The sequence below is a fragment of the Microbacterium sp. 16-032 genome (assembly GCF_041079455.1).
GTDB classification, from domain to species: Bacteria; Actinomycetota; Actinomycetes; order Actinomycetales; family Microbacteriaceae; genus Microbacterium; species Microbacterium testaceum_A.
This window is the reverse complement of sequence record NZ_JBFYGQ010000007.1, coordinates 113,747-170,626: the sequence shown is the minus strand read 5'-3', so window position 1 is coordinate 170,626 and position 56,880 is coordinate 113,747. Positions and strand designations below refer to the sequence as shown.

Sequence of the window (56,880 nt, the reverse complement as noted above, 5' to 3'; positions counted from 1 at the left end):
CCGCCGAGGTGTCGGTCAGCGAGGTCGAGGTGACCCCCGCGACCGCGGAGCGTATCGGCAACCTCGCCGTGCTCGACCTGGGCGTGAAGCAGTCCACGATCGACAACCTCGCCGCGCGCGGTTTCGACGTGCACGTGTTCCCGCAGTCCGCGACGATCGACGAGATCCGCGCGATCGAGCCGGTCGCGGCGTTCTACTCGAACGGCCCCGGCGACCCCGCGGCATCCGATCAGCACGTCGAACTGCTGCGCGCCGTGCTCGGCGACGGGCTGCCCTTCTTCGGCATCTGCTTCGGCAACCAGCTCCTTGGTCGCGCCCTCGGCTTCGGCACCTACAAGCTGCCCTTCGGTCACCGCGGCATCAACCAGCCCGTGCTCGACAAGACCACCGGTCGCGTCGAGATCACCTCGCAGAACCACGGCTTCGCGGTCGAGGCGCCCCTCGATCAGATCGTCGACAGCCCCGCCGGCTTCGGCCGCGTCGAGGTCAGCCACATCGGCCTGAACGACAACGTGGTCGAGGGCCTGCGCGCCCTCGACATTCCGGCGTTCAGCGTGCAGTACCACCCCGAGGCCGCCGCCGGCCCGCACGACGCCAACTACCTGTTCGACCGCTTCCGCGACATGGTGATCGCGACCCAGGAGACCAAGACCAATGCCTAAGCGCGACGACATCCACTCCGTCCTCGTCATCGGCTCCGGCCCGATCGTCATCGGTCAGGCCTGCGAGTTCGACTACTCCGGCACCCAGGCGTGCCGCGTGCTGCGCGAAGAGGGCGTGCGCGTCATCCTCGTCAACTCCAACCCGGCGACGATCATGACCGACCCCGACTTCGCCGACGCGACCTACATCGAGCCGATCACCCCCGAGGTCATCGAGTCGATCATCGCCAAGGAGAAGCCGGATGCCGTTCTCCCCACCCTCGGCGGACAGACCGCTCTGAACGCGGCGATCCAGCTGCACAAGCGCGGCATCCTCGAGAAGTACGACGTCGAGCTCATCGGCGCCGACTTCGACGCGATCAACCGCGGCGAGGATCGCCAGATCTTCAAGGAGCTCGTGCTCGAGGCGGGCGCCGACGTCGCGGCATCCGTCATCTGCCACTCGATGGACGAGCTGCTCGCCGGCGCCGAGAAGCTCGGCTACCCGCTGGTCGTGCGCCCGTCGTTCACCATGGGCGGCCTCGGCTCGGGCTTCGCGTACGACGAGGCCGACCTGCGCCGCATCGGCGGCGCGGGCCTGCACGACTCGCCCACCAACGAGGTGCTGCTCGAGGAGTCGATCCTCGGGTGGAAGGAGTACGAGCTCGAGCTCATGCGCGACACCGCCGACAACACGGTGGTCGTCTGCTCGATCGAGAACGTCGACCCGGTCGGCGTGCACACCGGCGACTCGATCACGGTGGCGCCCGCGCTGACCCTGACCGACCGCGAGTACCAGAAGCTGCGCGACATCGGCATCGACATCATCCGCGCGGTGGGCGTCGACACGGGTGGCTGCAACATCCAGTTCGCCGTCGACCCGAAGACGGGCCGCATCATCGTCATCGAGATGAACCCGCGCGTCTCGCGCTCGTCGGCGCTGGCGTCGAAGGCCACCGGCTTCCCGATCGCCAAGATCGCCGCGAAGCTCGCGATCGGCTACCGCCTCGACGAGATCCCGAACGACATCACCAAGGTGACCCCGGCGAGCTTCGAGCCCACGCTCGACTACGTCGTGGTCAAGGTGCCGCGCTTCAACTTCGAGAAGTTCCCGGCCGCCGACACCACGCTGACCACCACCATGAAGTCGGTCGGTGAGGCGATGGCGATCGGCCGCAACTACACCACGGCCCTGCAGAAGGCGCTGCGCTCGCTCGAGAAGCGCGGGTCGAGCTTCCACTGGGGCGAGGAGTCGCGTTCGGTCGACGAACTGCTCGAGATCGCGATGACTCCGACCGACGGCCGCATCGTCGTGCTGCAGCAGGCGCTGCGCAAGGGCGCGACGCCCGAGCAGGCGTTCGACGCCACGGCGATCGACCCCTGGTTCATCGACCAGATGGTGCTCATCAACGAGGTCGCGGAGTTCATCGGCGCAGCCGAGAGCCTGGATGCCGACACCCTCCGCGTCGCGAAGGAGCACGGTTTCAGCGACGCCCAGATCGCGCAGATCCGCGGGCTCGACGAGACCGAGGTGCGCGAGAGCCGCTACGCGCTCGACGTGCGCCCGGTCTACAAGACGGTCGACACCTGCGCGGGGGAGTTCCCGGCCCTCACGCCGTACCACTACTCCTCGTACGACGCCGAGACCGAGGTCACGCCCTCCGACCGCACGAAGGTCGTCATCATCGGCTCGGGCCCCAACCGCATCGGTCAGGGCGTCGAGTTCGACTACTCGTGCGTGCACGCCTCGTTCGCCCTGTCGGACGCCGGTTACGAGACCGTCATGGTCAACTGCAACCCCGAGACCGTGTCGACCGACTATGACACCTCCGACCGCCTGTACTTCGAGCCGCTGACGCTCGAGGACGTGCTCGAGGTGCTGCACGCCGAGAGCCAGTCGGGCACCATCCTGGGTGTCGTCTGCCAGCTCGGCGGGCAGACGCCGCTGGGCCTGGCCAAGGGGATCGAGGCCGCGGGCTACACGATTCTCGGCACCAGCCCCGAGGCGATCGACCTCGCTGAGGAGCGCGAGCTGTTCTCGCGCCTGCTCGACGACGCCGGTCTCGTGGCGCCCCGTAACGGCACCGCGATCGACGTCGAGGGCGCCGTGACCGTGGCCGAGGAGATCGGCTACCCCGTGCTGGTGCGTCCGAGCTTCGTGCTCGGCGGGCGCGGCATGGAGATCGTCTACTCGACCGAGGCGCTGCGCGATTACTTCGTGCGCGTCGCCGACCAGGCGATCATCGGACCCGGCCTCCCGCTGCTCGTCGACCGCTTCCTCGACGACGCGATCGAGCTCGACGTCGATGCGCTGTTCGACGGCACCGACCTGTACATCGGCGGCGTCATGGAGCACCTCGAGGAAGCCGGCATCCACTCCGGTGACTCCTCGTGCACCCTCCCGCCCGTGTCGCTCGGTCGCACCGAGGTCGACCGCGTCCGCGAAGCGACCCTCGCCATCGCGAAGGGCGTGGGCGTGCGCGGCCTGCTGAACGTGCAGTTCGCGATCTCGGCGGGAGTCCTCTACGTCATCGAGGCGAACCCGCGCGCGAGCCGCACGGTGCCGTTCGTGTCGAAGGCGCTGGGCATCCCTCTCGCCAAGGCCGCCAGCCGCATCATGGCCGGAAACACGATCGCCGAGCTCATCGCCGAGGGCATGCTGCCCGAGCAGGACGGCTCGCGCGTGCCGCTCGACGCCCCCGTCGCCGTCAAGGAGGCCGTGCTGCCGTTCAAGCGGTTCCGCACCGCCGACGGGCACACGGTCGACTCGGTCCTCGGACCCGAGATGCGTTCGACCGGTGAGGTCATGGGCATCGACCGCGACTTCCCGACCGCGTTCGCGAAGTCGCAGGAGGCCGCGTACGGCGGCATGCCGACCTCGGGAACCGTGTTCATCTCGGTCGCCGACGCCGACAAGCGCGCCGTGATCCTGCCGGCCCACCGCCTGCAGGAGCTCGGCTTCTCATTGCTCGCGACCGAGGGTACCGCCGAGATCCTGGCGCGCAACGGCATCCGGGTGAAGGTCGTCGAGAAGTACTCCGAGACGCAGGGGTCCGACCAGCAGAACGTGGTCGACCTGATCAACGCGGGGGAGATCGACATGATCGTCAACACCCCCTCGGGCGGCACGGCCCGTGCCGACGGCTACGAGATCCGCGCCGCGGCCGTGGCCGCCGACAAGGCCCTGTTCACCACGATGGCCGTTCTCGGCGCCGCGGTGAGCGCCCTGGGTGCGATGAAGAACGGCTTCGAGGTGCGCAGCCTGCAGGAGCACGCCTCGGATCGCGCGGGACGCCTGTGAGCGAGACGTTCGGTCAGCGGCTCTCCGCCGCCCTCGGCCTGCACGGCGCTCTGTGCGTCGGCATCGACCCCCACGCCGCACTGCTGTCGGCGTGGGGGCTGGATGCCACGGCCGAGGGCGCGCGGGAGTTCGGCCTGCGCACCGTCGAGGCCGCCCGCGGCCGGGTCGGCGTGGTCAAGCCGCAGGTCGCGTTCTACGAGCGCTACGGCTCCCGCGGATTCGCGGCGCTCGAAGACGTGATGGCCGCGGCCCGCGACGCGGGGCTGCTCGTGATCGCCGACGCCAAGCGCGGTGACATCGGCACGACCATGGAGGGCTACGCCCACGCCTGGCTCGCGCCCGGTTCTCCCCTCGAAGCGGATGCCGTGACCCTGTCGCCCTACCTCGGCGCCGACTCGCTGCGCGAGGCGCTGGCGCTGGCCGTGCACCAGGGCAAGGGCGCGTTCGTGCTGACCGCGACGAGCAACCCCGAAGCTCGGGCTCTGCAGAGCGCGATCGTCGACGACGCCCTCGCGGTGGGCGACCACGAGTTCGTCGCCGCGCGCGTGGCGCACGACGTCAATCAGGCCAACATCGGCGCCCCCGGGGCGCTGGGTCCGATCGGCGTCGTGGTCGGCGCGACCGTCGACCGGTCGGCATTCGGATTGAGCGACATGGCTCTGGCGGGCATGCCGATCCTCGCTCCCGGCTTCGGCGCGCAGGGGGCAGCGCCCGCCGACCTGCGCCGGTTGTTCGGGTATGTGGCATCCGCCGTCGTCGCGAACGAGAGCCGCAGCATCCTCGCGGTCGGACCCGACCGTCTCGCCGCCCGTATCGATGAGCGTGCCGCGCTCTACCGGGAGTCTTCGAATGGCTGAAACCCGCCGTCCGCCCGAGGTCGACCGCGCAGCCGCCTCGCGCCGCGCCGTCGAGGCCCGTCGCGAGCGCGCCGCGCTCAAGCGCGACGTGTCGACCCGTGTGATCTCGCCGCAGGAACTGCTGCGCCGCGGCCTCGCCGACCCGCTGTCGGCGGCCGGGGCGATGCGCGTGACCGAGTTCCTCACCGCGATCCCCGCGATCGGCGAGAGCAAGCGCGATCGCATCCTCGCCTCCCTGTCGATCTCTCCGGTGAAGCGCCTCGGCGGTCTCGGCACGCGGCAGCGCGACGCACTGCGGCAGTACCTCGACTCGCGCTGGCCGGAGCCGGGCCCCCGAGAGGGTCGCAGTCGCCTCATCGTGCTCGCCGGCCCCACCGCCGTCGGCAAGGGGACGGTCGCCGCCCACATCAAAGCGAACTACCCCGAGATCCACCTCTCGGTGTCGGCGACCACCCGGTCGCCCCGCCCCGGCGAGGTCGAGGGGGAGCACTACTACTTCGTCGACGACGCCGAGTTCGACCGTCTGGTCGCGGCGGGGGAGTTGCTGGAGTGGGCCGTCGTGCACAACAAGAACCGCTACGGTACCCCGCGCGCTCCCATCGAGCGCGTGCTCGCCGAGGGCGGCACGGCACTGCTCGAGATCGACCTCCAGGGCGCGCGCCAGGTGCGCGCGGCCGACCCGTCGGCGACCCTAGTGTTCCTGCTTCCGCCGAGCTGGGACGAGCTCGTCCAGCGCTTGGTCGGACGGGGGACCGAGGATGCCGAGGAGCGCGCGCGACGCCTGCGCACGGCCCGCGTCGAACTCGCCGCGCAGAACGAGTTCGACTATCGCGTCGTGAACGACGAGGTGGCTCACGCGGCCGCCCAGGTCGTGGCGCTCGCCTCGGCGCAGCACTGATCCGACCCACCCGACACCCCTCGGCACAGGCCGCGCCGGCGTCGGCTAGAATAAGAGGATGCTTCGGCGCTCGAGCGCCGCATCCACCCCATCCCGCCGAACCAGGAGGTTCCCCATGGCCGGACGTGACAAGGGCATCATCGACCCGCCCATCGACGCTCTGCTCGACAAGGTCGACTCGAAGTACCAGCTCGTGATCTACGCGTCCAAGCGCGCGCGCCAGATCAACGACTACTACTCCGACCTGCACGAGGGAAACCTCTTCGACAACGTGGGACCGCTGGTCGACTCCACCGTCGAAGACAAGCCCCTCACGATCGCGCTGCACGAGATCCACGAAGACAAGCTGCGCCTGCGCGCTGCGGAGTGATCCACAGCCGACGCATTTCGTGATCTGTTCACACATGTGACGATGCCCCGGGCGGCCCACCGCCGCCCGGGGCATACTTGTGCCCGTCCCCAGCCCTCAATCCTCCCGGAGTCGTCTTGACCGACCTGCGCCTGTTCACGTCCGAGTCCGTGACCGAAGGACATCCCGACAAGATCTGCGACCAGATCTCCGACAGCATCCTCGACGCGATCCTCACCGACGACCCCACCGGTCGCGTGGCCGTCGAGACGCTGGTCACCACCGGTCTCGTGCACGTCGCCGGCGAGGTCTCCACCCGCGCCTACGTCGAGATCCCCGCGATCGTGCGCGACGTGGTCAACCGCATCGGCTACACCTCGAGCGACACCGGGTTCGACGGCGAGTCGTGCGGGGTGAGCGTGTCGATCGGCGCGCAGTCGTCCGACATCGCCGCGGGCGTCAACAAGGCGTTCGAGCAGCGCGAGCGCGGCTCCGTCGATCCGCGCGACCTGCAGGGTGCGGGCGACCAGGGCATCATGTTCGGTTTCGCGACCAACGAGACCCCGCAGCTCATGCCCATGGCCGCCTGGACCGCTCACCGCATCGCCGAGCGCCTGGCATCCGTACGCAAAGACGGCTCGCTGCCATTCCTGCGTCCCGACGGCAAGACCCAGGTCACGCTCGGCTACGAGGGGCACGTCCCCCGCACGGTCGACTCCGTCGTGCTGTCGACGCAGCACCACCCCGACATCTCGCAGGAAGACCTGCGCGCCGAGGTGCAGGCCGCGGTCATCGACCCGGTGCTCGCCGAGACGGGGCTCGAACTGCCCGACGTGAAGTACTACATCAACCCGGCCGGTCCCTTCGTCATCGGCGGCCCCAAGGGCGACGCCGGCCTCACCGGTCGCAAGATCATCATCGACACCTACGGCGGCGCCTCGCGGCACGGCGGCGGCGCGTTCAGCGGCAAGGACCCGTCCAAGGTCGACCGCTCGGCCGCGTACGCCATGCGCTGGGTCGCGAAGAACGCCGTCGCCGCGGGTCTCGCCGACCGCCTCGAGGTGCAGATCGCGTACGCGATCGGCAAGGCCAATCCGGTCGGCCTGTACGTCGAGTCGTTCGGCACCGCGCACGTGGCCGACGACGTGATCGTCAAGGCGATCCGCGACGTGTTCGACCTGCGCCCGGCAGCGATCGTCGACCAGCTCGACCTGCTGCGCCCGATCTACGCGCAGACGGCGACCTACGGCCACTTCGGCCGAGAGCTGCCCGACTTCACCTGGGAACGCACCGACCGCGTCGACGATCTGCGTACCGCTGCCGGGCTCTGAGAGTGCGTGGGGGAGTGCGCCCCGGCACCACTGATGGCCACCGCACCCGGGGGAGGATCACGTGAGCGAGCGTCGTGTGGCGCGCGTGCAACTCGAGTCGCCCGTCCCGCAGCTTGATCGGCTGTTCGACTACGCCGTTCCGCATCCGCTCGTCGCCGACATCGCACCCGGCGTGCGGGTGAAGGTGCCGTTGCGTTCGGCCGGTCGCATGATGGACGCCTTCGTCATCGAGGTCGTGCCCGATGACGGCACCGAACGCCCGCTGTCGGCGGTCGAAGCGGTCGTCTCTCCGATGCCCGTGCTGCCCGAACGCCTCTACACCCTCGCGCGCCGCGTCGCCGATCGGGCCGCGGGGTCGGTGAGCGACGTGCTGCGCCTGGCGGTCCCCAAACGCATGGTGCGCGCGGAGAAGGCCTGGGCCGCAGCCCCCGCGCCCGTGGCGCACGAGGTCGTCCCGGCGGCGTCCGAACGGGCCGCCGCGCTGCTCGCCCCCTACGCGGGTCTCGCGGCCGCCCTTGACGCGGGGGAGCGGATCGCCCTCGACGCCCCTCCCCACCCGCATCCCGAACTCCCGCGCGGGGCATGGGCCGATCTCCTCGCCGCCGCCGCAGTGCACACCCTCGCCCGTGGGCGCAGCGCCGTCCTCGTGGTTCCCGACTACCGCGACCAGGCACAGCTCCTCGCCGCACTCGGCGAGCTCGTGAGCCCGGATGCCATCGTGCGCGACGACTCCGACCAGTCCGGTCCCGCGCGCTACGCCCAGTACCTGCGCACCCTCGCGCCGGTGCCCTGCATCGTCGTCGGACGCCGATCGGGTGTCTACGCTCCCGCACACGACACCGGTCTCGTCGCGATCTGGGACGACGGCGACACCCTGCTCGCCGAGCCCCTCGCGCCGGGCGTGCACGCGCGCGACGCCGCGCTCGTGCGCCAAGAGATCGAGGGCTCCGCCCTGCTCTTCGCGGGACACACGCGAACGACCGACGTGCAGCGCCTGGTCGACGTCGGGTACGTCCGCGACATTCCGCAGACGCGGCGGCCGAGCCCCCGTGTGGTCCTGAGCGCCACACGCGAGGGCGAGCAGCGGCAGTCGCGCGTGCCCTCGTCGGCGTTCGCCGCCGCGCGCGAGGCGTTGCAGAGCGGTCCCGTCCTGGTGCAGGTCGCCCGCCCGGGGTACGCCCCCTCGCTCGTGTGCGCCGACTGCCGTCGACCCGCGCGCTGCCCGCACTGCGCCGGTCCCCTTCGGGCGGCCCGCCCCGGCGCGACGCCCGTCTGCGCCTGGTGCGGTCGCAGCGCCCACGCCTGGGCCTGCGGTCACTGCTCGTCGACCAAATTGCGCATGGCGTCGTCGGGAAGCGAGCGCACGGCCGACGAGCTCGGTCGCGCCTTCCCGAACACGCGCGTGATCGTCGCCGACGGCGCCCATCCCGTCGCCGAGGTCGACGGCGTCCCCGCGCTCGTGATCGCCACCCGGGGCGCCGAACCCCTCGCCCGGGGCGGATACCGCGCCGTGATCCTGCTCGACGGCGACCGGATGCTGCAGAACGAGGCCCTCCGCATCGGCGAGCACTGCTTGCGCTGGTGGTCGAATGCCGCCGCCCTGGCGGCCCCGGGCGCCCCGGTTCACCTCGTGGGCGTCGCCGGTCCCGTCGCGCGTGCTCTGGCGACCTGGACCCAGCCGGCCTACGCCCGTGCCGAACTCGTCGATCGCGCGCCCCTCCGAATGCCCCCGGCGGTGCGCGTCGCCAGCGTCGACGGACACGCCCGGAGCGTCGATGTCCTGCTGGAGTCGCTGCGGGACAGCGTCCCGGATCTCGACCCGATGGCGATCCTCGGCCCCGTCGACACGTCGACGGACCCCGACACGTCCACCTCGCGCGCCCTCGTGCGCTTCGACTACGCGCACGGTCGCGCCGTGGCCGAGGCCCTGCGCGCCGGGGTCATCGCCGACGCCCTGCGCGCGCGCAAATCGCGCAAGGATCGCGGCCCCAGGCCGCGCAGTACGCTCAGAGTCCGCCTCGACATCCCCGAGCCCGACCTGTGACCGGGTCACGCACCCGTCCGCTTCCCCGAGTCTGAGGAGACCCATGCGCCTCGTCTTCGCCGGCACACCCGCTGTCGCCGTCCCGTCGCTCCGCGCTCTGGCGGCAGGTCCGCACGAGATCGCCGCCGTCATCACCCGAAGCGACGCGCCCCTGGGGCGCAAGCGCGTCCTGACCCCCTCGCCGGTTGCACACGTCGCTGATGAGCTCGGCATCCCGGTCATCAAGGCCGACCGTCTCGACGCCGAGGTGACCGCCCGCATCGCGGAACTCGAGCCCGATCTCGGGGTGATCGTCGCGTACGGCGGGCTCGTGCGCGAGCCGCTGCTGTCGACGCCCGCGCACGGCTGGATCAACCTGCACTTCTCGTTGCTCCCACGCTGGCGCGGTGCGGCTCCCGTGCAGCGCGCGCTCATGGCGGGCGATGCGGTCACGGGCGCGAGCGTGTTCCAGCTCGTCGCGGCGCTCGACGCCGGAGACGTGTTCGCCGAGGAGCGCTACGAGGTGCCCGCCGGGGCGACCTCGGCCACGGTGCTCGACGACCTCGCCGAGATCGGCGCTCCGCTGCTGGCGGGCGTGGTCGACGGCATCGCCGACGGCTCGGCGGTCGCGACTCCGCAGCAGGGCGAACCGACCCTCGCCCCCAAGCTGACCCTCGACGACGGTGCCCTCGACCTGACCCGGGATGCCGAGACCCTCCTGCACCAGATCGCCGGGGTCACGCCCGAACCCGGCGCGCACACCACCTTCGACGGAGCGCGCTTCAAGGTGCTGCGCGCCGCCCCCTCCGATGCGCCGCCGTTACCGGCGGGCCGGGTCACGGCATCCGGAAAAGACGTCGTCGTCGGCACGGGCACCACGCCGCTGCGCCTCGACACCGTGCAACCCGCCGGAAAGGGAGCGATGAACGCGAGCGACTGGTTCCGAGGCCTGCGCACCGACGAGCCGGAGCTCGGATCATGACCGTGCAGGGAGCCCGTGCCGTGGCCTACGAGGTGCTGCGCGCCGTCTCGGGAGACGAGGCCTACGCCAACCTGCTGCTGCCGCACGCGATCGGCCGACAGAAGCTGGATGCCAAGGACGCCGGGCTCGCGACCGAGCTGACGTACGGCACCCTTCGCCGCCGGGGCACCTACGACGCCATCATCGCCGCGGCCGCCGACCGCACGGTCGACCGCATCGACCCGGCCGTCCTCGACGCCCTCCGCCTGGGCGTGCACCAGTTGCTGTCGACCCGCGTCGCCTCGCACGCCGCGGTGAACGAGTCCGTCGAGCTCGCGCGGCGACACGGTGGGGGCCGAGGGGCCGCCGGCTTCGCCAACGCGGTGCTCCGTCGCGTCTCGCGCGACAATCCGGGGCAGTGGATGCAGACCATCTCCACCGCCGCGCGCAGCGACGACGAGCGCATCGGGCTCACCACCTCGCACCCGGTGTGGATCGTGCGGGCCCTGCGCCGCGCCCTCACCGCCGAGGGACGCGCCGACGAACTCGAGGGGCTGCTCGAGGCCGACAACGTCGCCCCGCGCGTCGCGATGATCGCCCTGCCGGGTCTCGCCGAGGTGCCCGATGACGCAACGCCCACGCGCTACGCCCCGACGGCGTTCACCACCCGCGGGGGAGACCCCGAGGGGCTCATCCGTTCGTCCGGCGGCACGATCCGCGTGCAGGACGAGGGGTCGCAGCTCGCCGCTCTCGCCCTCAGCCGCGCCCTCCCGGTGCGCGAGGGCGAGCGCTGGCTCGACCTGTGCGCGGGCCCCGGCGGCAAGACCGCGCTCCTCGCCGCCGAAGCGCTCGCCCATGAGGCGACCCTCGACGCCAACGAGATCGCCCCGGCTCGAGCGGGGCTGGTGCGCCAAGCCGTGGCATCCGTGCCCCTCGAGGTCGAGGTGAGCGAAGAGGACGGGCGCGAGCGCGCGGCCCGGATGCCGGGGGAGTACGACCGCATCCTCGTCGACGCGCCGTGCACCGGCATCGGCGCCCTGCGACGCCGTCCCGAAGCGCGTTGGCGCAAGACGCCGGCCGACGTGCCCGACCTGACCGCCCTGCAGCAGGAGCTCGTGCTCGCGGCCTTCGAGGCGCTGAAGCCCGGGGGAGTCGTGGCCTATGTCACGTGCTCGCCGCACCTGGCCGAAACCTCGGGCGTGCTGGCCGAGGTCAAGCGCGCACTCGGCGACGCGGCCGAAGAACTCGACGCCCGCGCGGTGGTCCGAGCGATCGCGAACGACGAGATCGACCTACCCGATCAGGCCGACGGGTCGCTCCGCGCCCAGCTGTGGCCGCACCGCCACGGTACCGACGCGATGTCGATCGCCCTGCTGCGCAAGCGCTGAGCGGCGCCCCTCCCGTCGGAAAACCGCGTGAGGGGTCAGTTCTGGTCGCCTGGACGAGCTCCCGGCGACACTTTCTGACCCTTCACGCGATCGGCGCAGGCGACCCGCGCGCCCATAATGGTCGGGTGCCTACCGACGCCCCGCGCATCAACCCGAGCATCCTCGCCGCCGACTTCGTGAACATGGAGGCCGAACTCGCGCGCATCGCCGGCGCCGACTTCGTGCACGTCGACGTGATGGACAACCACTTCGTGCCGAACCTCACGTTCGGACCGCAGATGGTGGGCCGCATCCAAGAGACCAGCCCCGTGCCGCTCGACGTGCACCTGATGATCGACGACCCCGACCGGTGGGCTCCGGCGTACGCCGAGCTGGGTGCGGCATCCGTCACCTTCCACCTCGAGGCCGCGGCATCGCCGGTCGCCCTCGCACGGCAGCTGCGCGCGATCGGCGCCCGCGCCGGGGTGGCCGTCAAGCCCGGGACTCCGGTCGAGAATCTCTTCGATTCGCTGAACGAGTTCGACCAGATCCTCGTCATGACCGTCGAGCCGGGCTTCGGGGGGCAGTCGTTCATGCCCGAGACCATGCCGAAGCTGCGCTCGCTCGCCGACGAGGCGAAGCGCCGGGGATCGAGCGTCTGGCTCCAGGTCGACGGCGGCATCGGCGAATCGACGATCGCCCAGGCCGCCGAGGCCGGGGCCGACACGTTCGTCGCGGGGTCCGCGGTGTTCGGCGCCGACGACCCCGACCGTGCGATCCAGTCGCTGCGCGCCTCGGCCGCCCGCCACCGCCACTGAGCCCGCGGACAGCCCCACCCCCGCAGACCCGATACCCTGGAACCGTGAAAACTTTCGACGACCTGTTCGCGGAACTCAGCGCCAAGGCCGTCGAGCGACCCGCCGGCTCCGGCACCGTTGCTCAGCTGGATGCCGGCGTGCACGCCATCGGCAAGAAGATCGTCGAAGAGGCCGCCGAGGTGTGGATGGCCGCCGAGTACGAGTCCGACGAGGCCGCGGCCGAAGAGATCTCGCAGCTGCTCTACCACCTGCAGACGCTCATGCTCGCGAAGGGCCTGTCGCTCCAGGACGTCTACCGACATCTCTGAGCCGCGCTCGCCCTCCCCACGCTCACACAACACGAAAGCCCCCGTCATGCTGCGAATCGCCGTGCCGAACAAGGGGTCGCTCGCCGAGACCGCCGCCGAGATGCTCTCGGAGGCCGGTTACACCGGACGTCGCGACTCGAAAGACCTGTACACCGTCGACCCCGTGAACGAGGTCGAGTTCTTCTACCTCCGTCCTCGTGACATCGCGACCTACGTCGGCTCGGGTGCACTCGACGTCGGCATCACCGGCCGCGACCTGCTGCTCGATGCCCGCATGCCCGGCGCCCGCGAGGTCGAGTCACTCGGCTTCGCCGGTTCGACGTTCCGCTTCGCCGGTCGACCCGGTCGCTTCACCGACATCGCCGACCTCGAGGGTCTGCGCGTCGCGACGGCCTACCCGGGCCTGGTCGACGCCTTCCTCGACGAGCGCGGCATCGCCGTCGACATCGTTCCCCTCGACGGGGCGGTCGAATCGGCCGTGCAGCTCGGAGTGGCGGATGCCGTGGCCGACGTCGTCTCGACCGGAACCACGCTGCGCCAGGCCGGTCTCGAGATCTTCGGGCCGGTGCTGCTCGAGTCCGACGCCGTGCTGATCGCCGGTCCCCAGGAGGCCGAGGGCACCGAGACGCTGCTGCGCCGCCTGCGCGGCGTGCTCGCCGCCCGCACCTACGTGCTGATCGATTACGACCTGCCCGCTCACCTGATCGAGCAGGCCGTCGCCGTGGCCCCGGGCCTGGAGTCGCCGACGATCTCGCCACTCCGCGACCCCGAATGGGTGGCCGTGCGGGTCATGAGCCCGCGCCGCGACGTCAACCAGGTCATGGACGCCCTCTACGCGATCGGCGCGCGCGCGATCCTCGTCACCGAGATCCTCGCCGCGAGGCTCTGATGACCCTCGCGCGTCGCGTCATCCCCTGCCTCGACGTCGCCGCGGGCCGCGTCGTTAAGGGCGTCAACTTCCTCGACCTGCGCGACATGGGCGATCCGGTCGAGCTCGCGAAGCTCTACTTCGAGCAGGGGGCCGACGAGGTCACCTTCCTCGACGTGACGGCGACGGTCGACGAGCGCTCCACGACCTACGACGTCGTGCGCCGCACGGCCGAGCAGGTCTTCATCCCGCTCACCGTCGGCGGGGGAGTGCGCTCGAGCGACGACGTCGCGCGCCTGCTCGCGGTCGGTGCCGACAAGATCGGCGTCAACTCCGCCGCGATCGCACGACCTGCTCTGATCGACGAGATCGCCGACCGCTTCGGCGCGCAGGTGATCGTGCTCTCGCTCGACGTCAAGCGGGCGGCATCCACCCCCTCGGGCTTCGTCGTGACCACTCACGGCGGCCGCACCGAGACGACCCTGGACGCCCTCGAATGGGCGCGCGAGGCGGTCGAGCGCGGAGCCGGCGAACTGCTGGTCAACTCGATCGACGCCGACGGCACGAAGCAGGGCTTCGACCTCCAGCTCGTGCGCCTCATGCGTCAGGTCGCCGCGGTCCCCGTGATCGCCTCGGGCGGGGCGGGCGCTCTCGAGCACTTCGCCCCGGCCGTGCAGGCCGGCGCCGACGCCGTGCTCGCGGCATCGGTGTTCCACTCCGGCCAGCTCACCGTGGGACAGGTCAAAGACGCCATGGCCGCCGAAGGGATCGAGGTGCGCCGATGAGCGTCGACCGTGTGAAGTACGACGCCGACGGTCTCGTGGCCGCGGTCATCCAGCAGTTCGACTCGCGCGAGGTGCTGATGATGGGGTGGATGGATGCCGAGGCCCTCAACCGCACGCTCACCACGGGCCGCGTGACGTTCTGGTCGCGTTCGCGTCAGGAGTACTGGCGCAAGGGCGACACCTCCGGCCACATCCAGCTGGTCAAGGGAGCGCGCCTGGACTGCGACGGCGACACCCTGCTGATCGAGGTCGACCAGATCGGCGCCGCGTGCCACACGGGCGATCACACCTGCTTCGACGCCGACGACCTGCACCCGGTCATGGGGGAGCGCTGATGCGTCGCGCGCGTTCCTCGGCGGTCCTCGCAATGCTCCTCACCGGAGCGATCGGGGTCATCGCCTCGACGCAGACGTGGATCGACGTCACCCTCGACGACGGCGCGCAGCAGACGCTGGCCGTCCCGGGCGCCGAGGCGCTTCCGGTGCTCACTCCGCTGAGCCTTGCGGCCCTGGCCCTGGGCGCCGCCCTCTCGATCGTCGGTCCGGTGCTGCGCTACGTCTTCGGCGCGCTGGGGGTGCTCATCGCGGCGTTCGTGGGCTTCGGGACCGTTCAGATCCTGTTCTCGACTCCCGTCTCGGCGACGGCGGCGACCGTCACCGACGCGACGGGCATCTCGGGAACGGATGCCGTCGCCTCGCTCGTCTCGGGCCTGTCCCTGACCCCGTGGGCGGCGGTGACGCTCATCGCTCAGGTCGTTCTGTTCGCGGCATCCCTCTTCACTCTCGTCACCGCTCGCCGTTGGGCCTCCGGGGCGAGCCGCAAGTACCGCACGGCCGAAGAGGCGCGCACCGCCACGGGGCGCCCGCACGACGCGATCGACTCGTGGGACGACCTCTCGCGCGGCGACGACCCCACCGCCTGAGCGAACCTCGCGACATCGAGACGTCGGCGCCGGGAGCGCACCCCCGCTTCGGTAGACTGAACGGACGCTTTCCCCCGCGCTCGCGCGCGACTGTAAGGAGCCCCATGAGCAACCCCATCGGCGACCCCGGCCACGGACACTCGCCCGCCGCCTGGACGGCCGTGATCATTATGCTCGTCGCGTTCACGCTCGGCACGCTGTTCTTCTGGCTCGACATGCCCGTCATGGTGTGGGCCTCGGTGGGTCTGCTCGTCGTCGGCGCCATCGTCGGCTGGGCCATGACCAAGGCCGGCTACGGCGCGAACGGCGCGAAGTCCAACCCGAAGGCCCACTGATGGCGCTGGCCGATCTCACGGCCGGAGCGGTTGAGGACGCCGAGGAGCGCGCGCAGTCGCGACCCCTCGCCGAGGTCGAACGAGATGCTCTCGCGCAGACGCCGGCGCGCGACGCGCTGGCGATGCTCGCCCCCGGCGACCGCGTGAAGATCATCGCCGAGGTGAAGCGCGCGAGCCCGTCTCGCGGAGACCTCGCGGCGATCCCCGACCCCGCCCGTCAGGCGCGCCTGTACGAAGAGGGCGGTGCGTCCGCGATCTCCGTGCTCACCGAGCGCCGCAAGTTCAAGGGCAGCCTCGCCGACCTCGAAGCCGTTCGGTCGGCCGTGAGCGTCCCGGTGCTGCGCAAGGACTTCATCGCGACGCCCTACCAGGTGCTCGAGGCCCGCGCCTCGGGGGCCGACCTCGCGCTGCTGATCGTCGCGGCCCTCGACCAGAAGACGCTCACCGAGCTCTACGGGCTCGTCACCGACCTGGGCATGACCGCCCTCGTCGAGACGCACTCGGCCGACGAGCTCGAGCGTGCGTCGCAGCTGGGCGCGAAGCTCATCGGCGTGAACGCCCGCAACCTCTCGACCTTCGAGCTCGACCGCGACCTGTTCGGTTCGCTGGTCGAGCGTTTCCCCGCGGATGCCGTGAAGATCGCCGAATCGGCCGTCCTCGCCCCCGCCGATGTGGCGCACTACCGCGCGGCGGGTGCCGACGTCGTGCTCGTGGGCGAGGCCCTCGTCACCGGCGACCCCGTTGCCACGCTCCGCGCGTTCCTCCAGGAGACGTCATGACCACCGCTCCCACCCAGAACCTGCGCGATCAGAAGGGGCCGTTCTTCGGCGACTTCGGCGGGCGTTTCATGCCCGAATCGCTCATCGCCGCGATCGACGAGCTCACCGCGGTCTACGAGTCGGCAATGGCCGACCCCGCGTTCCACACCGAGCTGCGCGCGCTGCTGCACGACTACGCGGGCCGCCCCTCGGTGCTCACCGAGGTGCCGCGCTTCGCCGAGCACGCCGGAGGCGCGCGCGTCTTCCTCAAGCGCGAAGACCTCAACCACACCGGCTCGCACAAGATCAACAACGTGCTGGGCCAGGCGCTGCTGACCAAGCGCCTCGGCAAGACGCGCGTGATCGCCGAGACCGGTGCCGGTCAGCACGGCGTCGCCACCGCGACCGCCGCGGCCCTGTTCGGCCTCGAGTGCGTCGTCTACATGGGCGAGGTCGACACCGAGCGCCAGGCCCTCAACGTGGCCCGCATGCGCCTCCTCGGCGCCGAGGTGATCCCCGTCACGACCGGCTCGCGCACCCTGAAGGACGCGATCAACGAGGCCTACCGCGACTGGGTCGCCTCGGTCGAGACGACCAACTACATCTTCGGCACCGCCGCGGGCCCGCACCCGTTCCCGGCGATGGTGCGCGACTTCCAGAAGATCATCGGCGAAGAGACCCGCGCCGAGTTCCTCGAGCGCCTCGGCCGCCTCCCCGACGCCGTGTTCGCGTGCGTCGGCGGCGGCTCCAACGCGATCGGCATGTTCGACGCGTTCCTCGACGACGAGGGCGTGGCCCTCTACGGCGTCGAGGCGGCCGGCGACGGCGTCGACACCCCCAAGCACGCGGCCTCGATCGAGCGGGGTCGCCCCGGCGTCCTGCACGGCGCGCGCACCTACGTGCTGCAGGACGAAGACGGCCAGACCACCGAATCGCACTCGATCTCGGCCGGCCTCGATTACCCGGGCGTCGGTCCCGAGCACGCGTGGCTCGCCGACATCGGCCGCGCGCAGTACATCCCGGCCACCGACGACGAGGCGATGCAGGCCCTGCGTCTGCTCTCGCGCACCGAGGGCATCATCCCGGCCATCGAGTCGGCCCACGCCCTCGCCGGAGCCCTGCGCATCGGTCGCGAGTTGGGTCCGGATGCCGTGATCGCCATCAACCTCTCCGGTCGCGGCGACAAGGACATGGACACCGCAGCGCGCTACTTCGACCTCTACGACGCCGAACACGCGCCGGAGGGCCCCGAGGGCGCCCCGCAGACGCGAGCGGCCGAGACCGTGGCATCCGCCCCCGGCTCGCCCGTCGACGTGACCCCGGCTCCGGACGCGGCCAGCGGCGCGGGAGTCGAGCTGTGACCTCTCGCGTCTCGGCGGCCATCGAGGCCGCCCACGCCGAGGGCCGTGGCGCCTTCGTCGGCTACCTCCCCGCCGGTTTCCCCGACGTCGCCACGAGCATCGAGGCGGCCGTCGCGCTGGCCGAGGCCGGAGCCGACGTCATCGAGCTCGGCCCGCCCTACAGCGACCCGGTGATGGACGGCCTGGTCATCCAAGAGGCGACCCAGACGGCGCTCGCGAACGGGTTCCGCATGCGCGACCTATTCACGATCATCCGCGAGGTCACCGCGCGCACCGACGTGCCGATCCTCGTCATGACGTACTGGAACCTCGTCGAGCAGTACGGCGTCGACCGATACGCCGACGAGCTCGTCGCCGCGGGCGGTGCGGGCCTCATCACGCCCGATGTGACCCCGGATGCCGCGGCCCAGTGGATCGAGACGAGCACGCGCACCGGCCTCGACCGGGTGTTCCTCGCCGCCCCCACCTCGTCGGACGAGCGGTTGAAGATGATCGTCGAGGCCTCCACAGGCTTCGTTTACACCGTCTCGACCATGGGCATCACGGGGGAGCGCGCCTCTCTCGACGCCGCCGCGCGAAGCCTGGTCGAGCGCCTGCGCTCGTTCGGCGCCGAGCACGCGTGCGTGGGCATCGGCATCTCGAACGCCGAGCAGGTGGCCGGAGTCGCGGAGTACGCCGACGGAGCGATCGTGGGGACGGCACTGGTCAAGGCGCTCCGCGACGGTGGCGTCGACGGCCTGTCGACCCTCGCGCGGGAGCTGTCTGCGGGCACCGCGCAGCGCGCCTAGACTCGAACCCATGACGTTCGCCCTCTCGAGCGCCGCCTCCGGCGTGCTCGCCAGCATCCCGAGCCCGACCATCTCGTACGTCGACCTCGGTCCGCTCCGCATCCACTTCTATGCCCTGTGCATCGTCGCGGGCATCATCGTCGCGATCTTCCTGACGAACGCCCGCCTGACACGTCGCGGCGCCGAGAAGTGGGTCGTCATCGACATCTGCCTCCTGGCGGTGCCCCTCGCGATCGTCGTGGCCCGCATTTACCACGTCGCCACGCACGCGGGCTTCTATTTCGGCCCCGGCTCGAACCCCTGGAACATCACCCAGCCCGGCTCGGTCTGGGCGATCTGGGAGGGCGGCATCGCCATCTACGGTGCCCTCATCGGCGGCGCGATCGGCGCCGTCCTCGGGTGCAAGTGGACCGGCATCCGCTTCTGGACCTTCGCCGACGCGCTGGCGCCCGGCCTCATCATCGCCCAGGCCATGGGGCGCTTCGGCAACTGGTTCAACCAGGAGCTCTTCGGTCAGCCCACCGACCTGCCGTGGGGCCTCGAGATCGCTGCGGGAAACCCCGCCATTCCGGTCGGCCTGCCCGCCGGCACGCTCTTCCACCCCACCTTCGCGTACGAGGTCATCTGGAACCTCCTGGGTGCCGCTGTCATCCTGTACGTCGGCACGCGCTTCACCCTGCAGTGGGGCAAGCAGTTCGCGATCTACCTCGTCTGGTACTCCGCCGGTCGCATCGTGTGGGAGTCGATCCGCGTCGACCCGAGCGACATCATCCTGGGGCTGCGCACGAACGTGTGGGCCGCCATCTTCGGCGTGATCCTCGGCATCGTGATCTTCATCGTGCAGTCGCGCCGTCACCACGGCTACGAGCCCTCGCCGTACGTGCCTGGGCGCGAGTCGAAGGCTTCGGGGGCTGTAGACTCAGGCGACCCCTCTGACTTCGTCGACGTGAGCGAGCCGCCCGCGACGAGCGACACCGTCGGCACCAGCGCCACAAGCAGCCCCGCCACGAACTAACACTCTGGGCCGACGTCGTCCCATTCGAAGCATCAACGTGAGGACGGTTGATATGGCTTCCAGCCTGCGTTCCGACACCGTCGGAGGCGCATTCCCCGCCCGCCAGGGAATGTACGACCCGTCGTTCGAGAAAGACGCCTGTGGCCTCGCCATGGTCGCCACTCTCCGCGGCGAAGCCGGACACGACATCATCGATCTGGCGCTGACAGCGCTGCGCAACCTCGAGCACCGCGGTGCCATCGGGTCCGACGCGGGCACCGGTGACGGCGCCGGCATCCTGACCCAGATGCCCGACGCCTTCCTGCGTGCCGTCGTCGACTTCGACCTGCCGCCGGTCGGGGAGTACGCCGCGGGAATGATCTTCCTGCCGCTCGGTCACGACGAGCGTGCCGCGATGAAGGCGGGGATCGAAGAGATCGCGCGTCACGAGAACCTCGAGGTCCTCGGCTGGCGCGAGGTGCCGGTCGAGCCCGAGAACCTGGGCAAGCTGGCCTTCGAGGCGCGTCCCGCCTTCGAGCAGCTCTTCGTGTCGCGCCCGGCCACCGGCGACGAGCCGGCGCTGTCCGGCATCGCTCTCGACCGCCGCGTGTACCGCCTGCGCAAGCGTGCCCGTCACGAACTCGAGGCGTACTTCGTGTCACTGTCGAGCCGGACGCTCGGCTACAAGGGCATGGTCACGACGCTGCAGCTCGAGCCGTTCTACCCCGACCTGCAGGACGAGCGCTTCGCCTCGGAGCTCGCGGTCGTGCACTCGCGCTACTCGACCAACACCTTCCCGTCGTGGCCGCTCGCGCAGCCGCTGCGCATGCTGGCGCACAACGGCGAGATCAACACGGTCAAGGGCAACCGCAACTGGATGCGCGCGCGTCAGTCGCAGCTCGAATCCGAGCTGATCGGCGACGTCCGCCCGCTGCTTCCGATCTGCACCGAGGGCGCCAGCGACTCAGCATCCTTCGACGAGGTCCTCGAACTGCTGACCCTCACGGGCCGCAGCCTGCCTCACGCGATCATGATGATGGTCCCCGAGGCGTACGAGAAGCAGGCGACGATCGACCCCGCCCTGCGCGCCTTCTACGACTTCCACTCCATGCAGATGGAGCCGTGGGACGGCCCCGCCGCCCTGATCTTCACCGACGGCACGCTGGTCGGCGCGACCCTCGACCGCAACGGGCTCCGCCCGGGCCGCTGGACCGAAACCACCGACGGCCTCGTCGTCATCGGCTCCGAGACGGGCGTCCTCGACTTCGCGCCCGAGCGCATCAAGCGCCGCGGCCGCCTGCAGCCCGGTCGCATGTTCCTCGTCGACACGGCCCAGCGCCGCATCGTCGAGGACGAGGAGATCAAGTCCGACCTCGCCGCGCTCCACCCCTGGGGCGAGTGGGTCGACAAGGGCCGCGTCAAGCTCAGCGAGCTCCCTGAGCGCGAGCACATCGTGCACCCGATCGCCTCGATCACCCGCCGCCAACGCACCTTCGGCTACACCGAAGAAGAGGTGCGCATGCTGCTCACGCCCATGGGTCAGGCCGGCACCGAACCGCTCGGCGCCATGGGCAGCGACGCACCCGTCGCCGTGCTCAGCGACCGTCCGCGCCTGCTCTTCGACTACTTCTCGCAGCAGTTCGCGCAGGTCACCAACCCGCCGCTCGACTCGATCCGCGAAGAGGTCGTCACCTCGCTCTCGCTGGGCCTCGGCCCCGAGCGCAACCTCCTCGACTGGGGCCCCGAGCACACCCGCACGGTGACGCTCGACTTCCCCGTCATCGACAACGACGAGCTCGCGAAGATCCAGCACATCGACACCGCGCTCCCCGGGCGCTCGTCGGTGACGATCCGCGGCCTGTACCGCGTCGAGGCCGGGCACAAGGGCCTCCAGAAGCGCCTCACGCAGATGTGCACCGAGGTCGACCAGGCCATCGAGGACGGCGCTGAGTTCATCGTGCTCAGCGACCGCGACTCGAACAAGGACCTGGCTCCCATCCCGTCGCTGCTCATGCTCGCGGCCGTGCACCACCACCTCATCCGCAAAGAGACCCGCATGAAGGTCGGTCTCGTGGTCGAGGCCGGCGACGTGCGTGAGGTGCACCACGTGGCGACCCTCATCGGTTACGGCGCCTCGGCGGTCAACCCATACCTGGCGATGGAGACCGTCGAGTACCTCGTGCGCGCCGGCTTCATCACCAACATCACGCCCGAGAAGGCCGTCAAGAACCTGATCTACGCGCTCGGCAAGGGCGTGCTGAAGATCATGTCGAAGATGGGCATCTCGACCGTGTCGTCGTACGCCGGCGCCCAGGTGTTCGAGGCCGTGGGCCTGTCGCGCGACTTCATCGACGCCTACTTCACCGGCACCGAGACCAAGCTCGGCGGTGTGGGCCTCGACGTCATCGCGGCCGAGAACGCCGCGCGCCACGAGTACGCCTACCCGCAAGATGCAGCGGCCCGTGCGCACGAGCGCCTGTGGACCGGCGGCGAGTACCAGTGGCGCCGCGACGGTGCCCCGCACCTGTTCAACCCCGACACGGTGTTCCGCCTCCAGCACGCCACGCGCGAGCGTCGGTACGACATCTTCCGCGAGTACACGCAGCTGATCGACGACCAGGCGCATGAGCTGAAGACCCTCCGCGGTCTCTTCGGCCTGCGCACGGGAACGCGACCCGCCGTCCCGATCGATGAGGTCGAGCCCGTCTCGGCGATCGTCAAGCGCTTCTCCACCGGTGCGATGAGCTACGGCTCGATCTCGAAAGAGGCGCACGAGGTGCTCGCCGTCGCGATGAACCGCATCGGCGGCAAGTCCAACACCGGTGAGGGCGGAGAAGACGTTGACCGTCTGCTCGACCCCGAGCGTCGCAGTGCCATCAAGCAGGTGGCATCCGGTCGCTTCGGGGTGACGAGCCTGTACCTGACCAAGGCCGACGACATCCAGATCAAGCTCGCGCAGGGCGCCAAGCCCGGCGAAGGCGGTCAGCTGCCGCCGACCAAGGTGTACCCGTGGGTGGCGCGCACGCGGCACGCGACCGCGGGCGTCGGGCTCATCTCGCCGCCGCCGCACCACGACATCTACTCGATCGAAGACCTCAAGCAGCTCATCTTCGACCTCAAGCGCGCCAACCCCTCGGCCCGCATCCACACCAAGCTGGTCAGCCAGTCGGGTATCGGTGCGGTCGCCGCGGGTGTCGCCAAGGCGCTCAGCGACGTCATCCTGGTCTCGGGCCAGGACGGCGGCACGGGTGCGAGCCCGATGAACTCGCTCAAGCACGCCGGCACCCCGTGGGAGCTGGGCCTGGCCGAGACCCAGCAGACGCTCATGCTCAACGGCATGCGCGACCGCGTGGTCGTGCAGGTCGACGGTCAGATGAAGACCGGTCGCGACGTCATCATCGGCGCCCTCCTGGGTGCCGAGGAGTTCGGCTTCGCCACCGCTCCGCTCGTGGTCTCGGGCTGCATCATGATGCGCGTGTGCCACCTCGACACCTGCCCCGTGGGCGTCGCGACGCAGAACCCCGTGCTGCGTGAGCGCTTCACCGGCAAGGCCGAGTACGTCATCAACTTCATGGAGTTCATCGCGCAAGAGGTGCGCGAGTACCTCGCCGCCCTCGGCTACCGCTCGATCGACGAGATCGTCGGACGCGCGGAGCTGCTCGATGCCAACGAGGCGATCCAGCACTGGAAGGCCCGGGGCCTCAACCTCGCGCCCATCCTCGAAGGACCCCGCTTCGCCGAGGACGAGCCGCGCCGCCACGCGCGCAACCAGGATCACGAGCTCGAGGACCACTTCGACGTGCAGCTCATCGAGCGCGCGCAGGACGTCATCGCGCACGGGGGTCAGCTCACGATCGAGCTCCCGATCCGCAACACCGCGCGCGCCGTGGGGACCATGCTCGGCCACCACGTCACCAAGGCGCGGGGCGAGCACGGTCTGCCCGAGAACTCGATCGACGTGCGTCTGACCGGCTCGGCCGGGCAGTCGTTCGGCGCGTTCATGCCGGCCGGCATCACGCTGCGCCTCGAGGGCGACTCCAACGACTACGTCGGCAAGGGCCTATCGGGCGGCACGATCATCGTGCGTCCGCCGCGCGGCTCGAGCTTCGCGGCGTCCGAGAACGTCATTGCCGGAAACGTCATCGGCTACGGCGCCACGCAGGGGCAGATGTTCCTCAACGGCGTCGTGGGCGAGCGCTTCCTGGTGCGCAACTCCGGAGCGACGGCGGTCGTCGAGGGCGTGGGAGACCACGCGCTCGAGTACATGACCGGTGGTCTCGCCGTGATCCTCGGCGCCACGGGCCGCAACCTCGGCGCCGGCATGTCGGGCGGCCAGGCCTACGTCTACAAGCTCGACCGCGATCTCGTGAACCGCGAGGCCATGGCATCCGGTGAGCTCGAACTCGGTGCCCTCGGATCGGGGGATGCCGAGATCCTCCGCGACCTGCTCGAAAAGCACGTCGCAGAGACCGATTCCACCCTCGCCCGTCGTCTGCTGGACGACTTCGAGACCGAGGTGGACAACTTCGTCCGGGTGCTGCCGCGCGACTACGCCGCCGTGCTGCAGACCCGCCAGGAGGCGGTCACCGAGGGGCTCGACCCCGACGGCGACGTCGTCTGGAAGCGCATTCTGGAGGTGACGGGTGGCTGACCCGAAGGGCTTTCTCAAGGTCACGGAGCGCGAGCTCCCCAAGCGCCGGCCGGTGCCGGTGCGGATCATGGACTGGAAAGAGGTGTACGAGCCGGGTGATTCGGCCGTCATCAAGCGCCAGGCCGGTCGCTGCATGGACTGCGGCATCCCGTTCTGCCACAAGGGCTGCCCGCTCGGGAACCTGATCCCCGAGTGGAACGACCTCACGTGGCGCGGCGAGGGCCGCGCGGCCATCGAGCGCCTGCACGCGACGAACAACTTCCCGGAGTTCACCGGTCGTCTGTGCCCCGCGCCCTGCGAGAGCTCGTGCGTGCTCGGCATCAACCAGCCGGCCGTCACGATCAAGCAGGTCGAGGTCTCGATCATCGACGAGGCGTTCGGCAACGGTTGGGTCGAGCCCGAGCCGCCCGAGCGCCTGACCGGCAAGACCGTCGCCGTCGTGGGCTCCGGCCCCGCCGGCCTCGCCGCCGCCCAGCAGCTCACGCGCGCCGGCCACACGGTCGCGGTCTTCGAGCGCGACGACCGCATCGGCGGGCTGCTGCGCTACGGCATCCCCGACTTCAAGATGGAGAAGCGCCACCTCGAGCTGCGCCTGCGGCAGATGCAGGCCGAGGGCACGCGCTTCCGCGCCGGCGTCGAGATCGGCAAGGACGTCTCGTGGGGCGACCTCCGGGCGCGCTACGACGCCGTCGTGGTGGCCACCGGTTCGACGGTACCGCGCGACCTCGCCATCCCCGGCCGCGACCTCGACGGCGTGCACTACGCCATGGAGTACCTCATCGAGGGCAACAAGGCCGTGGCCGGCGACCAGGTGCCGCACCAGATCACCGCCGAGGGCAAGCACGTCGTCGTCATCGGTGGTGGCGACACCGGAGCCGACTGCATCGGCACCGCCCACCGCCAGGGTGCGCTGAGCGTCACCAACCTCGCGATCGGCAAGCAGCCCCCGTCGGAGCGTCCGGCCGAGCAGCCGTGGCCGATGATGCCGAACCTGTTCGAGCTGGCATCCGCTCACGAGGAGGGCGGGGAGCGCACGTTCCTCGCCTCGACCGTGGAGTTCCTCGGCAACGCCGCGGGAGAGGTGCGAGCGCTGCGCGTCGCCGAGACCGAGTACGTCGACGGCCGCCGCGTCCCCAAGAGCGGCACCGAGCGCGAGATCCCGGCCGACCTGGTCCTCATCGCGATGGGCTTCACCGGCCCTGAGCGCGAGCACCTCGAGAGCCAGCTCGGCACGCAGTTCACGAACCGCGGAAACGTGGAGCGCGACGCGACCTACGCCACCACCACCCCGGGGGTGTTCGTCGCCGGAGATGCCGGTCGCGGACAGTCCCTCATCGTGTGGGCCATCGCCGAAGGCCGCGCGGCCGCCGCCGAGGTCGACACGTTCCTCATGGGCGAGACGGTGCTGCCCGCGCCGGTGCGCCCGACCGATGTCGCCATCGGCCTCCTGCCCGCCTAAGCTGGCAAGGGCCGATCGGCCACTTCCCGAAAATTTCACGGAGCTTGAAACCGGATGAGACGCGCCAAGATCGTCGCAACACTCGGGCCCGCCACGTCGTCGTATGAGATGGTTCGCGCCATCATCGACGCCGGTGTGGATGTCGCCCGCCTCAACCTGAGCCACGGAGATTACTCCGTGCACGACGCCAACTTCGCCAACGTGCGCAAGGCGGCAGAAGACGCCGGACGCCCGGTCGCGGCCCTCGTCGACCTGCAGGGCCCGAAGATCCGCCTCGGCAAGTTCGAGAACGGTCCCCACGACCTGCTGCCCGGTGACATCTTCAAGATCACCATCGAGGACATCCTCGGCACCAAAGAGATCGTCGGCACGACCTTCAAGGGCCTGCCCCAGGACGTGCGCCCCGGCGACTTCCTGCTCATCGACGACGGCAAGGTCCGTGTCGAGGTCGTCGAGACCGACGGCACCGTCGTGACCACCAAGGTCATCGTCGGCGGCCCGGTCTCGAACAACAAGGGCATCAACCTGCCCGGCGTGGCCGTGAACGTCCCCGCACTGAGCGAGAAGGACGAGGCGGACCTCCGCTGGGGCCTGAACGCCGGCGCCGACCTCATCGCCCTGTCGTTCGTCCGCGATGCCAAGGACATCGAGCGCGTGCACGAGATCATGGCCGAAGAGGGGCGCTACGTGCCCGTCATCGCGAAGATCGAGAAGCCGCAGGCGGTCGACAATCTCGAGGAGATCATCGACGCCTTCGACGGCATCATGGTCGCCCGCGGTGACCTCGGTGTCGAGCTGCCCCTCGAGGCCGTCCCGATCGTGCAGAAGCGCGCGGTCGAGCTCGCCCGCCGCATGGCCAAGCCCGTCATCGTCGCGACGCAGATGCTCGAGTCGATGATCAACAGCCCGGTCCCCACGCGCGCCGAGACCAGCGACGTCGCCAACGCCGTCCTCGACGGTGCGGACGCGGTCATGCTCTCGGGCGAGACCAGCGTCGGCGACTACCCGGTCGTGGTCGTCGAGACCATGGCGCGCATCGTCGCGTCCACCGAGGAGCACGGTCTCGAGCGCATCGCGCCGCTGACCAACAAGCCCCGCACGCAGGGTGGCGCCATCACGCTCGCCGCTGTCGAGGTGGCCGACTTCGTCGAGGCAAAGTTCCTCTGCGTGTTCACCGAGTCGGGTGACTCGGTGCGCCGCATGTCGCGTCTGCGTTCGACCATCCCGATGATCGCCTTCACGCCCGAGCCCGGCATCCGCCGTCGCCTCGCGCTGACGTGGGGCGTGCGCTCCACGCTGGTGGAGCACGTGTCGCACACCGACAAGATGTTCCTGCAGGTCGACGACTACCTGCTCTCGCACAAGCTGGCCGAGGTGGGGGACAAGGTCGTCGTGATCTCCGGTTCCCCTCCCGGAATCGCGGGCTCGACGAACGACCTGCGCGTCCACCGCGTGGGCGACGCCGTGCACGGCGCAGCGCCCGTCTACAAAGAGGTCTGAGCCTCGATGACGCGCGCCGGGTCCGCCCGGCGCGCGTCTTCGCGTTCCCACCCCGGTCTCGCCGCCGGTAAGTTGGGAGGGCAACACCTGCCGGTGTGGCGGAATGGCAGACGCGGGGCACTCAAAATGCTCTGTCGAAAGACGTGTGGGTTCGAGTCCCACCACCGGTACCCGTGACAGCACCCGAGTGATGGGGGCTGCGATCCGGGGCTTCTGGCCCCCGCAGACTTAGGATGGTTCCGTGACTGATCAAGAAGCCGTTCCGGCCAGCGCTCCGGCCGCTCCCCGACGCGTCGTCGTCGCGGAAGACGAGTCGCTCATCCGCCTCGACATCGTCGAGATCCTCCGCGACAACGGCTTCGACGTCGTCGGCGAGGCCGGCGACGGAGAGACCGCCGTCCAGCTCGCGACAGAGCTGCGCCCCGATCTGGTGATCATGGACGTCAAGATGCCGCAGCTCGACGGTATCAGCGCCGCCGAGAAGCTCAGCAAGAACCACATCGCCCCGGTCGTGCTGCTCACCGCCTTCAGCCAGAAGGAGCTCGTCGAGCGGGCCAGCGAGGCCGGCGCTCTGGCGTACGTGGTCAAGCCCTTCACCCCGAACGACCTGCTCCCCGCGATCGAGATCGCCCTCGCCCGCTACGAGCAGATCATCACGCTCGAGGCCGAGGTCGCCGACATGGTCGAGCGCTTCGAGACCCGCAAGCTCGTCGACCGGGCCAAGGGCCTTCTCAACGAGAAGATGGGTCTGAGCGAGCCCGAGGCCTTCCGCTGGATCCAGAAGGCGTCGATGGACCGCCGCCTCACCATGCAGGACGTCGCCAAGGCGATCATCGAGCAGCTCGCCCCCAAGAAGGGCTGAGCGAGACCTCTTCGAGAATGGATGCCACTGAGGTGGCATCCATTTCTCGTTTCCGCCGTGAGAGTCGGGGCGGTCAGCGTGCGGGGGCGTCCTTGATCATGTTCGTGATCCGGATGGTCGAGCACCGACGACCCTGTTCGTCGGACACCGCGATCTCGTGCACCGTGAGCGAACGGCCCAGGTGGATCGGGGTGCACACACCCGTGACGATGCCCGACGTGGCCGAGCGGGTGTGCGTGGCGTTGATGTCGATGCCGACCGCGAGCTTGCCCGACCCCGCGTAAAGGTTCGCCGCCATAGAGCCCAGCGACTCGCCGAGGACGACGTACGCACCGCCGTGAAGCAGGCCGACCGGCTGCGTGTTGCCCTCGACCGGCATGGTCGCGACGCTGCGCTCCACCGAGAACTCGACCCACTCGATGCCCATCTTCTCGGCGAGGGCGCCCATGCCGCGCTCCTTCGCCCAGTCGAGGCCGGGGGACGTGTCGGGAGTCGTGGAGGTCATCATCGCCTTCGTCGATCGGGCCGGGGCCGGGGGAGTGTCCGTGGTTCTCGTTACGCTGGAGGGGTGACGGATGCCGAAAAGCCTACTCTCCTCGTCGTCGACGGCCATTCGCTGGCGTATCGGGCGTTCTACGCCCTGCCGGTCGACAACTTCTCGACCAAGGACGGCCAGCACACCAACGGCATCTACGGGTTCCTGTCGATGTTCGTGAACCTCGTGAAGGCCGAGAAACCCACGCATCTCGCCGTGGCGTTCGACACCTCGCGGCAGTCGTTCCGGACCCGCGAGTACGCCGAGTACAAGGCCAACCGCAGCGAGTCGCCCGCCGAGTTCAAGGGGCAGATTCCGCTGCTGCAGGACTGCCTGCGCGCGATGGGCGTACCGGTGCTGGCGAAAGAGGACTTCGAGGCCGACGACATCCTCGCCACGCTCGCGACGCAGGGCGAGCAGCAGGGCTTCGAGGTGCTCGTCTGCTCGGGAGATCGCGACACCATCCAGCTCGTCACCGACGACGTCACGCTGCTCTACCCGAACGTCCAGGGCGTCTCGCAGCTCAAGCGCTACGACACCGCAGCCGTGATCGAGAAGTACGGCCTGCCGCCCGCGCAGTATCCCGAGATCGCCGCTCTCGTGGGCGAGACCAGCGACAACCTGCCCGGCGTGCCGAAGGTGGGAGAGAAGACCGCGGTCAAGTGGCTCACCCAGTGGGGCTCCCTCGATGCGCTGCTCGACAACGCCGACAAGATCACCGGCGTGGTGGGCGGCAACCTCCGCGAGCACATCGACGGCGTGCGCCGCAACCGCGCGCTCAACCGCCTGCTGCGCGACGTCGAACTGCCCGTCGGCCCCGGCGACCTCAAGATGCACCCGCTCGATGCGCAAGCGGTTCGCGACATCTTCGCGCGCCTGGAGTTCCGCACCCTGCTGCCGCGCGTTTTCGACGCCCTCGGCGGCGACGCGGGCATCGTCGAAGAGCAGCGCCCCACCGCGACCGCTCCGACGCCCTCGCGGCTCGACGGCACGGCCCTCGCCGCATGGACGGCCGCAGCAACCGGCGAGGTCGGGGTCACCGTCACACTGGCCGGCGGCGCGCCCACCGCGATCGGACTCGCCTCGGGCGACGCCGCGGTCGAGGCCGAGTGGTCGTCGGCGGTGCGCGACGCGCTGGCCGAGTGGCTGGCATCCGACGCTCCCAAGGTCTTCGCCGACGCGAAGCCGCAGATCAAGGCGCTCGCTCGCGAGGATGTGGCCGTCGGCGGCGTGGCGTTCGACGTGATCCTCGCCGGGTGGCTCGTGCGCCCGAGCTTCCCCGACAAGACGCTCGGCGATCTCGTGGAGCGCATGCTCGACGAGAAGCTGCCGGTCGCCGATCCGACCCAGTTGGTTCCCGAGACCGAGGGCGCGACCCCGAGCCAGCTGTCGTGGTTCACGCGCCGCGTCGCCGAGGCGCAGCGCGCCGATATGCCCGAGTCGGTCGCGAGCGTGCTCGACGACATCGAGCTGCCGACCCTCACCGCCCTGGCCGACATGGAGCTCGCGGGTGTCGCGGTGTCGCACGAGAAGCTCGCGAGCTTCTCGGCCGAGCTCGGGGCCCGCGCCGACGCCCTCGCCCGCGACGCCTACGCGGCGATCGGACACGAGGTGAATCTCGGTTCGCCCAAGCAGCTGCAGGAGGTCCTGTTCGACGAGCTGCAGCTGCCGAAGACCCGCAAGACCAAGAGCGGGTACACGACGGATGCCGCGGCCCTCGCCGACCTGCAAGAGAGTGCCGATCACCCGTTCCTCGACCTGCTGCTGCGCCACCGCGAGGCCACGAAGCTGAAGCAGATCATCGACGCGCTCGACACGGCCACGGGTGCCGACGGTCGCATCCACACCACCTACGTGCAGACCGGCAGCCAGACGGGGCGTCTGTCGAGCACCGACCCGAACCTGCAGAACATCCCCATCCGCACCGAAGAGAGCCGTCGCATCCGCGCGGCGTTCGTGGTGGGCGAGGGCTACGAGACGCTCCTGACCGCCGACTACTCGCAGATCGAGATGCGCATCATGGCGCACCTGTCGGGCGACCCCGGGCTCATCGAGGCCTTCAACTCGGGTGAAGACCTGCACCGCTTCGTCGGCGCACGCGTCTTCGGCGTCGAGCCCGCCGAGGTCACCCCGGCCATGCGCACAAAGGTCAAGGCGATGTCGTACGGCCTGGTCTACGGCCTGTCGGCGTTCGGCCTGTCGAAGCAGTTGCGCATTGAGCAGTCCGAGGCCAAGAAGCTCATGCTCGAGTACTTCGCCCGCTTCGGCGCGGTGCGTGACTACCTGCGCGGCTCGGTCGAGCAGGCCCGCCAGGACGGCTACACCGAGACGATCTTCGGTCGGCGCCGGCCGTTCCCCGACCTCACGAGCATGAACCGCGTGCTGCGCGAGAACGCCGAGCGCGCCGCCCTCAACGCGCCGATTCAGGGTAGCGCCGCCGACATCATGAAGGTCGCGCTGTTCCACATCCAGCGCGATCTCGCCGACGCCGAGCTGCGCTCGCGCGTGCTGCTGCAGATCCACGATGAGCTCGTCGTCGAGGTCGCGGCAGGGGAGTGGGATGACGTCGAGAAGATCGTGCGCGCGCGCATGGCCGACGCCGCCGACCTTTCGGTTCCGCTCGACGTGCAGATCGGCCGTGGCGGCGACTGGGACGAGGCCGGGCACTAGCACCCGCGTCGCCGCGCCCCGACACGAAGCCCGGGGCGCGGCATCCGGAACCGCCGATGCCGCGGGTCATGGTTGCTCACAGTCGCGCCGGGGCACGGCATCCCGAACCACCCGTTGGAGGGGCGTGCGCGGGCGCCGCGCCTTCCCTAGGCTCGGAGGATGACTGACGCACAACGCACCCCCACGCCGATCGACACGATCGCGGACGCGTGGGTCGACACCCTGGCGGAGAAGGACCCGACGCTCGCGACCTACATCGGCCGTTTCGAGCACAACGGACGCTTCGGCGACTACAGACCCGAGGGCGCGGACGCCCTCGTGTCGGAGGCGCGCTCGACGAAGTCCGCACTCGAGGCGGCCGAAGCGACCGACGCGATCGACACCGTCACCAAGATGGACCTGGTGCGCGAGCTCGACCTCAAGATCGAGCAGCACGAGGCGAAGACGAACCTGCGCAACCTGAACGTCATCGCGTCTCCCGCGCAGGACATCCGCTCGACGTTCGACCTCATGCCCACCGCGACGGTCGACGACTGGTCCACGATCTCCGACCGCATGAAGGCCCTGCCGGCTGCCATCGACGGGTACGTCGCGACGTTGCGCCAGGGCATCGCCGAGGGGGTGGTGCCCGCGCGCCGTCAGGTGAGCGAGGTCGTGACCCAGATCGCGCGCTACACCTCCGACACGGGCTTCTTCGCCGAGTTCGTCGGAGACGCCGCCCCCGAGGACGGGCAGCTCCCCGCCTCGCTCGCCCGGGACCTCGCCGAGAACTCCAACGCGGCACGGGTCGCCTACGACGGTCTCGCGTCGTTCCTGTCGAAGGAGCTCGCACCGGCGGCGGGCGAGGTCGACGCGGTCGGTCGCGAGGTGTACGCCCTGCAGTCGCGCCACTTCCTCGGCGCCGAGGTCGACCTCGACGAGACGTACGAGTGGGGTGTCGAAGAACTCGCCCGCATGGTCGCCGAGCAGGAGGCCATCGCGAACGAGATCCTGCCGGGCTCCACGGTCGAAGAGGCCGTGGCGTTCCTCGAGAGGGACGAGTCGCGCAAGCTCCGCGGCACCAAGGCCCTGCAGGAGTGGATGCAGCGCACGAGCGACAAGGCCGTCGAAGAGCTCGGCCGCACGCACTTCGACATCGCCGAGCCGATCCGCCACCTCGAATGCATGATCGCCCCGACGAACGAGGGCGGCATCTATTACACCGGCCCCACCGACGACTTCTCGCGCCCCGGCCGCATGTGGTGGTCGGTGCCCGAGGGCGTCGACACCTTCGACACCTGGCGCGAGCTGACCACGGTCTACCACGAGGGCGTTCCGGGCCACCACCTGCAGATCGCCCAGGCCGTGCACAACCGCGCCGAGCTCAACTCGTGGCGCCGCCTGCTGGCCGGCACGAGCGGGCACGCCGAGGGCTGGGCACTGTACGCCGAGCGCCTGATGGAGCAGCTCGGCTACCTCGACGACCCGGCCGACCGCCTGGGTATGCTCGACGGCCAGCGCATGCGCGCCGCTCGCGTGGTGCTCGACATCGGCGTGCACCTGCAGAAGCCCCGTCTCGACGGCACCGGCACGTGGGACCACGACTACGCGCTCGCGTTCATGCTGAAGAACGTCAACATGAGCGAGGAGTTCGTGCGCTTCGAGGTCAACCGCTACCTCGGCTGGCCGGGACAGGCCCCGTCGTACAAGGTGGGCCAGCGCATCTGGGAGCAGGTGCGCGACGAGGAGCAGCAGCGCCGCGGCGCCGACTTCTCGATGAAGCAGTTCCACACGCGGGCGCTCGACATCGGCGGCGTGGGTCTCGACACGCTGCGCGCGGCTCTGGCCTCCGCCTGATCTCCCCGAGGGGCGTCGCTTCGGCGGCGCCCCTCGGCGATGCGGGGGAATACTCCGCCGTCGCGTAAAGTTCATTCATCCGAATGCAAGGAGATCCCATGGACGCCCGCCCCCTCGAGCTCGGACTCGACACCTTCGGAGACATCTCGCGCGGCCCCGACGGGTCGCTGCTGTCGGACGCGCAGACCATCCGCAACGTCGTCGACCAGGCGGTGCTCGCCGACCAGGTGGGCCTGTCGTTCTTCGGGGTGGGGGAGCACCACCGCAAGGACTTCGCCGTCACCAGCCCCGAGATCGTGCTGGCCGCCGCGGCCGCCCGTACGAAGAACATCCACCTCGGAACCGCGGTGACCGTCCTGTCGAGCGACGACCCGGTGCGCGTGTACGAGCGGTTCGCGACGCTGGATGCCGTCTCGAACGGCCGCGCCGAGGTCATCCTCGGGCGCGGGTCGTTCATCGAGTCGTTCCCGCTGTTCGGCTACGACCTCGCCGACTACGAGCAGCTGTTCGAGGAGAAGCTCGAGCTGTTCTCGCACCTGCTCACCGAGAAGCCCGTCACCTGGTCGGGCCGCACGCGCGCCGCGCTGCAAAATGCCGATGTGTACCCCAAGACCGAGACGGGCCTGACCGCGTGGGTCGGGGTCGGCGGTTCTCCCGAGTCGGTGGTGCGCACGGCCCGCTACGGCTACGGTCTGGTCCTCGCGATCATCGGCGGGTCCGCCGCTCGGTTCCGCCCGTACGCCGACCTCTACCGTCGGTCGCTGCAGGAACTCGGCAAGCCGCAGATGCCCATCTCGGTGCACTCGCCCGGCCACGTCGCCGAGACCGACGAGCAGGCCTGGGACGAGGCGTTCGAGGGCGTCGCCGAGCTGAACAACACGATCGGACGCGAGCGCGGCTGGCCCGAGTACAACCGCATGCGGTTCCAGCACGATGTCGGACCCGAGGGCTCGATGTACGTCGGCTCGCCCGAGACGGTCGCCCGGAAAATCGCTGCGACCGTACGGGCGCTGGGCAACTCCCGCTTCCAGATGAAGATCGCGAGCGGGTCGATCTCGCACGATCGCCTGATGTCGAGCATCGAACTCTACGGAACGCGCGTGCGCCCCCTCGTCGAGGAGATGCTCGCCGAAACCTCCACGCCGGTCGACGCTCCCGGCATCCGGTGACCACGACCACCGACACCATCCGGGTGTCCGAACGCCTCGACGCTCTGCCGTTCACCCGCCGCCACGGGCGGATCCTCGGCGGATCGGGCCTGGGGTGGGCTCTGGATGCCATGGACGTCGGCCTCATCTCGTTCGTCATCGCCGCTCTCAGCGTGCAGTGGCAGCTGGCGCCGACCGAGGCGTCGTGGATCGCGTCGGCGGGCTTCGCCGGCATGGCGATCGGAGCGAGCGTGGGAGGGCTGCTGGCAGACCGGTTCGGGCGCCGACACGTCTTCGCGCTGACGCTGCTGGTGTACGGCGTCGCCACCGGGGCGAGCGCGCTGGTGGGTGGTCTCGCAGCCCTGCTCGTCCTGCGCTTCGTCGTGGGTCTCGGGCTCGGGGCGGAGTTGCCGGTGGCATCGACCTACGTCAGCGAGTTCGCGCCCGCCCGCATGCGGGGTCGACTCATCGTGTTCCTCGAGGCGTTCTGGGCCGTCGGATGGACGGCCGCGGCGCTCATCGGCTACCTCGTGGTGCCGTCGTCCGCCGATGGCTGGCGATGGGCCTTCGCCCTCGGCGCCATTCCCGCCGTCTACGCGCTCATCGTGCGGTGGGGTCTTCCCGAGTCGCCGCGGTGGCTGGCGTCTCGCGGCCGCAACGCCGAGGCGATCGTCATCGTGCGCGATCTCGAGGCCGCAGCCGGTCGGATCGCGCTCGAAGCGTCGACGGAGGGGGGCTCGGCATCCGCTCCCGCCGACCGTACCCGGGTCCGGGCCCTGTGGGCACCGGCACTGCGGGCGCGCACGGCGAGCCTGTGGGTGCTGTGGTTCTGCGTGAACTTCTCGTACTACGGGGCGTTCATCTGGATTCCGACCATCCTCGTCGCGCAGGGCTACGACCTCGTGCGCTCGTTCGGCTTCACGCTCATCATCACGCTCGCGCAGCTGCCCGGGTACGCCGTCGCCGCGTGGCTCATCGAGGCCTGGGGCCGGCGCGCGACCCTCGCGACCTTCCTCGCCGGTTCCGCCGTCGCCGCGGTGCTGTTCGGCACGGCGACCGGAGAGGTGGCGGTCATCGCCGCCGGCATGGCCCTGTCGTTCTTCAATCTCGGCGCGTGGGGCGCCCTGTACGCCGCGACCCCCGAGACCTACCCGACCGAGCTGCGCGCGACGGGGTCGGGCTGGGCCGCGGGCGTCGGACGCATCGCCTCGATCCTGGCGCCCCTCGCCGTGCCTCCGCTGCTCGGCGTCGGGGGAGCGCCGCTGCTGTTCGTGGTGTTCGCGGCGTTCTTCGCCGTGGCTGTGGTCGCGGCGCTGTTCCTGCGCGAGCAGCGCGGGCGATCCCTGGCCTAGCCCCTCCGCGCGCCCGCGTAGGCTCGTGCCATGGCATCCGTCCGCTACGTCGCGATCGGCGACTCGTTCACCGAAGGCGTCGGCGATGAGCTGCCCGACGGCACCGTCCGAGGGTGGGCCGACCTCGCCGCACAGGGATGGGCGGATGCCGCGGGGGAGCCCATCGAATACGCGAACCTCGCGATCCGCGGCAAGCTCATCGAGCCCATCGTCGCTCAACAACTCGAGCCGGCGCTGGCGCTCAAGCCGACGCACTTGTCGTTCAACGGCGGCGGCAACGACATGCTGCGTCCGCGCACGGGCATCGACCGCATCGTCGACCTGTTCGACCACGTCGTGCGCCGGTGCGACGAAGAGGGGGTGCGTCTGATCGTGCTCTCGGGGGCGAACCCGTCGGCGGGGCTCCCGCTCGGCAAGCTCATCGAGGCGCGCGGCGACCGCCTGTCGCACGCCGTCGAGAAGCGTCTCGAAGCGCGCCCCGCCGTGCTCACCGCCTACAACTGGTTCGACCGCGAGCTGGCGGGCGGGGAGTTCTGGTCCGTCGACCGGCTGCACATGAACGCGCGCGGCCACCACCGCGTCGCCGCCCGGGTGATCGAGTCGGTCGGGCTCACACCGCCCGCCGAGTGGTGGCATCTGCGCGAGATCCCCGAGACCGAGCGGCTGAAGGGCACCGCCTACTACCGCGAGCACGTGGCACCGTGGGTGCGTCGCCGGCTCACCGGCACCTCGTCGGGCGACAACCGTCAGGCGAAGTTCGGCGGCGGCTGGGTGGAACTCACGCCGGGAGGCTGAGGGCGGTCGGAGCGACGCGGGTAGGGGACGTACCCGGCAGCGTGGACCATGGCCGATCTCTCGGCGTTCCCTTCTGGTCTCGGATTCCCCCCGACGGACACAGCTCTGTGAGACTGCTCGTTCTGATCAGGGCGCGCGACAGTCCGCCGTCAGCGAGAAGTGCATCAGCCCGTCAAGGCTCGAGCGATCGCGGGCCGACAGACGTACCACGCCGTTGTAACGCAGGTCTTCCTGCATGGCGCGGTCCCTCGAGTAGCCCTCGGCGCTCCACGCATCGAGGATCGCCGCGTACGAAGAGGTGTTGTCATCGGTGCGGACGGTCATATCGTGGCTGGTCGTTCCGTCACACGGCAGGTCGGATGCCGCCGGCGCGGTCACCGGTACTCCCTCGGCATCCGACATCGGCGTCCCTGCCGCTTCGATGGTCAGCTGCGCCATGCGCGCAATCTCATCGCGGGAGTCGGACACCGGAGCCGGCGCGGGGCCCTCGTCGACCGTGGCGACCGGGGAAGGGGATGCGGAAGGGCGAGCGGCTACCACTCCGCCGGCAAGGCCGCACCCGGTCTCATCGACCAGCCGTGGGAGGACGAAGGCCGGTTCGGTCGAGGTGCTGAGGCGCTCCCACGCGTTGTCGAACGTGTTCCAGATTCGGAGCGTGTCGCCGCTGGTCACGGCGATGTAGGACTGCTCCTGGAACGGCTTGTGCCCGTCGTCGACGGACGTGCTGCCGACGGAGGTGCCGATCACCCCCTCCACGCGGCGCACCTCGCCCGCGGCGAGGAAGAGGAAGCTGCGCTCGGTCACGACGTAACCGGTTTCGCATCCGTTCGCCACGATGGGGGTCACCGACTCGTCCGTGAGGGTGAAGCCGAAAGCGGCCACCACTGCCGCCGCCGCGACGATCGCCCGGAGCGGACCGAGCAGCACCCACCACCACCTGCGCGCGGGGACGGCGAAGACGATCACGCTCAGCGTCACTGTGGATGCCATGAGGCACGCAGCGACCAGCACGCCGCCCGTCCACGGCCCGACGACCACCTCGCGCCCGCCCGCACTGTCCACCGAGATGGGCATGACCACGAGGATCACCCCCGCGAACACCAGGTACGCCAGGCTCGCCACGACCGCTGTCCGGCGGCGCCCCGCGCTCACACCCCGCTCGGCGACCGGGGCCCCCACGTCCACTGTCACATCGCCACTCTGGCAGCGATCCCTGGACGCCCCCCGCACACCGCGCCCATGGGTTCGAGGAGCAGACTGAGCACATGACTCTCGCACTCGTCACCGGAACCACCAGCGGCATCGGCCTGCACACCGCCATCCAACTCGCGCAGCAGGGGGTGACGGTCATCGCCACGGTCCGCGACACCGCGCGCGCCGACGCCCTGCGCTCGGCGGCATCCGAGGCGGGTGTCGAGCTCGACATCCGGGCCTTGGACGTGACGGATGCCGCGGCATCCCGTGCCCTGATCGAGGCGGCTGGTCCGATCGACATCCTCGTGAACAACGCCGGACGTGGCGCTGTGGGCACCCTCGAGCAGATGAGCGACGAGGACCTGCAGGAGCAGTTGGAGACCAACTACCTCTCGGTCGCGCGCCTGACCCGTCTCGTCCTGCCCGGCATGCGCGAGCGGGGGAGCGGACGCATCGTCACGGTCACCAGCGTCGGGGGAGCGGTGGGCCAACCGTTCTCGGACGCGTACTGCGCCGCCAAGTTCGCCGTCGAGGGGCTCATGCAGTCGCTCGCCCCGGTCGTCGCCCCCTTCGGCATCGACGTGTCGATCGTCGAGCCCGCCGCCGTCGCGTCGTCGTTCGTCGACTCCGTCCACCGCGCCGCCCCCGGGCCCTACGCCGAGCAGCAGCAGGCGTACCTCGACCGCGCGGCGACCTCGTTCGCGTCCGCGCAATCTGCGGAGGATGCCGCGAAGACGGTCGTCGAGGCCTCGACGACGTCCGCGCCGCGCTTCCGCTGGCAGACCTCCGATGCGGCGACCCAGTTCGCCGGCCTGTCTCTGGCGGACCTCGACGGATCGCGAGTGCTGGGCATGACCTCCGGCTGGGTGCGGCGCGACTGAACCACGCCCGCGCCCCGGTTACCGTGGGATCCATGACGCGCGTGTGGCTGGATGCGATGGAGTGGGCGTGTTGCGGTGATCCGTTCAGCGTCGGCGACGACGTGGACTTCGTGATCGAACACCGGACGCCCTTCGACGGTTTCATCCGTCAGCTGGGTGTCGAGCTGGCCGCGACGGTGGACGCCTTCGAGGCACGGCATCCCCAGGGCTCCACCGACGATCGAGTGCTCGGACGGGTCACGCGCGTACAGATCGTCGTGCAGAAGACGATCGAGCGCTTCGCCCTCCGTCGACCCGGACACGGTGCCCCTCCCGATGCCGAGATACCCGCCGAAGGGGAACTCTGGCCGCTTTCGGGCCGGGACCTCGGGAACGGGTTCTTCATCGGCAACCGCCCCTCGCGGTGGATGCGGGTGTCCGCGCCCGTGCCGGAGGCGGTCGAGCTCGTGCCCAGCGACAGCGTCCCGGGGGAGCGGCCGGAATCGGACGATCGGGTCACGGAAGACGATCTCAACGGACCCGAGCCCTCCGAACGTCGTCTGCGGATCCGCAGAGGGTGGCTCGTCGACGTCGAAGAGACGAACCTCTAGGACGGCTTCACCGAGGGCTCCCACGAGCACACGGCATCCATCAGCTCCTTCACCGTCGACCGACTGTCGAGACGCAGGACGGGCTTGCCGATCGTCGCCAACCACCGGTCGTGTTCGGCGCGACTGCGGCCGTCGAAGGCCGGGTCGTCGTACCCCTCGGCCCAGGTCTTGAACTCGTGCCAGGCGTCGTCGTCATGCGGCAGGCCCCCGCGTCGGACGACCTCGCGGGCTTCGAGGCGGCGGAGCCTCTCCGCAGGGTCGAGCGCGACGAAGACGATCGCGTCGCACTCCGCGACGACCGACTCTCCCCACCCGAGCATCGAGCCCGAGAGCACCCACGCGGGGCGGCCGACGAAGATCTCGCGCATCAGCGCCACACGTTCCGCGTCGCCTCTCTTCCGCGTGAACGGGGGAGTGGTCGGCATCCAGAAATAGTCGTCGGCGTCGGCATGCGGCACCGCCCAGTGCGCGGCCAACGCGTGGCCCAGCGTCGTCGTTCCGCTGCCGCTGCCACCCAGGATGTGGACGCGTGATGGACGCATCGTGCCCCTTTTCGTTCGAGCCGACGTGACGATCATCCATCAGAATCGTGTGCCCACCGCGTCGTCTCGGTGCGGAGAGCCGAGCGCTTCTCCGCACAGGCGGGGGAGCGGATGCCAAGTGGTTTCGGCAGCGCGAACCAGCGACGTCGTCACTTCTCGGTGGACGACGTTCCCGACTGCCCCGACCAGACGGCGCGCGCACCGCTGTCTCCGACCTGGACGGCCGACACGGTGGTGCCGACCGACACGCCGATGGCCACCACGGCGATGGCGATCGTCGACACGCGGGCGGCCGTCGAACGCGTGTCCCCGGAGGGCTTCCGGGCCCGCATCCGGAACCACACCCATTGCCCCGCGGCCACCACGAACGAGCCGATGGCCCAGGGGAGGAGCTGACCGCCGAGTTCCGTGTGGACCTCCAGCGCCGTGGATTCGGGAACCTGCCGCTCAAGGGTTCCGCCCGCCTCTTTCGCGAGGGGAACGAAAACGAGCGCCACCGCCGCCACCAGCGGAGTGAGCACACCGAGCTTTCGGCGAGCGGCGGGCCACACGCTGCGCACGATCACCATGAGATCCGCGAGCGGGATGAGAACGACGACAGCATGAACCAGAAGAGACACCAGCGGACGCCGGTCAACGACCCGCCGTCCGCGTTGGTGGGATGAAGAGGGCGGGGAGTGACGCCGGAACTAGAACTGACATAATGTGCATTATCGGCGCTTCCAGACGATGGCGAGCGACTCTCGGAGGCGGCTCCACCTCAGGCGAACCAAACTTTATTCAGATGCATATTCCAACGGTGCAAGCAAGTGCTCTCTCACCGCCCGGATCATCTGTCAGCATCACCCCATGGCCGCTCGCGCTCCGCACACCGATAATGTCGACGATCACGCCGTCGACACCCTGAGCGCTCTGGCGGCCGCCGTCGCGAAGGGCGATCGCACAGCGTTCGCTCAGCTGTACGACCTCACCTCCGCCCGGGTGTTCGGGGTGGTGCTGAGGGTGGTCGTGAATCGCGCTCTGGCCGAAGAGGTGCTCCAGGAGGTGTACGTCTACGTCTGGCAGAACGCGTCGAAGTTCGTCGCCTCGAAGGGCAGCCTGCAGGCGTGGATCAGCACGATCGCGTATCGCCGAGCCGTCGACTGCGTCAGGGCGACGCAGGCGTCTCACGATCGGGACCGGCACGTGGGATCGAGATCTCTGGTCGAGGACGCTAACGCGGCCTCGGATGCCGTCGACCACTACCTCGAACGCGCGCACCTTCACGCCGCTCTGTCGCAGCTCTCCCCCGACCAACGACTCTGCGTGGAGCTCGCCTACACCGCCGGCCTCACGCAGTCGCAGATCGCGGCCCGCCTGGGCCAGCCCCTCGGGACGATCAAATCCCGCACGCGAACCGCAATGAGAGAGCTGCGTCGCACCCTTCAGGGACACGCCGGCCTGGGCGTGGGCGCGGTGGCGTGACGCCGCCGGTCGGCCTTCCTCGTCAGCGCCGCGTCAGGTTACCTTCGGCCCACTCGCCGAGCTGACCCAGGATCGGAACCAGTCGGCATCCGGCGTCCGTCAGCGCGTACGTGACGGCGACCGGCGGCCCGGCGTCGACGCGGCGGTCGACCAGGCCGGTGTCGGCGAGTTCGGTGAGGCGGTCCGACAGCACGGCGTCGCTGATGCCGCCGACCGCTCGCCGTAGGCCTGAGAACGACAACTCCCCCTGGCCGAGCACGTCGAGGATCATGCCGTTCCACCGCTTGCCGAGGACCGAGAACGCGTGCGAGACAGCGGCGTCGCACCGTCGCACGTCATGTTCTTCGGTCATGACCCCATCCTACGTGTGCTAGCTTTCCCGAAGCCACTTTGTTTTTCATAGTCACTCTGATCGGAGAAGCGCATGACCCTGTTCCGCCTGGATGCCAGCATCCTGCCCGCCACCTCTACGAGCCGCGAACTCGGCGACCTCGTCGAGGCCGAGTGGCTCGCCGCGCACCCGTCGTCGACGGTCGTCCGCCGTGACGTCGCCGCCGACCCGATGCCCGCCACCGCCTGGCGCGACGCCGTGACCTCGGGCTTCACCCCCGCCGACCAGTACACCGACGGCCAGCGCGAGGCCGTCGCTCTGCGCACGCGCCTCGCCGACGAGCTGATCGACGCCGACGCTCTGCTCTTCACCGTCCCGCTGTACAACTACGGCGTCTCGCAGCACGTGAAGACCTGGTTCGACCTCGCCTACACCGATCCGCGCATCGATCCGCAGGGCACGGCGCTGCGCGGTAAGCCCGCCACCCTCGTCACGGTCCTCGGCGGCAACTACGAGCCCGGGAGCCCCAAGGAGGGCTGGGACCACTCGACAGGCTGGCTGCGCCGCGTCTTCGCGGACGTGTGGGGACTCGACCTCACTGTCGTGCACCGCCCCTTCACGCTCGTCGGTGTGAATCCCGCGCTCGACGCCTTCGCCGACGTGGCGGCAGGACTGAAGACGGATGCCGAGCAGGCCGCCGTCACCGCCGGACGCACCCTCGCCGCGTCGCGAGACGCCTGACGCCCGCAACACCCGATTCGCCCGCCACGGACCGCAATGCGAACCCGTGGCGGGCGAATCCTGTCACGCCCGCGCTTCGAACACTTCCGCGAGGAACGCCTTCATCGCGGCCCAGCTGCGCCGCTCGGCGGTCGCCTGGAATTGCGCGCCCTGCTCGGGGGCATCGGCATCCGGAAGCGTGAAGGCGTGCATCGCGTTCGCGTACGACACCAGCTGCCAGTCGACCGACGGCGCCGTGCGCAGGTCGTTCTCGAAGGCGAGCATCGCGTCATCGGGTGCGACGGGATCGGCGGCGCCGTGCAACACGAGCAGCTTCGCGGTCATCTGCTCCGCCTCGCCCTCGGGCCCGGTGAGCAGTCCGCCGTGAAAGCTGACGACCGCGTCGACGTCGGCGCCCGTGCGGGCGAGTTCAAGCACCGACGACCCGCCGAAGCAGTAGCCGATCGCCGCGGTGCGGTCGGCGTCGACCGACGGCTGCTCGCGCAGGTAGGCGAAGGCCTCGGTCAGGCGCTTCCTCCACAGCGGGCGATCCTGGTAGAAGCCGCCGGCGACACCGGCCGCGTCCTCGGGCGCCGGTCGCACGTCGGCGCCGTAGACGTCCGCCGCGAAGGCCGTGTAGCCGAGGCGGGCGAGCATGTCGCAGCGCATGCGCACGTAGTCGGTCACGCCGAGCCAGTCGTGCACGACCATGATCCCCGGGTGGCGCCCCTCCCCTGCCGGGTGCGCCAGGTATCCGCGGTAGGCGACGCCGTCGGCGGTGTAGTCGACGTCGCCCGATTCGATTCCGGATGCCGGGAGGGGTTCGCGATCGAGGATCTCGGTGAGGTTCGGGGCATAGGTGTTCATTTCCGCGACGGTAGACCTCGCGCATAAGGACCAGCCGGGTCTTGTGGACGAGGTGCCGATGCCTCACGGCCTACACTCGGCCCTGACGACGACCGCCGTCGACGTCGGCCGGAGAGGAGCGCCAGGTGCGCGAACGGGTGATGGATCTCGTGTTCCTCATCGGCGTCGCCCTGAAGGGCCTCGACGGCCTGGTCGAACTCGTCGGTGCGATCGTGCTGCTCGTCACGACCCCCGGCCAGCTCCTGCATATCGCCCAGCGGCTCACCGCTCACGAGCTGGCGCGGGAGCCGAACGACTTCCTCGCGAACGCGCTGCTGCACAGCATCACGCAGCTCGGGTCGGGCACGGTCGTCTTCCTCGCCGTGTACCTCCTGCTGCACGGCGTCGTGAAGCTCGCGATCGTCATCGCCCTAATGCTCGGCACCCGACGGGTGTACCCGTGGGCGATCGCCGCGATCGGCGCCTTCCTCATCTACCAGGTGTACGAACTGTTCGTCTCACCGAGCATCGGCCTCGTGCTGCTCACGGTCTTCGACCTGATCATCCTGCTGCTCACCTGGCGCGAGTGGCGGCGCGGTCGCCCCCTGCGCCAGACCTGGCATTCGACGCTGGACTGGATCCTGCGCCGGCCGCAGCCGCAGCACTGACCGCTTCCCCGAAGCCCGCGTCAGCGGCGGCACGCAAAGAACAGTCGCGGTGCCTCGTCGTCGACGGGACGATCGCGGCCGCCGCTCACCTCGACCCGGGTGAATCCCGCCTCCGTCAGCATGCGGCGGACGTCGGTCAACGAAGCACCGTACTCGGCGATCGTCTCGTCGATCGGATCGTGGTCGCCCTCGATGCGCACGTGCCAGTCGTAGCGGTCGTCGCGCTCGTCGCTGATCGAAATCGTGACCGTCGATCCCCCGGCGACCGTCGTCTCGGACCGCCCCGCGCCGCCGCGGAGGCGCCCGAGCGTGTTCATGTCGAAGAGGAACATCCCGTCGGTTTCGAGATGACCGGATGCCACGGCGAACACCCGCGGCCAGTCCGAGACGGGCACATGGTTGACGGTGTCGTAGACGCACGCGACGACATCGAACCGACGATCCAGGGCGATGTCGCGGATGTCCGCCTCGATCAGGTCGGCATCCACCCCCTTGATTCGGGCGATCTCGAGCATGTCGGGTGACACGTCGATGCCGACCTTGGCCCACGCGGCGGGCAGGAGGTCGAGCACGGCCCCGGTGCCGCACCCGAGCTCGAGGATCGACTCCACCTCGCGCCCGAGCTCGGCGGCGCGTCTCTCGATCCAGGCGGCGAACGGCTCGGGGGTCCCGCCCTGCAGGACGTCGTAGAAGCGCGCGAATCCGGAGTACATGCGGCTCATCCCATCACGGCGTCACGGAGCGAGCCAAGCGTCCCGCTACGCTCGAACCGATGACTTCTCCGTGCGCCCCTCTCCCCCGGTCCGGCGCGTGAGCGGCGTCTTCACCGGCTTCGCGGTCGTCGGTCTCGCGGTCGTGGTGGGCTACATCATCGCCCGCATCGATCTGCTCGGGCCGCACGCGCGCCCCGTGCTGAGCCGCCTGACGTTCTTCGTGCTGTCGCCGTTCCTGCTGTTCACGGTGCTCGCGAAGGCCGACGTCGCCACGCTGTTCTCGGCGCTGCTGCCCGTGTCGATGATCACGGCGGCGGTCGTGATCGGTGTCTACACCCTGATTTCGGCGCTGGTCCTGCGGCGCCGCGTGGGTGAGACGGTGATCGGCGCGCTGTCGGCGGGCCAGGTGAACAGCAATAACATCGGCATCCCGATCTCGCTCTACATGCTCGGGAACGCGGCGTACTCGGCTCCGGTGATCCTGTTCCAGCTGCTGGTCCTCATGCCGATCGCCCTCTCGATCCTGGATGCCGCCACCTCGGGCTCCCGCAATGTGGGGCGCATCCTGTTGCAGACGGCGAAGAACCCGATGCTCATCGGTTCCGCCCTGGGCGTGCTGGTGGCGCTCCTCGACATCGATCTGCCGCCGATCGTCTTCGACCCCCTGCATTTGATTGCCGGGGCGTGCGTTCCCGTGCTGCTGATGTCGTACGGGATGTCGCTGTACGGCCAGCGCGTGCTGACCGAGCCGGGTCGCCGCGTCGACGTGGTGATCGCCTCGGCCCTGAAGCTCGTGGCGATGCCCGCGCTGGCGTGGCTCGTGGCGACGCTCTTCGCGCTGCCCGCCGAGCAGGTGTTCGTCGTCGTGGTGCTCGCGGCGCTCCCGACGGCACAGAACGTCTTCAACTTCGCGCAGCGGTACGGAGTGGGCGAGATCCTGTCGCGTGACGTGGTCTTCATCTCGACGCTCGGGTGCCTGCCGGTGCTGTTCACGGTGGCGCTGTTGCTGGAGCACTCCCCCGCGTGAGGGTCCTCGCGCGCGGTGAACCTTCGGGTCTAGGGTGAGAGTCGTTCCCAGCGTTCACTCAGAAAGGCTCGCCATGCCGACCTCCACGACCAACCCCGCCGTCGGAGCCGTGCGCACCGCGCTCGGCGTCAGCGGAGCCCTCTCCCTCGTCATCGGTCTGCTCATCCTCATCTGGCCGGGACGCACCGCCGAGGTCGCCGTCGGCATCATCTCGATCTACGTGATCATCGCCGGTCTTGTGAACATCGCCATCGGCCTGTTCTGGCGCTCGGGATGGGCGCGCATCGGCTACCTCGTGCTCGGCGTGCTGTTCATCGTCGCGGGCATCTTCTCGTTCGCCAACCTGTCGGCCACGACCGCGTGGTTCGGGGTGTTCATCGGCACCCTGGTCGGCATCCTCTGGATCATCGAGGGCGTCGTCTCGCTCACGACGGCCGGTCATCAGTCGAAGGCGCGGGCCTGGACGATCTTCTTCGCGATCGTCAGCATCCTCGCCGGCATCGTGCTGCTGTTCTCGCCGTTGCTCGGCGCGGTGACCCTGTTCCTGCTCATCGGCATCTCGCTCGTGATCCTGGGCGTGTTCCAGATCGTGCGGGCGATCCAGTTCGGCAAAGCCGTCTGATCTCGAACGAACAGGGCCCGGATGCCATGGCATCCGGGCCCTTCGTGTCTCACCCCACCGGCAGGTGGCGATTCCACCACTCGAGGACGGCGTCGAAACGCTGCACCCGGTGCTGCGGGCGCCCGGCGCGCGTGAGCTCGTGATCCTCGCCCGGGAAGACGAGCATCTCGGCCTCGACGCCGTTGCGCTTGAGCGCCGCGTAGTACCGCGTCGCCTGATCGAGCGGGCAGCGGTAGTCGAGTTCGGAGTGCAGCACGAGCGTGGGCGTGGCGACCTGGTCGACGACGGCCATGGGGCTCTGCGCGGCCACGAGCGCCGAGTCGGTGCCGACGTACTCCTCGCCGAAGAACGAGCCGATGTCGCTCGAGCCCGGGAAGGCGGCGGGGTCGAGGAATCCGCGCTCGACGATCGCTGCGGCGAAGCGGTGCTCGTGCGCGATGACCCAGGCGGTCATGTACCCGCCGTACGAGCCGCCCATGACACCCACGCGGTCCGCGTCGAGCCGCGGGTCGGCACCGACGACGCCGTCGAAGAAGTCCAGGACGTCGAAGAAGTCGAGGGTGCCCATGCGGCGGCGGATCGAGCGACCGTGTGAGCGGCCGTAACCGGCACTCCCCCGCGGGTTGCTGTAGACGACCGCGTATCCGGCGTCGACGAGCACCTGCGTCTCGTCGAACAGGTGCACGCCGTACGACGCGTAGGGGCCGCCGTGGATCTGCAGGATGACCGGGAACGGTCCCTCGCCCTCGGGCACGGCCACCCAGCCGTGCACGGGATAACCCTCTCGACCGACGATCTCGTGCTCGACCGGGACCACGATCCCCGCCGCGCGAGCGGCCTGGCCGAACGCGGTGAGCGCCCGCACCTCGGACCCCTCGCTCACGACGAGCTCTCCGGAGGACTCGGGAGAGGCGACGGATGCCACGACCCGGCCCCGCGCGACGGCATGGCCGTTCACCTCGAGGTCGCCGCCGAGCACCTGCTCCACCCGCCCGTCGCGCGTCACACGCAAGAGCCGCAGGCGACCGCGCGTGCGGTCCTGCACGAGCACGTCGTCGCCGTCGAACGAGAGGTGACTGCCGACCTCGCCGAGGTCGACCGTCTCGGGGTCGGTGAGCGGACGCGGTCCGTCGGCCTCGAGGATGAAGAGCGCGACGCCGGGCGCGACGAAGTCGATCCCCTCATCGCCCACGTCGTTCGCGAGCACGAAGACCGCGCCATCGGGCGCGACGTCGACCGTCGCCACCGAGAGGTTCTCCGACGAGCTCAGCATCTCGCGCTGCTCGCCGCTGTCGACCGCGACCGCGACGACCCGGTCGCGCAGGTCGCGGCGCGCGGTCTCGATCACGTCGGGGACGCTGAGCACCTCCGAACCGTCGGCGGTCCAGACGACGCCGCTCCAGCTCGTCTCCCCGTGGGTGAGTTGCGTCGCGGGCTCAGCCACGACGCGCTTCTCGGGCGTCTCGAGGGACGGCGCCGGCGCGTAGAACGGCTCGGCGTCGGTCGAAGGGACGTCGACGACGAACAGCTGCGCCGGACGATCGAGGTAGCCGAGCCCGTTGGCGTGCCAGCGGATGCCGGTGATCCGGCGCGGCGGCTCGGCCGCGGCATCCCGTCCCTCGACCGTGCCGTAGCGGCCGGGTTGGGGCACGCGAGCCGTGAAGGCGAGGCGGCCGCCGTCGGGCGAGAACGCCAGGGCGGTCACTCCCCCGGGCTGGTCGGTGACCTGCACGGGCTCGCCCCCGGACGAGGCCACGACGAAGACCTGCGTGCGTCCCTTGTCGTCGGCGCGGAGGAACGCGATCGTCGCGTCGTCGGGAGACAGGTGGGGCGCCCGATCGGCGACCCCCCGCGTGAGGCGCCGGGGCGAGCCGACGGGCAACTCGACCCGCCAGAGCTGCCCGACCGCGCGGTCGGCGGCGAGGTCGGGGCGAGAGGTCGCGAAGACGGCGAACGCCCCCGAAGCGGCGATCGCGGGCCGACCGACCCCGATCAGTGTCTCGATGTCGGTCGGCCGCATGCTCACTCGCCTCCGAACGAACCCGTGTCTCCGACGAGGCGGGTGTTGTCGGCGGGCACCGGGTCGACCGCGGCGCGGGCCACCTCGGCGGCGAACTCCGAGACGTTGTAGAGCTTGCCGGCGTCTTCGCGGCGCGCCGAGATGGCGCCGGGGTTCGCGCGCTCGAGCAGGGTCGCCGTGATGGTGCCCTCGATCATGTCGCCCGAGACGACGGTGAAGCCGATGCCGCGCTCTTCGAGAGCCGGGATCTTCTCGCGCAGGGCGTCTTCGCCGGCGCGCTTCGACAGGGCGACCGGCTCGTACTCGGGCATGGTCGGGGTAGTGCGGATGAAGTGCGCCTGGTGGCTGGTCACGAAGACGACGCGCGCGTCGTCCGTGAGCAGCGGCAGAGCCGTCTCGAGCACGTTGACCTGCGCGTCGCGGTTGAGCAGCAGCGCGTAGTCCTCGGCCATGCCCGACTCCATGCCGCCCGAGGCGTTGAGCACGAGGATGTCCAGACCGCCGAAGGTGCGCTCGACCTCGTCGAACATCGCCTTGACCGATTCGGGGTCGGTGAGGTCGGCGCCGACGACGAGGGCCTCGACGCCGAGCTCGCGCAGCTGCGTGGCGAGCTTCTCGGCGCGGGGCGCCTTGTTGCGGAAGTTGATGACGACGTTCGCGCCGGCCTCGGCGAAGTAGCGGACGGTGTCGGCGCCGATGCCGCGCGACGAGCCGGTGACGAGGGCGGTCTTGCCGCTCAGCGAGCCGGACGGGAGGGTCTGGGACACGGGAGTTCTCCTGACGATTCGGAATCAGCCCCCAGCCTATCGAGCGGGATGCCGACGCCCCGGGGCGACGGCGCCTGTGCGGAGGATGAGAACCGGCCCCGGTGTCGATGCCCAGTGCTACGTTCGGGCCAGGAGGCACGAAATGGACGTTCTCTCCATCGTCGAGATGTGGGCCTGGATCGCCTGGATCCTGCTCATCCTCGTCTTCCTCGTGTGCGAGATGCTCACCGGCGAGTTGACGTTCCTGATGGTCGCGGTGGGGAGCCTCATCGGCCTCGTCTCCGACCTGGTGGGCGCACCCCTCTGGCTGCAAATCATCGTCGCGGCCGTCGCTTCGGTCGCGCTCCTGCTGTTCGTGCGTCCGCCCCTGCTGCAACGACTGCACCGCGACGCCGATCCGCGGCCCTCCAACGTCGAGGCGCTGCTGGGTCTCGAGGGCCTCGTCCTGTCGCGGATGTCGGCGTCGGTCCCCGGGCAGGTCAAGCTCTCGAACGGTGACGTGTGGACCGCGCGCGCCGAGACCGACACCCGGATCGACCCCGCCACGCGCATCGAGGTCGTCCGTATCGACGGCGCCACCGCCGTCGTCCGCGCGCGAAGCCAGGAGGCGACATCATGAACGATCTGATCCCCGTCACGATCGGGTGGGTCCTCGCGGCCGTGGTGGTGATCTTCGTCGTCGTGGTGCTGTTCCGCGCGATCCGGATCATCCCGCAGGCCCGCGCCGGAGTGGTCGAGCGACTCGGCCGTTACCACAAGACGCTCAGCCCGGGCCTGAACCTCGTCGTCCCCCTCGTCGACCGCGTGCGGCCCCTGATCGACATGCGCGAGCAGGTCGTCTCGTTCCCCCCGCAGCCGGTCATCACCGAGGACAACCTGGTCGTCTCGATCGACACGGTCGTGTACTTCCAGGTCACCGACGCCCGGGCCGCGACCTACGAGATCGCCAACTACCTCGGCGCCGTCGAGCAACTGACGACCACGACCCTGCGCAACGTCGTGGGCGGCCTCAACCTCGAGCAGGCGCTCACCAGCCGCGACAACATCAACGGTCAGTTGCGCGTCGTCCTCGACGAGGCCACGGGAGAATGGGGCATTCGGGTGGGACGCGTCGAGCTCAAGGCGATCGATCCGCCCCTCTCGATCCAGGACTCGATGGAGAAGCAGATGAGAGCCGAACGCGATCGCCGCGCCGCGATCCTGACCGCCGAGGGGTCCAAGCAGTCGCAGATCCTCGAGGCCGAGGGGCGCCGTCAGGCGGCGATCCTCGAGGCCGAGGGCGACAAGCAGGCGGCAGTCCTGCGCGCGCAGGGTGAGGCCGAGGCGATCCACTCGGTGTTCACGGCGATCCACGAGGGCCGGCCCGACGACAAGCTCCTCGCGTACCAGTATCTTCAGACGCTGCCGAAGATCAGCGACAGCTCGTCGAGCAAGCTGTGGATCATCCCGAGCGAGTTCACCGAGGCGCTGAAGGGCATCTCCGGCGCGTTCGTCTCGCGCGCGGGCGACGACTCCCCCGCCGCGGCGTCCCCGCCGAGCTCGGCTCCGTGATGACGCGGCATCCCTACCTCTCCCCGGACGCCCCGCGTGTGCTCGCCCACCGCGGTCTGGTGACGGCGGATGCCGCCGCGCACGGGGTGGCCGAGAACTCCTTCGCCGCGGTGGCCGAGGCGCACGCCGCCGGAGCCGACTACGTCGAGTCGGACTGCCACCTCACCGCCGACGGCGAGGTCGTGCTGTTCCACGACGACGACCTGCGGCGGGTCGCCGATGATCCGCGGGCCATCGCCGACGTCCGCCTGCACGAGATCGAAGAGCTGATGTCGGAGCGCGGGGGGCTCATCACGCTGGTCCAGGCCCTCGAGTCCTTCCCCGACGTGCGCTTCAACCTCGATGTGAAGGCCGCGGCCGCAGCGGGCGAGGTCGGCCGCCTCGTCGCCCCGCACGCCGAGCGCGTCCTGGTCACGAGCTTCTCCGACGAGCGTCGACGCGATGCCCTCGCCGCCGCGCGGGCCGCGGGGGCGCGGATGCGTCCGGCCACCTCGCCCGGGTCGGCGACGATCGCCCGCCTTCTCGCCGCTCGCGCGCTGCACCGGACCCGCCTGGTCCGTTCTCTCCTGAGCGAGGTCGACGCCCTGCAGATCCCCGAGCGTCAGGGGCCGATCCCCGTGGTCACGCGCGGGTTGCTGCGAGACGCGCACGCCGCCGGTGTCGAGGTGCACGTGTGGACCGTGAACGACGAAGACGACATGTCCCGGCTGCTCGACCTCGGCGTGGACGGCCTCGTCACCGACCGCGCCGACGCGGCCATCGCGCTGGTAAACACACGGGGAACAGCGGCTGTCTGAGCATCCACTGTGAAACTCGTCAGGACGCGCGGAGTTCGAATAAAGCGCACAGGTGCGAACGTTATACATGGGGACCGACGAGAGGACCACAAAATGGCAGACCGCAGTCTCCGCGGCATCCGACTCGGCGCCCAAAGCCTCCAGAGCGAAGACGGCGTCGTGTTCCACGACCGTGCACAACACACCTACTCCTGCAGCACCTGCGGACGCGACACCGTCCTGACCTTCGCTGCCGACGCCGAGGTTCCCGACGCGTGGGAGTGCCGCACCTGCGGCGCCGAGGCGCTTCTTCGCATCGGCGACGGCACGGCGACGGTCGACCACAGCGCCGACAAGGCCGCCCGTACGCACTGGGACATGCTCCTGGAGCGTCGCACCATCCCCGAGCTCGAGGAACTCCTCGAGGAGCGCCTCGCGTTCGTCCGCGCTCGTCGCGGCGCAGGGAACGAGAAGCTCAGCGCCTGACGCTGACCCGCTGATTCAGACGCCGGCCCCTTCGGGGGTCGGCGTCTTCTTCGTGCGTCGCACCCGGATCCCGGCGATCAGGCCGGCGGCGAGGAGAGCGGCGATGCCGCCCCACCCGAGGACGATCTTCACGGCCGGCCCGATCACGACCGCGGGGGTGAGCCCGGTGCGCAGCGGCACGTCGGTGAGCATGTGCCCGGCGGTGTCGGGCGGCAGGGAGTCGAGCGTCGACCCGTCCGGAGCGATCACCTGACTCGTGCCGACGGTCGACAGGTTGACCACCGCGCGGCCCGTCTCGATCGCGCGCATCTGCGCGAACGCGAGCTGCTGAAGGTTCTCGTCGGTGCCCCGGAAGTCCGCATTGTTCGTCTGGAACATATAGACCTCGGCGCCTTCGTCGGCGCCGTCCCATACGACGTCGTCGTAGATGACGTCGAAGCAGATCGCCAGGCCCACGCCGATCCCGTTGAGGTCGATCAGCGGAGGGGCGGTTCCGGGGGTGTACTCGCGGCCGATGAGACCGATGAGGTCGGGGGCGAACGGCTCCCAGAAGGACCGGTCGGGAACGTACTCGCCGAAGGGCACGGGATGCCGCTTGTCGTACGTCGTCCCCTCTTGCCCGACCGCCGTCCACAGCAGCGACGAGTTGAACAGCTCGGAGCCGCGCTCGGTGACGGCCGAGATCAGCAGCGGGGCGTCCATCCGCCGGGAGAGTTCGCCGAGCGCCGCCGCTGTCGCGGGGTTCGAGGTGGGGTCGGAGTCGACGCCGCCCTCGGGCCAGAGCAGCACGTCCATCTTCTGGCCGAACAGCGGGGCGGATGCCGTGAGCTGCGCGTTCAACACCGCGTTGCGCGTGCGCTGGTCGAAGTACCCCGCCGGACCGTTGCCCTGCACCGCGCCCACGCGGATCGAACCCGCGTCGGTGGTGGGGAACGCGGGCAACGCCACCAGCACGACGAGCACCGCCGCCGCGGGGACCACGCCGGTCACACGACGGGGGCGGCCACCGCGCACGAACTCGACGGCCATCGCGCAGAAGAGCACGACGAGGAACGACAGCCCCGACATGCCCACCCACGACGCCACCTCGGCGAAGGGGCCGTTCACCTGCGAGACGCCGATGCGCCCCCACGGGAAGCCGCCGTAGGGCCACGAGCCGACGATCTGCTCGCGCAGGGTCCACAGCGCCGCGACGAGGGCGGGGAGCAGCAGGAGCCGTCCCACGTGCCCCGGCGCGACGCGTGGCATCCACCGATAGGCCAGGGCGATCGGTGCCGCCAGAACGGCTGTCAGCAACGCCTCGAGGACGAACAGGGCCGCCCACGGGATGGGTCCAAGGTAGCGAGCGGTGAAGAGCAGATTGACCGAGAAGAACGCCACCCCGAAGAGGAACCCGATCAGCACGGCCGACCAGAACCGTCGGCCGATGAGGGTCACCAGGGCCAGGGCGACGGCGGGGAACGCCATCGGCCACCAGGCGAGCGCGGGGAACGCGGTAACGAGCAGCAGCCCCGCCACTACGGCGAGGGGCGCCGCGAAAGCGAGGCGCAACGGAGGAGTCACCGACCCCCGGGGCGTCGTCATCGCGCTCATGCCGACGTGTAGGCCACGATGCCGCGGCGCACCGAGTCGAGCGCCGTCTGCGCGGTCTTGGCGAGCGGCGGTTCGGCGACCAGCGAGATCTGATCGAGCAGGTCGATCGTCTGCTTCGCCCAGCGCACGAAGTCACCCGCGGCCATGTCGGCGAGGGTCAGCACGCTGTCGAGCGGCAGGCCCTTCGCCCACGCGTGCATCGCCGGCGCGAGGCCCGAGGCGGGTGACTCCGAGCCCGGCAGCCGGTGGTCGCGTTCGAGGTCGTCGAGCTCCTGCCACAGAGTCTGCGTGGCGTCGAGGGCCCCGCGGAAGGCACCGCGGGGCAGACCGCGCTCCCCCGGGCCCGCTTCGTCGCGACGCGGTTCGTACACGAGGCAGCAGGCGAGGGCCGCGAGCGAGGGGGCGTCCAACCCCTCCCACAGTCCCTGACGGAGCGACTCGGCCACGAGCAGGTCGCGTTCGCCGTAAATGCGGCGCATCGTGCGCCCGGCACGCGTCAGCACCGTGGCACCGTCGTCTTCGATCGCGACGTACTCCAGCGCCGCGAGCACCTCGACCACGCGGTCGAACACGCGCGCGACGGTGCCGGTGCGCTGGTCGATCTGGTGGCGGGTCTTGTCGGTACTGCGCTTGAGCTTCCAGTAGCGCTCCGCCCAGCGGGCGTGGGCCTCACGATCGGGGCACGACTGGCACGGATGCCGCTGCATGCGCTTGCGCAGCGACTGGATCTGCTGCTGCCGCTCATCGCGCAGACGGCGGGGGGCCGTGGCATCCCGTCGATTGATCTTCTCGAGATCGCTCAGCTCGCGGCGGATCGTGGAGTACTCGCGGAAGTCGCCGCGGTCGCACGTCATCGCCTTCTCGTAGCCGGCGAGCGACTCCTCGGCCTCTTTCACCTGCCGCGCGAGTCCGACGACGGAGCGGTCGGCCTGGAACTGCGCGAACGACGACTCGAGGATCTCGCGGGCGCGTGCCCGACCGAACTGGTCGATGAGGTTCACGGCCATGTTGTACGTGGGCCGGAAGCTCGAGTTCAGCGGATAGGTGCGGCGCGAGGCGAGGGCTGCGACCGACTGCGGGTCGAGGCCCTCGGTGAACTGTACGACCGCGTGGCCTTCGACGTCGATGCCGCGACGGCCGGCGCGACCGGTCAGCTGCGTGTACTCCCCCGACGTGATCGCGACGCGGGCCTCGCCGTTGAACTTCTCGAGCTTTTCGAGCACGACGGTGCGCGCCGGCATGTTGATGCCGAGGGCGAGCGTCTCGGTCGCGAAGACGACCTTGACGAGCTTGCGGCGGAACAGCTCTTCGACGACCTCTTTGAACGCCGGGAGGAGACCCGCGTGGTGCGAAGCCATTCCGCGTTCGAGGTTGTCGCGCCACTCCCAGAAGTGGAGGACGGCGAGGTCTTCGTCCTTGAGGGTGAAGGTCAGCTCGTCAACGATCTGACGGATCTCGACGCGCTCCTCGGCGGAGGTCAGCCGTACGTTCGCGCGGCGCAGCTGCTGCACCGCGGCATCGCACCCGGCCCGGCTGAAGATGAAGAAGATCGCGGGCAGCAGGTGGTTGCGCTGCAGCAGCTCGACGACCTCGGGCCGGTCGATGCGCTCGATGCGCGGGCCCTGCTGGGCGCGCAGCGGCTTGTGACCGCCGCGTCGCTGGTGGGCGTGGCGGGGGCCGCCCGCGTGACGCTGGGAGCGGTACTCCTGCGCGCGCCGGTTGTTCTCGTATCCCCCGGCGTTGCCGCCGCGGATGCGCAGCAGCTCTTGATTGACCTGCGCGGTGGCAACTCCGGCCCGGTCGTCGAACAACGGCAACAGGTCGCCGCGCACGAGCACGTGCTGCTCGAGGGGAACCGGGCGGGTCTCCGACACGATCACCTCGGTGTCGCCGCGCACGGTGTCGAGCCAGTCGCCGAACTCCTCGGCGTTCGACACGGTCGCCGACAGCGAGACGAGCTTCACCGACGGCGGAAGGTGGATGATCACTTCTTCCCACACCGCGCCGCGGAAGCGGTCGGCGAGGTAATGCACCTCGTCCATCACGACGAATCGCAGACCGCGCAGGGCCGGCGAGTCGGCGTACAGCATGTTGCGCAGCACCTCGGTGGTCATCACGACGATGCGCGCCGAGGCGTTGATGTTCGTGTCGCCCGTCAGCAGGCCGACCTCGTCGTCGCCGTACACCTCTTGCAGCTCGTGGAACTTCTGATTCGACAGCGCCTTGATGGGCGTGGTGTAGAACGCCTTGTCGCCGGGCTCGAGCATGGCGAGGTGGATCGCGAACTCGCCGACGATCGTCTTTCCGGCACCGGTGGGCGCGGCCACCAGCACGCTGCGGCCGTCCTCGAGGGCGTGGCATCCCGCGATCTGAAAGTCGTCGAGCTCGAAACGCTGCATCTCGGCGAAGTCCGCCGTGTGCGGGTGCGTGGAGCGGGCGGCGGCGCGAGCGAAGCGCTCGGCCGGACTCGGTGAACTCACGCGGTGGGCCCCGACGGCATCTCGGCCGCGGCGAGGCGACGGGCCTTTCGCCGGTCGAACAGCATCGAGACCCCGGCCGCCGCGAAGAACAGCACGGTGAGGATGCCGGCGAGCATCAGCATGCTGATGATGTCGGCCGCGGGGGTGGCCAGGGCCGAGAACAGGGTGGCGATGAGGATCGCCACGCGCCAGCCCTTGAGGATCGCCTTGCCGCTCATGATGCCCGCCACGTTGAGCGCGACGAGGAACACCGGCAGCACGAACGCGACGCCGACCACGATCATCAGCTTGAAGACGAAGTCGTAGTAGTCGACCGCGTTGTAGAAGTTGACGCCACCCTCGGGCGTGAAGCCCCACATCAGCTCGATCACGTGCGGGACGATCAGCAGGCCCACCCAGCAGCCCACGAAGAAGAGCGGGACGGCGGATGCCACGAACCCGACCGTGTAACGGATCTCTTTGCGCGTGAGCCCGGGCATGATGAACGCCCAGATCTGCCACAGCCACACCGGTGCCGAGAGGAAGATGCCGATCGAGAACGCGATGCGCATGCGCAGGTCGAACGCCGAGGTCACCGAGGTGAAGTTCAGCGCCGAGAAGTCGTCTCCGCGCCGCTCCGCGATGACGCGGATGGGCTCGGTGATGAGGTGGATGATCGGGTCGGTGATGATGAACGCGATCACCATGCCCACCACGAGGGCGAGCGCCGCGATCATGAGCCGCTTGCGCAGCTCGACCAGGTGCGCCCCGATCGACATGCGCTTGTCGCGCCGCGGCCCCTCGGGCACGTCGATACGCGGCGGTCCTGCCGTCGCCACGGGTTAGACGGTGGGGTCGGTCGACCTGCGCGGCTCGGGAGCGACGGTCGGCGTGGTGCCGATGTCGGTGGCGCGCGGGGCTTCGGATGCGGCAGCGACCTCGTCGTCGCGCTTCATCTCCTTCATCTCACTCTTGAAGACTCGTGCCGACTGTCCCATGCTCTTGGCGAGCGCGGGGAGCTTGGCGGCACCGAAAAGAAGAAGGATGACAGCCAGAACGATGAGCAGGTGCCATCCGGTCAAACCCTGGAACATGAGGACTCCTCGTCTCGTTCGTGCGGTGTCTCAGTCTAACCCGGGCGCTCGTCGTGCGCTCCG

53 protein-coding genes and 1 tRNA gene (1 of these 54 running past the window's edge) are annotated in these 56,880 nt (G+C 69.9%); 41 read left to right on the top strand and 13 right to left on the bottom strand.

Going from position 1 to position 56,880, the window contains the following annotated elements; genetic code table 11:
• From carA to AB6V31_RS15615, 25 genes are all read left to right on the top strand, one after another.
• Positions 1 to 662, top strand: the 3' portion of a protein-coding gene (gene carA, locus AB6V31_RS15735) for a glutamine-hydrolyzing carbamoyl-phosphate synthase small subunit (protein WP_056231771.1). It extends 511 nt beyond the left edge of the window; the window shows 662 of its 1,173 coding nt (coding positions 512-1,173); the start codon falls outside the window, past its left edge; it ends in the stop codon at positions 660 to 662.
• A complete protein-coding gene (gene carB, locus AB6V31_RS15730) occupies positions 655 to 3,942 on the top strand; it encodes a carbamoyl-phosphate synthase large subunit (RefSeq protein WP_268103960.1) in 3,288 nt (1,095 codons plus the stop codon). Before carA ends, carB begins: the two co-directional genes overlap by 8 nt.
• The gene (pyrF, locus tag AB6V31_RS15725) at positions 3,939 to 4,799 is read left to right on the top strand and encodes an orotidine-5'-phosphate decarboxylase (protein WP_268103959.1); all 861 of its coding nucleotides are present in this window, start codon (positions 3,939 to 3,941) and stop codon (positions 4,797 to 4,799) included. Before carB ends, pyrF begins: the two co-directional genes overlap by 4 nt.
• Positions 4,792 to 5,697 carry a guanylate kinase gene (gmk, locus tag AB6V31_RS15720; protein ID WP_369366773.1) on the top strand — a complete coding sequence of 302 codons (906 nt, stop codon included), beginning with the start codon at positions 4,792 to 4,794 and terminating at the stop codon, positions 5,695 to 5,697. Before pyrF ends, gmk begins: the two co-directional genes overlap by 8 nt.
• A gap of 115 nt (positions 5,698 to 5,812) precedes the next feature.
• Entirely contained in the window at positions 5,813 to 6,067 is a 255-nt protein-coding gene (rpoZ, locus tag AB6V31_RS15715; protein WP_055837405.1) for a DNA-directed RNA polymerase subunit omega, read from the top strand.
• Positions 6,068 to 6,183: 116 nt separating this feature from the next.
• Entirely contained in the window at positions 6,184 to 7,377 is a 1,194-nt protein-coding gene (gene metK / locus AB6V31_RS15710; protein ID WP_056231786.1) for a methionine adenosyltransferase, read from the top strand.
• A 61-nt stretch (positions 7,378 to 7,438) separates the two neighbouring features.
• Positions 7,439 to 9,421 (top strand): primosomal protein N', encoded by a 1,983-nt coding sequence (locus AB6V31_RS15705; RefSeq protein ID WP_369366771.1) that lies wholly within the window; start codon positions 7,439 to 7,441, stop codon positions 9,419 to 9,421.
• Between the two features lie 43 nt (positions 9,422 to 9,464).
• Positions 9,465 to 10,382: a methionyl-tRNA formyltransferase gene (gene fmt, locus AB6V31_RS15700; RefSeq protein WP_268103956.1), complete on the top strand. Its 918-nt coding sequence runs from the start codon at positions 9,465 to 9,467 to the stop codon at positions 10,380 to 10,382.
• Complete coding sequence (locus AB6V31_RS15695; protein ID WP_268103955.1) at positions 10,379 to 11,749, top strand: RsmB/NOP family class I SAM-dependent RNA methyltransferase; 1,371 nt, start codon at positions 10,379 to 10,381, stop codon at positions 11,747 to 11,749. The genes fmt and AB6V31_RS15695 overlap by 4 nt, the downstream gene beginning before the upstream one ends.
• A 125-nt stretch (positions 11,750 to 11,874) precedes the next feature.
• A complete protein-coding gene (rpe, locus tag AB6V31_RS15690) occupies positions 11,875 to 12,546 on the top strand; it encodes a ribulose-phosphate 3-epimerase (RefSeq protein ID WP_268103954.1) in 672 nt (223 codons plus the stop codon).
• 44 nt (positions 12,547 to 12,590) lie between these two features.
• Positions 12,591 to 12,854 carry a phosphoribosyl-ATP diphosphatase gene (locus tag AB6V31_RS15685; RefSeq protein ID WP_056231808.1) on the top strand — a complete coding sequence of 88 codons (264 nt, stop codon included), beginning with the start codon at positions 12,591 to 12,593 and terminating at the stop codon, positions 12,852 to 12,854.
• A 46-nt stretch (positions 12,855 to 12,900) separates the two neighbouring features.
• Positions 12,901 to 13,743, top strand: a complete 843-nt coding sequence (gene hisG / locus AB6V31_RS15680) for an ATP phosphoribosyltransferase (RefSeq protein WP_056231810.1) — start codon at positions 12,901 to 12,903, stop codon at positions 13,741 to 13,743.
• On the top strand, positions 13,743 to 14,507 hold the full coding sequence (hisF, locus tag AB6V31_RS15675; RefSeq protein WP_369366767.1) for an imidazole glycerol phosphate synthase subunit HisF: 765 nt from the start codon (positions 13,743 to 13,745) through the stop codon (positions 14,505 to 14,507). The genes hisG and hisF overlap by 1 nt, the downstream gene beginning before the upstream one ends.
• Positions 14,504 to 14,842, top strand: coding sequence for a phosphoribosyl-AMP cyclohydrolase (gene hisI, locus AB6V31_RS15670; protein ID WP_369366766.1), 339 nt, complete (start codon positions 14,504 to 14,506; stop codon positions 14,840 to 14,842). The genes hisF and hisI overlap by 4 nt, the downstream gene beginning before the upstream one ends.
• Positions 14,842 to 15,429, top strand: a complete 588-nt coding sequence (locus AB6V31_RS15665) for a Trp biosynthesis-associated membrane protein (RefSeq protein ID WP_369366764.1) — start codon at positions 14,842 to 14,844, stop codon at positions 15,427 to 15,429. The genes hisI and AB6V31_RS15665 overlap by 1 nt, the downstream gene beginning before the upstream one ends.
• A 104-nt stretch (positions 15,430 to 15,533) precedes the next feature.
• Positions 15,534 to 15,764, top strand: coding sequence for a DUF6704 family protein (locus AB6V31_RS15660; protein WP_056231824.1), 231 nt, complete (start codon positions 15,534 to 15,536; stop codon positions 15,762 to 15,764).
• Positions 15,764 to 16,543, top strand: a complete 780-nt coding sequence (gene trpC, locus AB6V31_RS15655) for an indole-3-glycerol phosphate synthase TrpC (RefSeq protein WP_268103951.1) — start codon at positions 15,764 to 15,766, stop codon at positions 16,541 to 16,543. The genes AB6V31_RS15660 and trpC overlap by 1 nt, the downstream gene beginning before the upstream one ends.
• Entirely contained in the window at positions 16,540 to 17,883 is a 1,344-nt protein-coding gene (gene trpB / locus AB6V31_RS15650) for a tryptophan synthase subunit beta (RefSeq protein ID WP_056231830.1), read from the top strand. Before trpC ends, trpB begins: the two co-directional genes overlap by 4 nt.
• Positions 17,880 to 18,671, top strand: coding sequence for a tryptophan synthase subunit alpha (gene trpA / locus AB6V31_RS15645; protein ID WP_056231833.1), 792 nt, complete (start codon positions 17,880 to 17,882; stop codon positions 18,669 to 18,671). The genes trpB and trpA overlap by 4 nt, the downstream gene beginning before the upstream one ends.
• 10 nt (positions 18,672 to 18,681) lie before the next feature.
• The gene (lgt, locus tag AB6V31_RS15640) at positions 18,682 to 19,686 is read left to right on the top strand and encodes a prolipoprotein diacylglyceryl transferase (RefSeq protein ID WP_369366761.1); all 1,005 of its coding nucleotides are present in this window, start codon (positions 18,682 to 18,684) and stop codon (positions 19,684 to 19,686) included.
• 52 nt (positions 19,687 to 19,738) lie between these two features.
• Positions 19,739 to 24,316 (top strand): glutamate synthase large subunit, encoded by a 4,578-nt coding sequence (gene gltB, locus AB6V31_RS15635; RefSeq protein WP_369366760.1) that lies wholly within the window; start codon positions 19,739 to 19,741, stop codon positions 24,314 to 24,316.
• Entirely contained in the window at positions 24,309 to 25,775 is a 1,467-nt protein-coding gene (locus tag AB6V31_RS15630; protein WP_369366758.1) for a glutamate synthase subunit beta, read from the top strand. Before gltB ends, AB6V31_RS15630 begins: the two co-directional genes overlap by 8 nt.
• A 54-nt stretch (positions 25,776 to 25,829) precedes the next feature.
• Positions 25,830 to 27,275: a pyruvate kinase gene (gene pyk, locus AB6V31_RS15625; protein WP_369366757.1), complete on the top strand. Its 1,446-nt coding sequence runs from the start codon at positions 25,830 to 25,832 to the stop codon at positions 27,273 to 27,275.
• 89 nt (positions 27,276 to 27,364) lie between these two features.
• Positions 27,365 to 27,445 (top strand) — tRNA-Leu (locus tag AB6V31_RS15620).
• Positions 27,446 to 27,516: 71 nt separating this feature from the next.
• Positions 27,517 to 28,137: an ANTAR domain-containing response regulator gene (locus tag AB6V31_RS15615; protein WP_056231849.1), complete on the top strand. Its 621-nt coding sequence runs from the start codon at positions 27,517 to 27,519 to the stop codon at positions 28,135 to 28,137.
• 73 nt (positions 28,138 to 28,210) lie between these two features.
• On the opposite strand, the gene AB6V31_RS15610 is transcribed toward AB6V31_RS15615, so the two are convergent.
• Positions 28,211 to 28,642, bottom strand: a complete 432-nt coding sequence (locus AB6V31_RS15610; RefSeq protein WP_056232412.1) for a hotdog fold thioesterase — start codon at positions 28,640 to 28,642, stop codon at positions 28,211 to 28,213.
• Between the two features lie 63 nt (positions 28,643 to 28,705).
• Between AB6V31_RS15610 and polA the strand changes: the two genes are divergently transcribed.
• The 5 genes from polA (at position 28,706) to AB6V31_RS15585 (ending at position 36,473) form a co-directional block, all read left to right on the top strand.
• The gene (polA, locus tag AB6V31_RS15605; protein ID WP_369366755.1) at positions 28,706 to 31,342 is read left to right on the top strand and encodes a DNA polymerase I; all 2,637 of its coding nucleotides are present in this window, start codon (positions 28,706 to 28,708) and stop codon (positions 31,340 to 31,342) included.
• A 159-nt stretch (positions 31,343 to 31,501) separates the two neighbouring features.
• Positions 31,502 to 33,178, top strand: coding sequence for a DUF885 domain-containing protein (locus AB6V31_RS15600; protein ID WP_369366754.1), 1,677 nt, complete (start codon positions 31,502 to 31,504; stop codon positions 33,176 to 33,178).
• 98 nt (positions 33,179 to 33,276) lie between these two features.
• A complete protein-coding gene (locus AB6V31_RS15595) occupies positions 33,277 to 34,347 on the top strand; it encodes an LLM class flavin-dependent oxidoreductase (protein WP_369366752.1) in 1,071 nt (356 codons plus the stop codon).
• On the top strand, positions 34,344 to 35,678 hold the full coding sequence (locus AB6V31_RS15590) for an MFS transporter (protein WP_369366749.1): 1,335 nt from the start codon (positions 34,344 to 34,346) through the stop codon (positions 35,676 to 35,678). The genes AB6V31_RS15595 and AB6V31_RS15590 overlap by 4 nt, the downstream gene beginning before the upstream one ends.
• A 30-nt stretch (positions 35,679 to 35,708) precedes the next feature.
• Positions 35,709 to 36,473 (top strand): SGNH/GDSL hydrolase family protein, encoded by a 765-nt coding sequence (locus tag AB6V31_RS15585; protein WP_268103943.1) that lies wholly within the window; start codon positions 35,709 to 35,711, stop codon positions 36,471 to 36,473.
• Between the two features lie 126 nt (positions 36,474 to 36,599).
• Here the strand turns inward: AB6V31_RS15585 and AB6V31_RS15580 are convergent, their stop codons facing one another.
• Positions 36,600 to 37,664 carry a hypothetical protein gene (locus AB6V31_RS15580; protein WP_268103942.1) on the bottom strand — a complete coding sequence of 355 codons (1,065 nt, stop codon included), beginning with the start codon at positions 37,662 to 37,664 and terminating at the stop codon, positions 36,600 to 36,602.
• Between the two features lie 74 nt (positions 37,665 to 37,738).
• On the opposite strand from AB6V31_RS15580, the gene AB6V31_RS15575 reads away from it, so the two are divergent.
• Positions 37,739 to 38,548, top strand: coding sequence for an SDR family oxidoreductase (locus AB6V31_RS15575; RefSeq protein WP_056231870.1), 810 nt, complete (start codon positions 37,739 to 37,741; stop codon positions 38,546 to 38,548).
• A gap of 32 nt (positions 38,549 to 38,580) precedes the next feature.
• Positions 38,581 to 39,138, top strand: a complete 558-nt coding sequence (locus tag AB6V31_RS15570; protein ID WP_369366746.1) for a DUF6578 domain-containing protein — start codon at positions 38,581 to 38,583, stop codon at positions 39,136 to 39,138.
• On the opposite strand, the gene AB6V31_RS15565 is transcribed toward AB6V31_RS15570, so the two are convergent.
• Together AB6V31_RS15565 and AB6V31_RS15560 are read right to left on the bottom strand one after the other, a co-directional pair.
• Complete coding sequence (locus tag AB6V31_RS15565) at positions 39,135 to 39,680, bottom strand: hypothetical protein (protein ID WP_268103940.1); 546 nt, start codon at positions 39,678 to 39,680, stop codon at positions 39,135 to 39,137. The two genes, AB6V31_RS15570 and AB6V31_RS15565, sit on opposite strands and share 4 nt — an antisense overlap.
• A gap of 149 nt (positions 39,681 to 39,829) precedes the next feature.
• Positions 39,830 to 40,300, bottom strand: coding sequence for a DUF2231 domain-containing protein (locus AB6V31_RS15560; protein ID WP_369366744.1), 471 nt, complete (start codon positions 40,298 to 40,300; stop codon positions 39,830 to 39,832).
• A gap of 229 nt (positions 40,301 to 40,529) precedes the next feature.
• On the opposite strand from AB6V31_RS15560, the gene AB6V31_RS15555 reads away from it, so the two are divergent.
• Positions 40,530 to 41,144 carry a sigma-70 family RNA polymerase sigma factor gene (locus tag AB6V31_RS15555; RefSeq protein ID WP_369366743.1) on the top strand — a complete coding sequence of 205 codons (615 nt, stop codon included), beginning with the start codon at positions 40,530 to 40,532 and terminating at the stop codon, positions 41,142 to 41,144.
• Between the two features lie 22 nt (positions 41,145 to 41,166).
• Here AB6V31_RS15555 and AB6V31_RS15550 read toward each other — a convergent pair whose 3' ends face one another.
• Entirely contained in the window at positions 41,167 to 41,496 is a 330-nt protein-coding gene (locus AB6V31_RS15550; RefSeq protein ID WP_056231884.1) for a helix-turn-helix domain-containing protein, read from the bottom strand.
• 72 nt (positions 41,497 to 41,568) lie between these two features.
• Here AB6V31_RS15550 and AB6V31_RS15545 point away from each other — a divergent pair, with 72 nt between their 5' ends.
• Positions 41,569 to 42,216: an FMN-dependent NADH-azoreductase gene (locus AB6V31_RS15545; RefSeq protein WP_369366741.1), complete on the top strand. Its 648-nt coding sequence runs from the start codon at positions 41,569 to 41,571 to the stop codon at positions 42,214 to 42,216.
• A gap of 63 nt (positions 42,217 to 42,279) precedes the next feature.
• Here the strand turns inward: AB6V31_RS15545 and AB6V31_RS15540 are convergent, their stop codons facing one another.
• Entirely contained in the window at positions 42,280 to 43,062 is a 783-nt protein-coding gene (locus AB6V31_RS15540) for a dienelactone hydrolase family protein (protein WP_074694906.1), read from the bottom strand.
• A 125-nt stretch (positions 43,063 to 43,187) separates the two neighbouring features.
• On the opposite strand from AB6V31_RS15540, the gene AB6V31_RS15535 reads away from it, so the two are divergent.
• On the top strand, positions 43,188 to 43,709 hold the full coding sequence (locus AB6V31_RS15535; RefSeq protein WP_369366740.1) for a DUF2127 domain-containing protein: 522 nt from the start codon (positions 43,188 to 43,190) through the stop codon (positions 43,707 to 43,709).
• A gap of 20 nt (positions 43,710 to 43,729) precedes the next feature.
• Here AB6V31_RS15535 and AB6V31_RS15530 read toward each other — a convergent pair whose 3' ends face one another.
• Positions 43,730 to 44,422: a class I SAM-dependent methyltransferase gene (locus tag AB6V31_RS15530; protein ID WP_074694904.1), complete on the bottom strand. Its 693-nt coding sequence runs from the start codon at positions 44,420 to 44,422 to the stop codon at positions 43,730 to 43,732.
• A gap of 97 nt (positions 44,423 to 44,519) precedes the next feature.
• Here AB6V31_RS15530 and AB6V31_RS15525 point away from each other — a divergent pair, with 97 nt between their 5' ends.
• A complete protein-coding gene (locus tag AB6V31_RS15525) occupies positions 44,520 to 45,449 on the top strand; it encodes an AEC family transporter (RefSeq protein WP_369366738.1) in 930 nt (309 codons plus the stop codon).
• 73 nt (positions 45,450 to 45,522) lie between these two features.
• Positions 45,523 to 46,071, top strand: coding sequence for an HdeD family acid-resistance protein (locus tag AB6V31_RS15520; protein WP_056231899.1), 549 nt, complete (start codon positions 45,523 to 45,525; stop codon positions 46,069 to 46,071).
• 49 nt (positions 46,072 to 46,120) lie between these two features.
• Here the strand turns inward: AB6V31_RS15520 and AB6V31_RS15515 are convergent, their stop codons facing one another.
• Together AB6V31_RS15515 and AB6V31_RS15510 are read right to left on the bottom strand one after the other, a co-directional pair.
• Positions 46,121 to 48,091 (bottom strand): prolyl oligopeptidase family serine peptidase, encoded by a 1,971-nt coding sequence (locus AB6V31_RS15515; RefSeq protein ID WP_369366736.1) that lies wholly within the window; start codon positions 48,089 to 48,091, stop codon positions 46,121 to 46,123.
• Between the two features lie 2 nt (positions 48,092 to 48,093).
• On the bottom strand, positions 48,094 to 48,858 hold the full coding sequence (locus AB6V31_RS15510; RefSeq protein ID WP_369366734.1) for an SDR family oxidoreductase: 765 nt from the start codon (positions 48,856 to 48,858) through the stop codon (positions 48,094 to 48,096).
• A gap of 142 nt (positions 48,859 to 49,000) precedes the next feature.
• Here AB6V31_RS15510 and AB6V31_RS15505 point away from each other — a divergent pair, with 142 nt between their 5' ends.
• From AB6V31_RS15505 to AB6V31_RS15490, 4 genes are all read left to right on the top strand, one after another.
• Positions 49,001 to 49,477, top strand: coding sequence for an NfeD family protein (locus AB6V31_RS15505; protein WP_369366732.1), 477 nt, complete (start codon positions 49,001 to 49,003; stop codon positions 49,475 to 49,477).
• The gene (locus AB6V31_RS15500) at positions 49,474 to 50,409 is read left to right on the top strand and encodes an SPFH domain-containing protein (RefSeq protein ID WP_369366731.1); all 936 of its coding nucleotides are present in this window, start codon (positions 49,474 to 49,476) and stop codon (positions 50,407 to 50,409) included. Before AB6V31_RS15505 ends, AB6V31_RS15500 begins: the two co-directional genes overlap by 4 nt.
• Positions 50,409 to 51,206, top strand: a complete 798-nt coding sequence (locus AB6V31_RS15495; RefSeq protein ID WP_074694900.1) for a glycerophosphodiester phosphodiesterase family protein — start codon at positions 50,409 to 50,411, stop codon at positions 51,204 to 51,206. Before AB6V31_RS15500 ends, AB6V31_RS15495 begins: the two co-directional genes overlap by 1 nt.
• Before the next feature lie 93 nt (positions 51,207 to 51,299).
• Positions 51,300 to 51,671, top strand: coding sequence for an RNA polymerase-binding protein RbpA (locus AB6V31_RS15490; protein ID WP_056231926.1), 372 nt, complete (start codon positions 51,300 to 51,302; stop codon positions 51,669 to 51,671).
• A 15-nt stretch (positions 51,672 to 51,686) separates the two neighbouring features.
• Here AB6V31_RS15490 and lnt read toward each other — a convergent pair whose 3' ends face one another.
• The 4 genes from lnt to tatA all read right to left on the bottom strand — a co-directional run bounded on the left by lnt (position 51,687) and on the right by tatA (position 56,817).
• Positions 51,687 to 53,255, bottom strand: coding sequence for an apolipoprotein N-acyltransferase (gene lnt / locus AB6V31_RS15485; protein WP_369366729.1), 1,569 nt, complete (start codon positions 53,253 to 53,255; stop codon positions 51,687 to 51,689).
• A gap of 5 nt (positions 53,256 to 53,260) precedes the next feature.
• The gene (locus AB6V31_RS15480) at positions 53,261 to 55,744 is read right to left on the bottom strand and encodes a DEAD/DEAH box helicase (protein ID WP_369366728.1); all 2,484 of its coding nucleotides are present in this window, start codon (positions 55,742 to 55,744) and stop codon (positions 53,261 to 53,263) included.
• Positions 55,741 to 56,502: a twin-arginine translocase subunit TatC gene (gene tatC / locus AB6V31_RS15475; protein WP_056231938.1), complete on the bottom strand. Its 762-nt coding sequence runs from the start codon at positions 56,500 to 56,502 to the stop codon at positions 55,741 to 55,743. The genes AB6V31_RS15480 and tatC overlap by 4 nt, the downstream gene beginning before the upstream one ends.
• 63 nt (positions 56,503 to 56,565) lie before the next feature.
• Positions 56,566 to 56,817 carry a Sec-independent protein translocase subunit TatA gene (gene tatA, locus AB6V31_RS15470; RefSeq protein ID WP_056231943.1) on the bottom strand — a complete coding sequence of 84 codons (252 nt, stop codon included), beginning with the start codon at positions 56,815 to 56,817 and terminating at the stop codon, positions 56,566 to 56,568.
• Between the last annotated feature and the right edge of the window lie 63 nt (positions 56,818 to 56,880).

What these genes read in the sequence shown, in the direction of transcription:
- AB6V31_RS15515 (WP_369366736.1), bottom strand. Translation starts at nt 48,091, where the DNA reads ATGCGGCCGACCGACATCGAGACACTGATCGGGGTCGGTCGGCCCGCG.
- AB6V31_RS15540 (WP_074694906.1), bottom strand. Translation starts at nt 43,062, where the DNA reads ATGAACACCTATGCCCCGAACCTCACCGAGATCCTCGATCGCGAACCC.
- AB6V31_RS15695 (WP_268103955.1), top strand. Translation starts at nt 10,379, where the DNA reads ATGACCGTGCAGGGAGCCCGTGCCGTGGCCTACGAGGTGCTGCGCGCC.
- lgt (WP_369366761.1), top strand. Translation starts at nt 18,682, where the DNA reads ATGACGTTCGCCCTCTCGAGCGCCGCCTCCGGCGTGCTCGCCAGCATC.
- AB6V31_RS15490 (WP_056231926.1), top strand. Translation starts at nt 51,300, where the DNA reads ATGGCAGACCGCAGTCTCCGCGGCATCCGACTCGGCGCCCAAAGCCTC.
- tatC (WP_056231938.1), bottom strand. Translation starts at nt 56,502, where the DNA reads ATGTCGATCGGGGCGCACCTGGTCGAGCTGCGCAAGCGGCTCATGATC.
- AB6V31_RS15520 (WP_056231899.1), top strand. Translation starts at nt 45,523, where the DNA reads ATGCCGACCTCCACGACCAACCCCGCCGTCGGAGCCGTGCGCACCGCG.
- hisG (WP_056231810.1), top strand. Translation starts at nt 12,901, where the DNA reads ATGCTGCGAATCGCCGTGCCGAACAAGGGGTCGCTCGCCGAGACCGCC.
- AB6V31_RS15660 (WP_056231824.1), top strand. Translation starts at nt 15,534, where the DNA reads ATGAGCAACCCCATCGGCGACCCCGGCCACGGACACTCGCCCGCCGCC.
- carB (WP_268103960.1), top strand. Translation starts at nt 655, where the DNA reads ATGCCTAAGCGCGACGACATCCACTCCGTCCTCGTCATCGGCTCCGGC.
- pyk (WP_369366757.1), top strand. Translation starts at nt 25,830, where the DNA reads ATGAGACGCGCCAAGATCGTCGCAACACTCGGGCCCGCCACGTCGTCG.
- AB6V31_RS15530 (WP_074694904.1), bottom strand. Translation starts at nt 44,422, where the DNA reads ATGTACTCCGGATTCGCGCGCTTCTACGACGTCCTGCAGGGCGGGACC.
- hisF (WP_369366767.1), top strand. Translation starts at nt 13,743, where the DNA reads ATGACCCTCGCGCGTCGCGTCATCCCCTGCCTCGACGTCGCCGCGGGC.
- AB6V31_RS15665 (WP_369366764.1), top strand. Translation starts at nt 14,842, where the DNA reads ATGCGTCGCGCGCGTTCCTCGGCGGTCCTCGCAATGCTCCTCACCGGA.
- trpB (WP_056231830.1), top strand. Translation starts at nt 16,540, where the DNA reads ATGACCACCGCTCCCACCCAGAACCTGCGCGATCAGAAGGGGCCGTTC.
- AB6V31_RS15550 (WP_056231884.1), bottom strand. Translation starts at nt 41,496, where the DNA reads ATGACCGAAGAACATGACGTGCGACGGTGCGACGCCGCTGTCTCGCAC.
- AB6V31_RS15500 (WP_369366731.1), top strand. Translation starts at nt 49,474, where the DNA reads ATGAACGATCTGATCCCCGTCACGATCGGGTGGGTCCTCGCGGCCGTG.
- hisI (WP_369366766.1), top strand. Translation starts at nt 14,504, where the DNA reads ATGAGCGTCGACCGTGTGAAGTACGACGCCGACGGTCTCGTGGCCGCG.
- AB6V31_RS15555 (WP_369366743.1), top strand. Translation starts at nt 40,530, where the DNA reads ATGGCCGCTCGCGCTCCGCACACCGATAATGTCGACGATCACGCCGTC.
- tatA (WP_056231943.1), bottom strand. Translation starts at nt 56,817, where the DNA reads ATGTTCCAGGGTTTGACCGGATGGCACCTGCTCATCGTTCTGGCTGTC.
- AB6V31_RS15570 (WP_369366746.1), top strand. Translation starts at nt 38,581, where the DNA reads ATGACGCGCGTGTGGCTGGATGCGATGGAGTGGGCGTGTTGCGGTGAT.
- AB6V31_RS15610 (WP_056232412.1), bottom strand. Translation starts at nt 28,642, where the DNA reads ATGACCTCCACGACTCCCGACACGTCCCCCGGCCTCGACTGGGCGAAG.
- AB6V31_RS15575 (WP_056231870.1), top strand. Translation starts at nt 37,739, where the DNA reads ATGACTCTCGCACTCGTCACCGGAACCACCAGCGGCATCGGCCTGCAC.
- AB6V31_RS15495 (WP_074694900.1), top strand. Translation starts at nt 50,409, where the DNA reads ATGACGCGGCATCCCTACCTCTCCCCGGACGCCCCGCGTGTGCTCGCC.
- gmk (WP_369366773.1), top strand. Translation starts at nt 4,792, where the DNA reads ATGGCTGAAACCCGCCGTCCGCCCGAGGTCGACCGCGCAGCCGCCTCG.
- AB6V31_RS15585 (WP_268103943.1), top strand. Translation starts at nt 35,709, where the DNA reads ATGGCATCCGTCCGCTACGTCGCGATCGGCGACTCGTTCACCGAAGGC.
- AB6V31_RS15545 (WP_369366741.1), top strand. Translation starts at nt 41,569, where the DNA reads ATGACCCTGTTCCGCCTGGATGCCAGCATCCTGCCCGCCACCTCTACG.
- AB6V31_RS15600 (WP_369366754.1), top strand. Translation starts at nt 31,502, where the DNA reads ATGACTGACGCACAACGCACCCCCACGCCGATCGACACGATCGCGGAC.
- lnt (WP_369366729.1), bottom strand. Translation starts at nt 53,255, where the DNA reads ATGACGACGCCCCGGGGGTCGGTGACTCCTCCGTTGCGCCTCGCTTTC.
- fmt (WP_268103956.1), top strand. Translation starts at nt 9,465, where the DNA reads ATGCGCCTCGTCTTCGCCGGCACACCCGCTGTCGCCGTCCCGTCGCTC.
- AB6V31_RS15565 (WP_268103940.1), bottom strand. Translation starts at nt 39,680, where the DNA reads ATGCGTCCATCACGCGTCCACATCCTGGGTGGCAGCGGCAGCGGAACG.
- gltB (WP_369366760.1), top strand. Translation starts at nt 19,739, where the DNA reads ATGGCTTCCAGCCTGCGTTCCGACACCGTCGGAGGCGCATTCCCCGCC.
- trpC (WP_268103951.1), top strand. Translation starts at nt 15,764, where the DNA reads ATGGCGCTGGCCGATCTCACGGCCGGAGCGGTTGAGGACGCCGAGGAG.
- AB6V31_RS15595 (WP_369366752.1), top strand. Translation starts at nt 33,277, where the DNA reads ATGGACGCCCGCCCCCTCGAGCTCGGACTCGACACCTTCGGAGACATC.
- rpoZ (WP_055837405.1), top strand. Translation starts at nt 5,813, where the DNA reads ATGGCCGGACGTGACAAGGGCATCATCGACCCGCCCATCGACGCTCTG.
- AB6V31_RS15505 (WP_369366732.1), top strand. Translation starts at nt 49,001, where the DNA reads ATGGACGTTCTCTCCATCGTCGAGATGTGGGCCTGGATCGCCTGGATC.